The 57,671-nt window shown below is 47.8% G+C and carries 47 protein-coding genes and 1 pseudogene (2 of these 48 cut by a window edge); 21 read left to right on the top strand and 27 right to left on the bottom strand.

Annotation, left to right across the window (positions count from 1 at the left end; translation table 11 throughout):
- Positions 1-1,779 carry the 5' portion of a TonB-dependent receptor gene (locus tag IE064_RS02685; protein ID WP_189616191.1) on the bottom strand. Its footprint begins 771 nt before the window's first position, so the window shows 1,779 of its 2,550 coding nt (coding positions 1-1,779); it begins with the start codon at positions 1,777-1,779; its stop codon lies beyond the left edge, outside the window.
- 648 nt (positions 1,780-2,427) lie between these two features.
- The gene (locus IE064_RS02680; RefSeq protein WP_133040053.1) at positions 2,428-2,763 is read right to left on the bottom strand and encodes a Grx4 family monothiol glutaredoxin; all 336 of its coding nucleotides are present in this window, start codon (positions 2,761-2,763) and stop codon (positions 2,428-2,430) included.
- A gap of 218 nt (positions 2,764-2,981) precedes the next feature.
- On the opposite strand from IE064_RS02680, the gene sodB reads away from it, so the two are divergent.
- The 4 genes from sodB (at position 2,982) to IE064_RS02660 (ending at position 8,638) form a co-directional block, all read left to right on the top strand.
- Positions 2,982-3,563, top strand: coding sequence for a superoxide dismutase [Fe] (gene sodB, locus IE064_RS02675; protein ID WP_133040054.1), 582 nt, complete (start codon positions 2,982-2,984; stop codon positions 3,561-3,563).
- A gap of 287 nt (positions 3,564-3,850) precedes the next feature.
- On the top strand, positions 3,851-5,785 hold the full coding sequence (locus tag IE064_RS02670; RefSeq protein ID WP_189616189.1) for a PrkA family serine protein kinase: 1,935 nt from the start codon (positions 3,851-3,853) through the stop codon (positions 5,783-5,785).
- 54 nt (positions 5,786-5,839) lie between these two features.
- Positions 5,840-7,108 (top strand): YeaH/YhbH family protein, encoded by a 1,269-nt coding sequence (locus tag IE064_RS02665; RefSeq protein WP_189616187.1) that lies wholly within the window; start codon positions 5,840-5,842, stop codon positions 7,106-7,108.
- A 9-nt stretch (positions 7,109-7,117) separates the two neighbouring features.
- Entirely contained in the window at positions 7,118-8,638 is a 1,521-nt protein-coding gene (locus tag IE064_RS02660; RefSeq protein ID WP_189616185.1) for a SpoVR family protein, read from the top strand.
- Between the two features lie 65 nt (positions 8,639-8,703).
- On the opposite strand, the gene fadR is transcribed toward IE064_RS02660, so the two are convergent.
- Positions 8,704-9,423 (bottom strand): fatty acid metabolism transcriptional regulator FadR, encoded by a 720-nt coding sequence (fadR, locus tag IE064_RS02655; protein ID WP_189616575.1) that lies wholly within the window; start codon positions 9,421-9,423, stop codon positions 8,704-8,706.
- Between the two features lie 293 nt (positions 9,424-9,716).
- Between fadR and nhaB the strand changes: the two genes are divergently transcribed.
- Together nhaB and dsbB are read left to right on the top strand one after the other, a co-directional pair.
- Entirely contained in the window at positions 9,717-11,309 is a 1,593-nt protein-coding gene (gene nhaB / locus IE064_RS02650; protein ID WP_189616183.1) for a sodium/proton antiporter NhaB, read from the top strand.
- 91 nt (positions 11,310-11,400) lie between these two features.
- The gene (gene dsbB, locus IE064_RS02645) at positions 11,401-11,910 is read left to right on the top strand and encodes a disulfide bond formation protein DsbB (RefSeq protein WP_189616178.1); all 510 of its coding nucleotides are present in this window, start codon (positions 11,401-11,403) and stop codon (positions 11,908-11,910) included.
- Between the two features lie 28 nt (positions 11,911-11,938).
- Here the strand turns inward: dsbB and IE064_RS02640 are convergent, their stop codons facing one another.
- From IE064_RS02640 to IE064_RS02630, 3 genes are read right to left on the bottom strand one after another with little or no spacing between them, the layout of a single operon-like run.
- A complete protein-coding gene (locus IE064_RS02640) occupies positions 11,939-12,379 on the bottom strand; it encodes a YcgN family cysteine cluster protein (RefSeq protein ID WP_189616176.1) in 441 nt (146 codons plus the stop codon).
- Between the two features lie 27 nt (positions 12,380-12,406).
- Positions 12,407-13,378, bottom strand: coding sequence for a lytic murein transglycosylase (locus tag IE064_RS02635; RefSeq protein WP_189616174.1), 972 nt, complete (start codon positions 13,376-13,378; stop codon positions 12,407-12,409).
- 10 nt (positions 13,379-13,388) lie between these two features.
- Positions 13,389-13,676, bottom strand: coding sequence for a YcgL domain-containing protein (locus IE064_RS02630; protein WP_133040063.1), 288 nt, complete (start codon positions 13,674-13,676; stop codon positions 13,389-13,391).
- A gap of 120 nt (positions 13,677-13,796) precedes the next feature.
- Between IE064_RS02630 and minC the strand changes: the two genes are divergently transcribed.
- Genes minC through minE form a run of 3 tightly spaced genes read left to right on the top strand, consistent with a single transcriptional unit; the run spans position 13,797 to position 15,560 of the window.
- Complete coding sequence (gene minC, locus IE064_RS02625) at positions 13,797-14,462, top strand: septum site-determining protein MinC (RefSeq protein ID WP_189616172.1); 666 nt, start codon at positions 13,797-13,799, stop codon at positions 14,460-14,462.
- 26 nt (positions 14,463-14,488) lie between these two features.
- The gene (gene minD / locus IE064_RS02620) at positions 14,489-15,295 is read left to right on the top strand and encodes a septum site-determining protein MinD (protein WP_133040065.1); all 807 of its coding nucleotides are present in this window, start codon (positions 14,489-14,491) and stop codon (positions 15,293-15,295) included.
- Positions 15,296-15,302: 7 nt separating this feature from the next.
- Positions 15,303-15,560 carry a cell division topological specificity factor MinE gene (gene minE, locus IE064_RS02615; protein WP_133040066.1) on the top strand — a complete coding sequence of 86 codons (258 nt, stop codon included), beginning with the start codon at positions 15,303-15,305 and terminating at the stop codon, positions 15,558-15,560.
- A gap of 56 nt (positions 15,561-15,616) precedes the next feature.
- On the opposite strand, the gene rnd is transcribed toward minE, so the two are convergent.
- From rnd to tsaB, 6 genes are all read right to left on the bottom strand, one after another.
- Entirely contained in the window at positions 15,617-16,726 is a 1,110-nt protein-coding gene (gene rnd, locus IE064_RS02610) for a ribonuclease D (protein ID WP_189616170.1), read from the bottom strand.
- Positions 16,727-16,794: 68 nt separating this feature from the next.
- A complete protein-coding gene (gene fadD, locus IE064_RS02605; protein WP_189616168.1) occupies positions 16,795-18,468 on the bottom strand; it encodes a long-chain-fatty-acid--CoA ligase FadD in 1,674 nt (557 codons plus the stop codon).
- A gap of 193 nt (positions 18,469-18,661) precedes the next feature.
- Positions 18,662-19,549 carry an alpha/beta fold hydrolase gene (locus IE064_RS02600; protein WP_189616166.1) on the bottom strand — a complete coding sequence of 296 codons (888 nt, stop codon included), beginning with the start codon at positions 19,547-19,549 and terminating at the stop codon, positions 18,662-18,664.
- A 30-nt stretch (positions 19,550-19,579) separates the two neighbouring features.
- A complete protein-coding gene (locus IE064_RS02595) occupies positions 19,580-20,305 on the bottom strand; it encodes a M50 family metallopeptidase (RefSeq protein ID WP_133039138.1) in 726 nt (241 codons plus the stop codon).
- Positions 20,298-20,600 (bottom strand): hypothetical protein, encoded by a 303-nt coding sequence (locus IE064_RS02590; protein ID WP_133039137.1) that lies wholly within the window; start codon positions 20,598-20,600, stop codon positions 20,298-20,300. The genes IE064_RS02595 and IE064_RS02590 overlap by 8 nt, the downstream gene beginning before the upstream one ends.
- A 35-nt stretch (positions 20,601-20,635) precedes the next feature.
- Complete coding sequence (tsaB, locus tag IE064_RS02585) at positions 20,636-21,349, bottom strand: tRNA (adenosine(37)-N6)-threonylcarbamoyltransferase complex dimerization subunit type 1 TsaB (RefSeq protein ID WP_189616163.1); 714 nt, start codon at positions 21,347-21,349, stop codon at positions 20,636-20,638.
- A gap of 311 nt (positions 21,350-21,660) precedes the next feature.
- On the opposite strand from tsaB, the gene hemB reads away from it, so the two are divergent.
- Positions 21,661-22,686, top strand: coding sequence for a porphobilinogen synthase (hemB, locus tag IE064_RS02580; RefSeq protein ID WP_189616161.1), 1,026 nt, complete (start codon positions 21,661-21,663; stop codon positions 22,684-22,686).
- Positions 22,687-22,802: 116 nt separating this feature from the next.
- Here the strand turns inward: hemB and yoaA are convergent, their stop codons facing one another.
- Entirely contained in the window at positions 22,803-24,719 is a 1,917-nt protein-coding gene (yoaA, locus tag IE064_RS02575) for a DNA repair helicase YoaA (RefSeq protein WP_189616159.1), read from the bottom strand.
- 442 nt (positions 24,720-25,161) lie between these two features.
- On the opposite strand from yoaA, the gene hisG reads away from it, so the two are divergent.
- Genes hisG through hisIE form a run of 8 tightly spaced genes read left to right on the top strand, consistent with a single transcriptional unit; the run spans position 25,162 to position 32,356 of the window.
- Positions 25,162-26,061: an ATP phosphoribosyltransferase gene (hisG, locus tag IE064_RS02570; protein WP_189616157.1), complete on the top strand. Its 900-nt coding sequence runs from the start codon at positions 25,162-25,164 to the stop codon at positions 26,059-26,061.
- A gap of 5 nt (positions 26,062-26,066) precedes the next feature.
- Positions 26,067-27,374 carry a histidinol dehydrogenase gene (gene hisD / locus IE064_RS02565; RefSeq protein ID WP_189616155.1) on the top strand — a complete coding sequence of 436 codons (1,308 nt, stop codon included), beginning with the start codon at positions 26,067-26,069 and terminating at the stop codon, positions 27,372-27,374.
- Positions 27,371-28,423 carry a histidinol-phosphate transaminase gene (gene hisC, locus IE064_RS02560; protein WP_189616153.1) on the top strand — a complete coding sequence of 351 codons (1,053 nt, stop codon included), beginning with the start codon at positions 27,371-27,373 and terminating at the stop codon, positions 28,421-28,423. The genes hisD and hisC overlap by 4 nt, the downstream gene beginning before the upstream one ends.
- Before the next feature lie 42 nt (positions 28,424-28,465).
- A complete protein-coding gene (gene hisB, locus IE064_RS02555; protein ID WP_189616151.1) occupies positions 28,466-29,533 on the top strand; it encodes a bifunctional histidinol-phosphatase/imidazoleglycerol-phosphate dehydratase HisB in 1,068 nt (355 codons plus the stop codon).
- Positions 29,533-30,180 (top strand): imidazole glycerol phosphate synthase subunit HisH, encoded by a 648-nt coding sequence (gene hisH / locus IE064_RS02550; RefSeq protein ID WP_189616149.1) that lies wholly within the window; start codon positions 29,533-29,535, stop codon positions 30,178-30,180. Before hisB ends, hisH begins: the two co-directional genes overlap by 1 nt.
- Positions 30,177-30,914: a 1-(5-phosphoribosyl)-5-[(5-phosphoribosylamino)methylideneamino]imidazole-4-carboxamide isomerase gene (hisA, locus tag IE064_RS02545; protein WP_189616147.1), complete on the top strand. Its 738-nt coding sequence runs from the start codon at positions 30,177-30,179 to the stop codon at positions 30,912-30,914. The genes hisH and hisA overlap by 4 nt, the downstream gene beginning before the upstream one ends.
- Complete coding sequence (gene hisF, locus IE064_RS02540; RefSeq protein WP_189616145.1) at positions 30,896-31,687, top strand: imidazole glycerol phosphate synthase subunit HisF; 792 nt, start codon at positions 30,896-30,898, stop codon at positions 31,685-31,687. The genes hisA and hisF overlap by 19 nt, the downstream gene beginning before the upstream one ends.
- 12 nt (positions 31,688-31,699) lie before the next feature.
- Positions 31,700-32,356, top strand: a complete 657-nt coding sequence (gene hisIE, locus IE064_RS02535) for a bifunctional phosphoribosyl-AMP cyclohydrolase/phosphoribosyl-ATP diphosphatase HisIE (RefSeq protein ID WP_189616143.1) — start codon at positions 31,700-31,702, stop codon at positions 32,354-32,356.
- A 60-nt stretch (positions 32,357-32,416) separates the two neighbouring features.
- Here hisIE and IE064_RS02530 read toward each other — a convergent pair whose 3' ends face one another.
- The 13 genes from IE064_RS02530 to IE064_RS02470 all read right to left on the bottom strand — a co-directional run bounded on the left by IE064_RS02530 (position 32,417) and on the right by IE064_RS02470 (position 53,320).
- Positions 32,417-32,950 (bottom strand): cell division protein ZapC, encoded by a 534-nt coding sequence (locus IE064_RS02530; RefSeq protein ID WP_133039127.1) that lies wholly within the window; start codon positions 32,948-32,950, stop codon positions 32,417-32,419.
- Positions 32,951-33,144: 194 nt separating this feature from the next.
- Positions 33,145-34,173, bottom strand: coding sequence for a quinone-dependent dihydroorotate dehydrogenase (pyrD, locus tag IE064_RS02525; protein WP_189616141.1), 1,029 nt, complete (start codon positions 34,171-34,173; stop codon positions 33,145-33,147).
- 62 nt (positions 34,174-34,235) lie between these two features.
- A complete protein-coding gene (locus IE064_RS02520; protein WP_189616139.1) occupies positions 34,236-39,083 on the bottom strand; it encodes an NAD-glutamate dehydrogenase in 4,848 nt (1,615 codons plus the stop codon).
- A gap of 251 nt (positions 39,084-39,334) precedes the next feature.
- Positions 39,335-41,653, bottom strand: a complete 2,319-nt coding sequence (locus IE064_RS02515; protein ID WP_189616137.1) for an efflux RND transporter permease subunit — start codon at positions 41,651-41,653, stop codon at positions 39,335-39,337.
- 12 nt (positions 41,654-41,665) lie between these two features.
- Entirely contained in the window at positions 41,666-42,685 is a 1,020-nt protein-coding gene (locus IE064_RS02510) for a WD40/YVTN/BNR-like repeat-containing protein (protein ID WP_189616135.1), read from the bottom strand.
- 47 nt (positions 42,686-42,732) lie between these two features.
- Complete coding sequence (locus IE064_RS02505; RefSeq protein ID WP_133039122.1) at positions 42,733-44,094, bottom strand: DUF1329 domain-containing protein; 1,362 nt, start codon at positions 44,092-44,094, stop codon at positions 42,733-42,735.
- Between the two features lie 14 nt (positions 44,095-44,108).
- Complete coding sequence (locus IE064_RS02500) at positions 44,109-46,148, bottom strand: DUF1302 domain-containing protein (RefSeq protein WP_189616133.1); 2,040 nt, start codon at positions 46,146-46,148, stop codon at positions 44,109-44,111.
- A 481-nt stretch (positions 46,149-46,629) separates the two neighbouring features.
- On the bottom strand, positions 46,630-46,845 hold the full coding sequence (locus tag IE064_RS02495; RefSeq protein ID WP_189616131.1) for a DUF2835 domain-containing protein: 216 nt from the start codon (positions 46,843-46,845) through the stop codon (positions 46,630-46,632).
- Between the two features lie 24 nt (positions 46,846-46,869).
- Positions 46,870-49,443, bottom strand: coding sequence for an aminopeptidase N (gene pepN / locus IE064_RS02490; RefSeq protein ID WP_189616129.1), 2,574 nt, complete (start codon positions 49,441-49,443; stop codon positions 46,870-46,872).
- Positions 49,444-49,558: 115 nt separating this feature from the next.
- Positions 49,559-51,628, bottom strand: a complete 2,070-nt coding sequence (gene prc, locus IE064_RS02485) for a carboxy terminal-processing peptidase (RefSeq protein ID WP_133039118.1) — start codon at positions 51,626-51,628, stop codon at positions 49,559-49,561.
- 38 nt (positions 51,629-51,666) lie between these two features.
- Complete coding sequence (proQ, locus tag IE064_RS02480) at positions 51,667-52,338, bottom strand: RNA chaperone ProQ (RefSeq protein WP_189616127.1); 672 nt, start codon at positions 52,336-52,338, stop codon at positions 51,667-51,669.
- Between the two features lie 224 nt (positions 52,339-52,562).
- A complete protein-coding gene (gene msrC / locus IE064_RS02475) occupies positions 52,563-53,021 on the bottom strand; it encodes a free L-methionine (R)-S-oxide reductase MsrC (protein ID WP_189616125.1) in 459 nt (152 codons plus the stop codon).
- 14 nt (positions 53,022-53,035) lie between these two features.
- A complete protein-coding gene (locus IE064_RS02470; protein ID WP_133039115.1) occupies positions 53,036-53,320 on the bottom strand; it encodes a YebG family protein in 285 nt (94 codons plus the stop codon).
- Between the two features lie 155 nt (positions 53,321-53,475).
- Here IE064_RS02470 and IE064_RS02465 point away from each other — a divergent pair, with 155 nt between their 5' ends.
- Genes IE064_RS02465 through IE064_RS02455 form a run of 3 tightly spaced genes read left to right on the top strand, consistent with a single transcriptional unit; the run spans position 53,476 to position 57,356 of the window.
- The gene (locus tag IE064_RS02465) at positions 53,476-54,135 is read left to right on the top strand and encodes a paraquat-inducible protein A (protein WP_189616123.1); all 660 of its coding nucleotides are present in this window, start codon (positions 53,476-53,478) and stop codon (positions 54,133-54,135) included.
- Entirely contained in the window at positions 54,122-54,751 is a 630-nt protein-coding gene (locus IE064_RS02460) for a paraquat-inducible protein A (protein WP_189616121.1), read from the top strand. The genes IE064_RS02465 and IE064_RS02460 overlap by 14 nt, the downstream gene beginning before the upstream one ends.
- Positions 54,738-57,356 (top strand): MlaD family protein, encoded by a 2,619-nt coding sequence (locus IE064_RS02455; RefSeq protein WP_189616120.1) that lies wholly within the window; start codon positions 54,738-54,740, stop codon positions 57,354-57,356. The genes IE064_RS02460 and IE064_RS02455 overlap by 14 nt, the downstream gene beginning before the upstream one ends.
- Before the next feature lie 39 nt (positions 57,357-57,395).
- On the opposite strand, the pseudogene IE064_RS02450 reads toward IE064_RS02455, so the two are convergent.
- Positions 57,396-57,671, bottom strand: a pseudogene (locus IE064_RS02450) (spore maturation protein) (it continues 950 nt past the right edge of the window).

The following is a 57,671-nucleotide window of genomic DNA, read 5'->3' as shown; positions in this document are numbered from 1 at the left end:
GTAGTCATATGAGCCTGAATTACCACCAAACAGTTCGCTGATGTTAGGTGCACGGAAACCAGTAGCCACCACACCGCGCAGCATGAGATCCTCAGTTACACGATATGTTAAACCTACTTTCCAGGTTGACGCTTTACCAAAAGTATCATATTCGTCGTAACGCCATGCAAAATCACCTGTCAGTTTCTCGGTGAATGGCACACTCACTTCCTGGAAGAAAGAAATTACATCGTAATGACCTTTGGTAGGATCCTGCTGTGCTGCTGTACTATCGCCAGCAACGATGATCGGGTCTGGTGTATAGTAGCCCTCTTCATAGCGATACTCGGCACCAAAAGCAAAACTAACTGCGCCAGCACTTAACTGGAACAGATCACCACTCAGGTTAGCCTGGACATCATGCTGTTCGTTACCACCGTGGTTAGTTTCCATATAGCTGATTGCGTCGATATCTTCAGCAGGAATACTACCGCCATAGAACCAAGCATCTTGATTTGCATAGATGGAGTTTGCCATCCAAGTTGCATTAATGGAGTTCTCAGTACCTGTAGTAGCTTTGTTTTTACCATAAGTATATGAAACATCCCAATTCAAACCGTTTCCGGCTTCCAAATACCCCTGTAACCCCAAAGAGGCACGGTAGGTATCTGTGTCCTGAGTATAAATACGAGGACCTACATCGTTGGTTCTACGACGATATTCAACGGTTCCATCATCAAATGCTGTAATACCTGCCGCAGTCATCGCAGAATCAAGAGTAATACAGTTTTCTGTTTTTGTAGCGTTACAAACATCAAGCATAATGTCAGCTGGCTGAGCCGCCATCTGCTGATGAGATTTACGTTTGGTGTATAACAGGTCACCTGTTAGCACCAAATCATTCCCCAGTTCCTGAGTCATATTAGCAAAAACGCTATAACGCTTGGATGGAGTCTGATAATAACTGTCTTTTGTATAATCATAACCGTAGGTACGATCTATCCAGTTACCATTCGCATCAACAACTTTACCAGCTTTGATGCCATCACCCCACAAAGCACCTTCTGGGACGAAAGAACTGGAGCCATTCTCAGTCCAATCGCGATCAGCTTGAATAACGCCATTACGTTTTGAATACGCTGCACCAACAGTGTAATTACCACCATTATTGGTATTAAACCCATACAGAGCATTCAACTCATAAGTCTGACCATCACCTTTATCGGTAGAGGATGACTTAGCATCGAATTGGAAACCTTCAAAATCTTTCTTGGTAATGATGTTAACAACGCCTGCGATAGCGTCAGAGCCATACACAGCAGAGGCGCCATCTTTCAGAATTTCAACACGTTGAATCATTGCTACAGGAATGGCATTCAAGTCTACTGCGCTGTCTGCACCAGAACCTGAGTTCACCATACGCCGACCATTTAACAATACCAATGTGCGGTTTGCTCCCATACCACGTAAGTCTACCTGAGCAATCCCATCGGCGCCGTTATTGGTTGTAGAGCCAATTGGCGCACCCGCCATAGAGGTCTGGTCTTGCAGCAATTGGTCAACAGAAGCATAACCCTGTGCCACAATGGTATCTGCACTAATAGATGTAACAGGAGATGCAGATTCCATATCCTGACGTTTAATACGCGAACCTGTAACCTCAATACGTTCAACATCACTAGTTTTAGCAGCGGACTTATCCGCAGCAGGTGCGGCATGTACAACGCCAAAGGAACCTGCGGACACAGCAGCAATCAGAGACAATCTGACAGCTGAAGCTATTTTATTAGTTTTAAGCATTCAAAACTCCCTTACTTCCTGGTTTTTTACGGCCGATTTTTATATTTATTCACGCCTGAGACTCAGGCCGAGTGAAGATACTGTCGCCAACTAAACGTGGCGTCAATCTTCTATTTTAAAATTGTAGTAACACGTATTGTTTTTAAATTGTAATTAAAAATTATATTTTTTGTAAAAAAATGATATGCACAGCCTATTAAAGATAAGAAAAAATCAATTATTGGCTTTTTATTGAACAATTTTATTATTATGATATGTAAATAAAGGTAATTTTTTTAACATTCAAAACTGATATTTTTGTGATCTTAATCACAAAAATATCAGATACTCCACAGTCCTTCTATAACATATGGCTGCCAGTACTGATAAGACTTTGACTCCTAGCTACTAAAAAATGATATCAATTTGTTAAATAGTTTTCACGAAATGTGTTGATGTTTAATTATTGATGCATCAATAGGGTAATTAATTTATTTCCCAGAACGATAATTGTATTAACAAACATAAACAAAATTTAATTTTAACAATTCATTTCTTAGTATGAATTTTAACCATAAACAGACTTATGGATAATGCTGAGAATTGACGGTGACTAGAAATATTGAATAAAAAAACCGCTATTTGCGGTTTTTTTATTCTTTTATCAGTTTATTCTTCGTCTTTACGATATTTATCTGCGGTTTCTTTAATCAAAGTTTGCAACTCGCCCTTCTGGTACATCTCTGTGACAATGTCACATCCGCCGATCAGCTCACCTTCGACCCACAACTGTGGGAAAGTCGGCCAATTTGCATATTTAGGCAACTCAGCACGGATGTCAGGATGCTGTAGGATATCCACAAAAGCAAACTGCTCACCGAGATTGATCATAATTTGAGCCACTTGAGAAGAAAATCCGCAGCTTGGCAGTTTAGGCGAGCCCTTCATGTAAAGAATAATCGGGTTTTCAGCAAGTTGACGCTTAATTTTTTCAACAGTATCCATTTTAGTTCCTGAGTAATGGTGCTAGTAATTGCCTATTGTACGTCAGTCCCTATGGCAACAAAAACACAGTAAAAGTATGGTTTTTAGATGCATAACATCTAATGAAATGCAACCATAATATTATGGTTAAACAATGATGCACTTCACAAATTTTATCAGTACAATAGAGCCAGTGAGCATGTTCAAGAATGATAAACCAAGTCAATGGAGAGATAACAATGGCTTTCGAATTACCTGCATTACCTTATGCAAAAGACGCATTGGAACCCCATATATCACAGGAAACCATAGAGTATCACTACGGCAAACATCACAATACTTATGTGGTGAACCTCAATAAGCTGATAGCTGGAACTGAAAATGAAGGCAAATCGCTAGAAGCGATTATCAAGTCTTCTTCAGGAGGGGTGTTCAATAATGCCGCTCAGGTGTGGAATCATACTTTTTACTGGAATTGCCTAGCGCCTAATGCTGGCGGGGAAGCAACTGGTGCTATTGCTGATGCAATTGCAGCAACATTCGGTTCTTTTGAGGCGTTTAAAGAAGAATTTACTAAGAGTGCTACAGGCAACTTTGGTTCAGGATGGACTTGGCTGGTGAAAAAGGCTGATGGTTCTTTAGCCATTCAGAATACTTCCAATGCTGGCTGCCCACTGACCGATGGAGTAACCCCCTTATTAACAGTTGATGTATGGGAACATGCCTATTACATCGACTATCGTAATGCTCGACCCAATTATTTGTCCCATTATTGGGAATTGATTAACTGGGACTTTGTAAATAAGAATTTCGCCGCTTAAGTTTCAGCGCTTGTAAAAAGGAGCCTTTCAAGGCTCCTTTTTTATTGCCCAAAATCCTTTATCAGCTCTTTTCGTCGTGCGACTGTTTTTTCGGCTAAAAACTGTTATTTCATAGTGTTAGCAACATTGTCGCAACAACTGCAAATATTGCTTTTGCAACTATTTCTCTTTGTTTTAGTTATGTTTTTTTGACAACACCCACAAAATAGTGTCTAAGATTAAGTGTAGGTCACTACATAACCAGAGTTTCCATCCAGAGATAAGCTTGGTGCTTCAGGGGGTTTAAGATGGGTATATTCGAGCATTATCAGCAGCGCTACGAGAAGAAACTCGAGGAAGAATTCACACTTCAGGAGTTTCTCGACCTCTGTAAAAAAGATCGCACGGCTTACGCCTCAGCGGCTGAACGATTACTTATCGCTATTGGTGAGCCGGAAGTCATTGATACATCAAAAAATCCGGTATTGAGTCGGATTTTCTCAAACCGAGTCATCTCGCGCTATCCGGCTTTTAAGGATTTCTTCGGCATGGAGGAGTCTATTGAACAAATCGTTTCCTATTTACGCCACTCTGCACAAGGGTTGGAAGAATCAAAACAGATCCTATACCTGTTGGGACCTGTCGGCGGTGGTAAGTCGTCGTTAGCTGAGAAGCTCAAAGCCCTGATGCAACAGGTTCCCGTTTATGTGCTGACAGCCAACGGTGAACGCAGCCCGGTGAACGATCATCCGTTCAGTCTGTTTGACCCAGAAGAAGATGGCAAGTTGCTGCAACAAGAATACCAAATTCCGCTCCGCTATCTGAAAACTATCATGTCTCCTTGGGCGGTTAAGCGCTTACATGAATTTGGCGGCGATATTTCCAAATTCCGAGTGGTAAAAGTATTTCCCTCAGTATTAGATCAAGTGGCAATCGCAAAAACTGAGCCGGGCGACGAGAATAACCAGGATATTTCATCACTGGTGGGTAAGGTCGATATTCGTAAACTTGAGCATTATGCACAAAACGATGCCGATGCTTACGCCTATTCTGGCGCGCTATGCCGTGCTAACCAAGGGCTGATGGAGTTTGTGGAGATGTTTAAAGCGCCAATCAAGGTGCTGCATCCCCTGTTGACGGCTACCCAAGAAGGGAATTACAACGGCACAGAGGGGCTCTCCGCCCTGCCCTTCAGCGGCATCATTCTGGCGCATTCCAATGAGTCAGAATGGAGTGCATTCCGTAACAACAAAAACAATGAAGCATTTCTTGACCGTGTATACATTGTCAAAGTGCCTTATTGTTTGCGCGTGTCAGAAGAGATCCACATCTATGAAAAACTCATTGCCAATTCCGAATTGGCACATGCCCCCTGCTCACCCAGTACCTTAGAAACACTGGCACAGTTTAGCGTGTTATCAAGAATTAAGGCCCCAGAGAACTCTTCTATTTATTCGAAGATGCGGGTTTATAACGGTGAGAGCCTTAAAGATACGGATCCCAAAGCCAAGTCATATCAGGAATACCGCGATTACGCTGGGGTTGATGAAGGGATGGAAGGATTGTCGACTCGCTTTGCCTTCAAGATCCTCTCTAAAGTATTCAACTTTGACCGCACAGAGATAGCCGCCAATCCGGTGCATTTATTCTATGTGTTGGAAAAACAGATTGAACAGGAGCAGTTCCCCAACGATACCGCCGATCGTTATTTGGAATTTTTAAAAGGCTATTTAATCCCTAAATATGTGGAATTTATCGGGAAAGAGATCCAGACGGCCTACCTCGAGTCCTACTCTGAATATGGCCAGAACATCTTTGACCGCTACGTTACCTACGCTGATTTTTGGATCCAAGATCAGGAATATCGTGATCCGGAAACCGGCCAATTATTCGATCGTGCGGCACTGAATGCCGAGCTGGAAAAAATTGAAAAGCCGGCGGGGATCAGCAATCCCAAAGATTTTCGTAATGAGATCGTGAACTTCGTACTGCGTGCCCGCGCCAACAACGATGGCAATAATCCCACTTGGACGAGTTACGAGAAACTACGCACAGTGATAGAAAAGAAAATGTTTTCTAACACCGAAGACCTGTTGCCGGTCATTTCCTTTAATACCAAGACCTCGACAGAAGATCAGCGGAAGCATGATGACTTTGTCAGTCGCATGATGGAGAAAGGCTACACCAAAAAACAGGTACGGCTGCTATCTGAATGGTACCTGAGGGTAAGAAAATCCTCGTAGTCCGATGGCGGGGTCGCCATGTGGAGGCCCCGGTTCTTACTTTGGGAGGTGCTTATGGCAAATTTCATCGACAGGCGGTTAAATGCCAAAGGTAAAAGTACTGTTAACCGCCAGCGTTTTATCAACCGCTATAAACAGCAGATAAAGAAAGCGGTAAGTGATGCAGTCACCCGGCGCAGTGTTACCGACATTGATAAAGGCGAGAAAATTAGTATTCCAACGCGGGATATTAGCGAACCTATATTTCATCAAGGCCAAGGCGGTGTTCGTGAGCGGGTACACCCCGGCAATGACCAATTTACCCGTGGTGATAAGATTGAACGACCACCCGCAGGTGGCGGCGGTGGCAGCGGCTCGGGTGAGGCATCAGACAGCGGCGAAGGTCAGGATGACTTTGTGTTTCAGATCTCCAAGGACGAGTATCTGGAGCTATTGTTTGAAGATTTGGAACTGCCAAATCTCCAGAAAAATCGCCTCAATAAATTAGTGGAATATCAAACCTATCGTGCAGGTTACACCACTGATGGCGTGCCCACCAATATCAACATAGTACGCTCTCTACGCTCATCTCTGGCTCGGCGTACCGCCATGACTGCAGGCAAAAAGCGTGAGCTACATGCACTTGAACAAGAATTAACGGAGTTACAAAACACAGTAGGAGCCAGCGCCGACCGCATACTAGCGCTTAAGGATCAGATAGAAGAACTGAAACAGAAAATTAAAAAAGTTCCGTTTATTGATACCTTTGATTTGCGGTTCAACAATTTTGCTAAACGGGAAATCCCCACCAGCCAAGCGGTGATGTTTTGCTTAATGGATGTGTCTGGGTCTATGGATCAGGCTACCAAAGATATGGCGAAACGCTTCTACATTTTGTTATACCTGTTTCTAACACGTACCTACAAAAACCTCGAAGTCGTCTATATCCGCCATCACACCCAGGCAAAGGAAGTAGACGAACACGAATTTTTCTACTCTCAGGAAACCGGTGGCACAATCGTTTCCAGTGCCTTAAAGCTGATGCATGAAATTCAGCAAAAACGTTATCCTGCTGAGGAATGGAATATATATGTTGCACAGGCTTCTGATGGCGACAACTGGGCGGATGACTCCCCGTTGTGCTATCAGCTTCTAGAAAAGCAGATCCTGCCGTTTGTACGCTACTTTTCCTATATTGAAATCACTAATCGCGCACACCAGACGCTATGGCGGGAGTATGAACAACTCACTGAAAATTTTGACAATATGGCGGTCCGAAATATTCGTCAGGTAGAAGATATCTATCCGGTATTTCGCGAATTGTTCAAGAAGCAAGCAGTTTAAGGGGGCCATATGGCAAAAAGCAAGCAACGTCAGCCACTCAGTGATGGGCCGGAATGGACCTTTGAGCTGCTGCAATCTTATGAGCAGGAGATAGCCAGAGTCGCCGCCCATTATCGGCTCAATACCTATCCCAACCAGATTGAAATTATTACCGCAGAACAGATGATGGATGCCTATGCCAGTGTCGGTATGCCCATTGGCTACACCCATTGGTCATTTGGTAAACGATTTATCGAGACGGAACAGGGATATAAACGCGGTCAGATGGGCTTAGCCTATGAAATTGTCATTAATTCAGATCCCTGTATTGCCTATTTAATGGAGGAAAACACCATCACCATGCAGGCGTTGGTGATTGCACATGCCTGCTATGGCCATAACAGCTTTTTTAAGAATAATTATCTGTTCAAAACTTGGACAGATGCCAGCTCCATTATTGACTATCTGGTATTCGCGAAGCAGTACATTAGTCAGTGTGAACGCAGATATGGCGTCGAAGAAGTTGAGAGCATCCTCGACTCCTGTCATGCGCTGATGAACTACGGCGTGGATCGCTATAAGCGGCCAGCACATATCTCATTTAAAGAGGAACAACTGCGGCAACAGGAACGTGAAGCTTACCTGCAAAGCCAAGTTAACGATCTGTGGCGCACTATCCCAATGAAACCGGCAGAGCTGAAACTAATGGCTGATAAGTGCTTTCCGCCAGAGCCACAGGAAAATATTTTATATTTCATTGAAAAAAAAGCGCCATTACTAGAGCTATGGCAACGAGAAGTGGTACGTATCGTACGTAAGCTGGGCCAGTATTTCTATCCACAGCGCCAAACCCAAGTCATGAATGAAGGCTGGGCAACTTTTTGGCACTATACCCTACTCAACCATCTATACGATGAAGGGCTCCTTACTGATCGCTTTATGCTGGAGTTTCTACAAAGCCACACCAATGTTGTGGCCCAGCCGGCCTATAACAGCCCTTACTACAGCGGTATTAATCCGTATGCCTTGGGCTTTAATATGTTCTGCGATATTCGTCGAATTTGCGAACACCCCACCGATGAAGATCGTCGCTGGTTCCCGGATATTGCAGGCAGTAATTGGCTCGACACCTTGCATTTTGCTATGCAGAATTTCAAGGATGAGAGTTTTATCAGCCAATATCTGTCACCTAATCTTATCCGCAAATTCAAATTATTCAGTGTATTGGACGATGAACGTCAAGAGTATCTCAGTGTCTCTGCAATCCATAATGAACAGGGCTATCATGAGATCCGCCAGATGTTATCGTCTCAATACAACCTGTCAAATAATGAACCCAATATTCAGGTATATAACGTTAATGTGAATGGCGACCGTGCATTGACGTTACGTTATATTCCCAACCACGGTATCCCCTTGGCAAATAGCCGTAATGAGGTGTTGAAGCATCTGCATCGCCTTTGGAAGTTTGACGTATTCCTGGAGCAAATGGACGATGACGGTGAGCTCAAAATTATCGCGGCGTGTCCTGAAAAACATGCTGCCGCCTGAAAACTTACCGGTGATATAAACAAAAGGACTGCCAATCGACAGTCCTTTTGTTTTTAAGATGGCAACTACAGGTTATCCTGCGCCATTTCCAGTGGCATGGCATCACGCATTTTCTGCCACATGATACCGCTGTCTTTACCATAGCCGCGCATCAACTCAGGCACTTCCGCGAATTGACCAGCCCGTGCCAGCCGTTCCAGATTGAGATAAAAATCTCGCGCCAACTTACGGGCTTCTGCACTACCAAAATAATAGCGCCCCACTTTGCGGTACAGCCCTTTAAAACCATTAAGGATCAGTACATATAAAGGATTGCCGGAAGAAAATGCCAGCGAATGGTGCAACTTGTAATCGAAATCAGTATAAGCTGCAGCGTCGTCAGTCAAATCATGGACTTCAGCTAAGGTGTCGATAGCAACTTTTGGGTTATTCCGCAGCGCGCCACGAAAATAGATAGTGCTGATATTAGTCCTAGCCGACAATAGCTGATCAACCAGTACCGGAAAGCCAGACGGATTCAAATCCGCTATAGTTTCCAGAATATTCAGTCCTGAAGTTTCCCAGAAGTTATTGACTTTAGTAGGTTTTCCGTGCTGGATAGTCAACCAGCCATCGCGCGCTAGGCGCTGTAATACCTCACGCAATGTCGTCCGCGTGACACCGATAAGCTCCGATAATTCACGTTCGGCCGGAAGAATAGAGCCTGGGGGGAATTTATTTTCCCAAATCGAGCGAACTATATATTTTTCTGCAAAACTTGCAGGCCCCTTGGCATTAATGATCATCAGCCCAATTTTCCAGTGGTGACAGTAATTTTGGTCACTGATCATACCAGAGCCAAAAAAAATGGAAACCTTCAAACAATCGTCTACGCATATGACGCATTGTAGACAACACGCTCCCCTGAAGATTAAAAGCTAATTCAACTGCTCAGGTCTCATTTTTACCATTGACTAAGTGATTTTAAGACTGTTTTCAGACTGTTCATGACAATACTCAAGGGTTTGGGCTAGACTGAGCCATTCACAAAGCCAACAACTTTTTATAACGTCTTATAACAACTTGAGAGAGGGAAACCATGCCAATGCCATTAAGTCAGGCTTTCATGGGCAACTTCTTGGGGAACTCACCCAAGTGGTACAAGCTTGCAATTCTATGTTTTTTGATTATCAATCCGATTCTGTTCAGTATTCATCCCTTCCTTGCTGGTTGGCTATTGGTGGCCGAATTTATCTTCACCCTCGCAATGGCATTAAAATGCTACCCGCTGCAACCCGGTGGTTTGCTGGCGATTGAAGCTGTTTTCATCGGCATGACCAGTCCAAGTCAGGTATTGCACGAACTGGAAGCCAACATGGAAGTGTTGCTGCTATTAATCTTCATGGTGGCGGGCATTTACTTCATGAAACAGCTGCTGCTGTATGTCTTCACCAAAATGATCACCAAGGTACGTTCCAAAATCGCAGTATCTTTGATGTTTTGTTTAGCCTCAGCATTTCTTTCCGCATTTTTGGATGCGCTGACGGTTATTGCGGTAATTATTGCTGTTGCAGTAGGTTTTTACGCTATTTACCACAAAGTGGCATCCGGAAAGGATTTCACTGATGACCATGACCATACCGATGACAGCGATGGTCAGCTTAATGCTGAAGAACTGGAGAATTTTCGTGGTTTCCTGCGTAATCTGTTAATGCACGCCGGTGTTGGTACTGCCTTAGGTGGTGTATGCACCATGGTGGGTGAGCCACAAAACCTGATTATTGCGGCACAAGCGAACTGGCAATTTGCCGAATTTGCACTGCGTATGTCACCGGTAACGGTACCCGTGCTGCTGATGGGGATCCTGACCTGTGTTATCGTTGAGCGATTTCATCTCTTTGGTTATGGTGCACAATTGCCGGAAGCCGTTCATCGTATTCTGGTAGATTTTGCCACGCACGAAGACGAACGGCGTACCGCCAAAGACAATGTCAAACTCGTGGTTCAGGCGCTAGTGGGTATCTGGTTGATTATTGGCCTAGCATTCCACCTGGCGTCTGTCGGGCTTATTGGTCTGTCGGTGATCATTTTTACAACCGCATTTAATGGCGTGACCGACGAGCATGCACTTGGCAACGCGTTCAAAGAAGCCCTGCCATTCACCGCATTGTTAGCAGTATTTTTCTCTGTTGTTGGCGTTATCATCGATCAGCACCTCTTCGCCCCGGTTATCCATTGGGCACTCAGCTATGAAGGTAACGTGCAGTTAGTCATCTTCTATATCGCCAACGGCCTGCTATCCATGGTCAGCGACAATGTGTTTGTGGGAACCGTTTATATCAACGAAGTTAAGGCAGCTTTGATTGATGGTCAAATCACTCGCGATCAGTTTGACCTGCTAGCGGTTGCCATTAACACCGGCACTAACCTGCCATCGGTGGCAACGCCTAATGGGCAAGCTGCATTTCTGTTCCTGCTAACATCAGCACTAGCGCCGTTAATCCGCTTGTCCTATGGTCGAATGGTATGGATGGCGTTGCCTTACACTGTGGTATTGTCGGTCGTCGGGATCTTGTCAATTGAAACCGGTTTTCTGCAGCAGGCAACCCAATACTTCTATGATTCGCATATGATTTTGCATCACAGTCTACAGGAAGTACTGAAGGGTGCTGCCGAGGCTACTGGTCATTAATGTTAGATATTTTTGACTGAACCAAGCCGCTTCTGTAAAGTCTAACAAGCGCCCATGAATGTCTGGGCGCTTTTTATTTGGAGCATCTACCTTGATTTCATTACAAAAATTTGCTCATTCCCGCATAAGCTGGCTGGTATTATTGTTGAGCGCGGTAACGCTGGAATTATCGGCATTGTTTTTTCAATATGGGATGAAGTTGGATCCCTGTGTGATGTGTATTTACCAGCGAGTCGCGGTACTTGGATTGGGAACGGCGGGAATTGTTGGTCTGATTGCGCCATCATTTAGGCCGTTACGGGTTGTAGCAGCCGCAATCTGGGGCATCAGCGCGGCATGGGGATTGAAACTCGCAATTGGACTAAATCAATTACAACAGGATCCGTCTCCGTTTGCCACATGCTCATTTACCCCGGACTTTCCCAAATGGTTTCAATTACATGATTGGTTGCCATCGATGTTTATGCCGACCGGGATGTGCTCCGATATTCCTTGGACATTTCTCAGCATCACCATGGCACAGTGGATGATAGTGATATTTGCCACTTATTTGTTTGCCCTCGCACTATACATCTGGCCGATCCTGCGTCGCGCTCAATAGCCCTTGGCCGGGAGATACAACTCCCGGTTTAATCCATATCCTGTAAGGGCCAGGTCACTATGTAGTCTTCAAGGTCACGAATACGGGTCTCATTAACGGTTCGCCCCTTCACTGACATTCCTTTTTTATGCATCTGTTTCTTGCTCCCCGTCAGTAATGGATGCCAACTAGGTAATGGGCGTCCCAGATACAAGCGCCGATAGGCACAACTGTCTGGCAACCAATCCAAGCTGGCGATATTCTGTGGCGTCACAGCGGTACATTGGGGTACAAAATCAAATCGCTGTGAGTAATGAATACAGCTGCAATCCTTATCGGAGAGTAGCTTACAGGCGACATTGGTGTAATACAGCTTATCGGTTTCATCATCGATAAGTTTATTGAGACAACACTTACCACAGCCGTCACACAGCTGCTCCCATTCATCTTGCGTCATCTCATTGAGTGTTTTTGACAACCAGAACGACATTCTCGGGTTACCTGTTTTGTGAATTTCTTAATCTATCTGTAGCGCTTTTATCTTTTCAGATAAATGCACCAGTGCCAGCACCTTATAGTCATCATGCAAAAACTGTTTTAATGCGCGGTAGTTATCATAAATCAGATACTGCCGGCCGTTGACACCATCCGGCATGATCAAAGAGACCTGCATATCTTTACGCTGAGGCAAAGCCGCACCATCATAACGCCTGACCCCCGCCGCTTGCCATTGCACAAAACTTGCCCGGTGCTGTTCACCAATCAATGCTGACTTGAGTTTGCTGGTCGCGCGGACTTGTCGCCCCCAAGTTTGGCTGTCATCCCATCCTTGTGAGTTTAAGCAGTGAGCAATTGTGGCAAAGACATCCAAGGCATTGCCCCAAATATCCGCTTTACCATCGCCATCACCGTCAGTGCCACAGCGATCATAAGCGGACACGGTTAATCGTGGTTGCCCCAATAATCCGTTACTGTCACTGAGCAATTCTGCCGCCGTATTTTTATGCTGCTCAATTCGCTTGAGTGCCGCGAAAAACGCCGATAAATCAGGGGGTGTTTGCGCAGACTCAAATGCCAACGATGCCATTACTGACAGCGCCGAATACGCAGTTTCGCGCTCACCATAATCGGAACTTATGCCCCAGAAAGCCAACACAAAACGCGGTTGTACCTGGTACTTAAGGGCAAGGGCATCAAACTCGCGTTTATGTGCCAGATAAAGCGTCTTCGCCGCTTTTGCTCGTTGTTCTGTCGCCTCGCTAGGTAAATAACGCTCCAACGAACGCTCTTTATCTGATGACGGCGCAGCAGCGCGGCGAAACAGTTTGATTTGAGGAAACTGAGCACTCATCGTGGCTTCATCAATCCCGGCATCCCGAGCCTGCTGTTGCAGTTTTTTCAGAAACGCCGGGAAATCTGCAGTATTGGCATGTGCAACTGCACAAAGACTTATCATCAACCAACTGCAAAGATGCCCAATGCGTCCCATAGTTCTTCCTTTAATCGGTTTCAGCGTCCACGCCACGCTGTGCCAGCAATTCTTGCAGCAGATTGACCGGTGGCGGCGGCAATTGCAGATAATAGCCGTTTTGTTCCAGTTCAGCCTTAACCTTGGCAATATCCGCCAAGCCCAGATGCTGTCGCTTATCAAGAGGAAGCAACATCACCAACTGTGGCGGTCCAAACACCGCCAACAACGCACTTGGAACATCATCAAATTTGTCTTTCTGCCTGATAAATAAATAGGTATCGGCTTTGCGTCTGCTTTTATATACAGCACAGATCATAAGAACACCAAATTCCCCGGGTATAACTTGCCAGTAAAATGGCGACACTATAACATGGTTGCCCATTATACGTTGTATGTTAGTGAGCTTAATGCTCGGACGCCGGAGAATTCCGCCAGGATGCAAAAACCAGTTTTGGAGCTGAAAGGTTCCTCCTTCACGCTATCTGTTCTGCATGTTAATTCCACTGATCTTCCGCTGCTGCTTCAAGAATTGGATAAAAAACTGGCGCAAGCACCGCAATTTTTTATCCATGCCCCGTTGGTATTGAATTTTAGTGCAATTAGTGGTGAAGCTATTGATCTTGCAAAACTGCAACAGACCATGGCTGATCGGCAACTTATTCTGGTCGGTGTGTCTGGCGCAGATGCGCAGCAACAGCAACAAGCTGAATCGCTCGGGATTGCGCACCTGAAGATGGGCAAACAAAATCCGTTGCCACCACCGGCTCCACGGGTCTGTAAAATCGTCAAGCAGAATATCCGTTCTGGGCAGCAGATTTATGCCAAGGGTGGTGACTTAGTGATCTTTGGCGCCGTTAGCAATGGCGCCGAGGTTATTGCCGATGGTAGCATTCATATTTATGGCACCTTGCGCGGCAAAGCGATGGCTGGTGCCAGCGGAGATAACAATGCCGTCATCATTGCCAAGACGTTAGATGCAGAGTTAGTGTCTATCGCTGGGCAATATTGGTTGGCAGAAAATCTGCAACAACATGGCGCCAAAAGCAGTGGCTGTATCAGGTTGAATGGTGAATCATTAATTGTCGAAACGCTGCCCGACTGAGGCAGATACAAAGGATATAACAACACATGGCACAAATTATTGTGGTCACTTCGGGGAAAGGAGGCGTGGGTAAAACCACCTCCAGTGCTGCGATTGCAACCGGCCTGGCACTCAAAGGCCATAAAACGGTGGTGATCGATTTCGATATCGGTCTGCGGAATCTGGACTTGGTCATGGGCTGTGAACGCCGTGTTGTCTATGACTTTGTCAACGTCATCAACGGTGAAGCTAATCTCAATCAGGCGCTGATTAAAGATAAGCGTTGTGACAAGTTATTTATTTTACCTGCCTCGCAGACACGCGATAAAGACGCACTGACCAAGGAAGGCGTAGGAAAAGTACTGGCCGATTTATCAAAAGACTTTGAATTTATTGTGTGCGATTCGCCTGCCGGCATTGAAACTGGCGCAATGATGGCCTTGTACTTTGCCGATACCGCCATTGTCACCACCAACCCAGAGGTGAGTTCAGTTCGCGATTCTGATCGTATTTTGGGAATGTTGCAAAGCCGCAGTCGCCGCGCCGAAGATAACCTTGAGCCGATCAAAGAGTATCTGTTATTGACTCGTTACTCGCCTGCCCGAGTGAAAACTGGTGAAATGCTCAGCGTTGAGGATGTGCAGGAGATCCTAGCCATCGATCTGCTGGGGGTGATCCCAGAATCGCAGGCAGTGCTAAAAGCATCCAATTCCGGCGTCCCGGTCATCATTGATCAAGAGAGCGACGCTGGTCAGGCCTATACTGATACTGTGAGTCGCCTGCTCGGCGAAGATATTCCTTTACGCTTCACCAGTGAAGAGAAAAAAGGATTCCTCAAACGTATATTTGGGTAGCTAAATTATGTCTTTACTTGACTATTTCAGAAGCAGCAAGAAAAGCAGTACTGCAGCCACCGCCAAAGAACGACTGCAGATTATTGTCGCCCATCAGCGCTCACAACGGGATACCCCCGATTATCTGCCGTTGATGAAACAGGAAATTATTCAGGTTATCCGCAAATATGTGCCGATCTCAGAAGAACAGGTATCGGTGCAGTTGGATCAGAATGACGATAACCTGTCGGTACTGGAGCTTAATGTTACCCTGCCAGATCATTGATATGATCTTCGGCATGATAAAGGCGCCCTGAGACGGCGCCTTTGTTTTATCTGTTGCTACAGGCTGAGTGTCTGTAACGTTTCCGCTACCAGTTCGCCACGCCAACCTTGCAACAACAAGGGAAGTTGCCCTTGACAATTATCCCAATACCATCCGAGATATTCATTGATGTGACGTTTGGAACCCAACATTTCCACCGGCACTTGCGCTGACGTGGCAATTTGTTCCAGACAGCTCTTTAATAGTTTAAACGCTGCTTTATATGCTGGTTTAAGCGCCAGTACATCTATCGGTTCTGGTAATCGGGAATAATCGGTATCAGCAATAATATTCACCACATCCCGCGCATAAAAACGTTTTTCCTGATCGGTCAGATCTTTCAAGCGCAGCACATCATTAACCGTGCGAGGCTGCTTCTTGGCTAAAGCAATCAGTGCATGATCTTTCATCACAAAGCCTAACGCTAAATCTTTCTTCACAGCTTTATCTAGCCGCCAAGCCGCTAAGCCGCGTAGCACGGCCAACTCCATCGTCGACAGCTGGAACGCATTTTTAACTTTCAGATAAGCCAGTTCTCTATCAGGTGGCAACAACCGCCCTTCGGTCATTCTGGCACTTTCTTCCAACGCCCATTGATAGCGTCCTTGCTGCTGCAGCGTTTGTTTCAATTCTGGATATAGTCGGTACAGATAAAGCACGTCGTTCGCAGCATAGGCTAACTGTGATTCGGTCAGCGGCCGCCGGATCCAATCGGTCCTGGATTCACCTTTATCCAGCTCAATCCCTAAATACTGCTGCACTAACTTGGCATATCCGAGGCCATGCCCTTGGCCAGCAAGCCCCGCCGCTATCTGACTATCTAACAATGGTGCCGGCTGGATGCCACCATCATGAGCAAACACTTCTAAGTCTTCACTGCAAGAATGAAGCAACTTGGTGATATGCGGTGCCCTCAAAAGTGACCAGAATCCTGACAAGTCATCAATAGCGACCGGATCAATTAACGCCAAGGTTTTACCGTCATAAGCTTGGATCAACCCGAGACGGGCATAATAAGTGCGGGTACGTACAAACTCGGTATCCAGTACCAACAGCTCACTCTGCTGGTACTGCTGCAGCACCGGTGCCAACGCAGCACTGCTGTCAATATACAGATAATCTTGCAAAACTTACTCCTGTGAAGTGCCTGCGAAGGGCAATAAAAAACCGGCTCGGAGCCGGCTTTTTGGAGTTCTTAGGCGCTTTTCGCTTCATCCCTAAGTTCCCTGCGCAGGATTTTTCCCACATTGGTCTTCGGCAATTCATCGCGAAATTCTATCAGTTTTGGCACCTTATAGCCCGTTAAATGCTTACGGCAGTGCTGAATAAGTGCTTCCTTGGTTAAAGATTTGTCTTTTGCCACTACAAATATCTTAACCTGTTCGCCACTGATTGGATGTGGTACACCCACAGCTGCTACCTCGAGCACATCTGGATGTAAGGCAACAACTTCCTCTACTTCGTTCGGGAAAACGTTAAACCCAGAGACAAGGATCATATCCTTCTTGCGATCCACCAGATAGAAAAAGCCCTTATCATCCATATAACCGATATCACCGGTTGCCAGCCAACCATCCTTGTCGATAACTTTGGCGGTTTCTTCTGGCCGATTCCAATACCCCAGCATCACCTGTGGCCCTTTAGCAAACAACTCCCCAGCCTGTCCTTGAGATACCGGATGACCATCACTGTCGCGTACTTCTATCAAAGTGGACGGCATGGGTAAACCGATAGAACCGTTATAGCCTTCAATATTATACGGAGTCCCCGCCACCACCGGTGAGGCTTCAGTCAACCCATAACCTTCAAGCAATTTGGTCTTAGTTAACTTTTGCCATTTTTCGGCAACGGCGCGCTGCACCGCCATGCCCCCGCCAACGCTCAATTTCAACCGGGAAAAATCTAACTCAACAAATTCTGGATTATTCAACAATGCATTAAACAGCGTATTTACCCCGGTTAGCGCTGTGAACGGAAATTTCCGTAATTCTGCAATAAATCCAGGGATATCTCGGGGATTTGTGATCAGCAGGTTATTGGCACCCTTATGCATGAACAAAAATAGGTTCACCGTCAACGCAAAGATATGATAAAGCGGCAAGGCCGTAACCACACTCTCCACACCATCTGTAAGCAAAGGTGAATAAGCGCCATTCGCCTGCAAGACATTGGCGACCACGTTCCCGTGGCTAAGCATCGCTCCCTTGGAAACCCCCGTAGTACCGCCGGTATATTGCAAAAATGCAATGTCTTTGCTGTCCATTTGCGGTTTGACATATTGGTGTGCTTTACCCGCACGCAGCGCCTTGCGCATGGAGATTGCACCAGGCAAAGAATACTTAGGCACCATATGTTTGATGTACTTCACTACGAAGTTAACCAAGGTACGCTTAGGGACCCCCAACAGATCACCAATGCCACTGATAATCACATGTTTTACCGGCGTCTGTTCGACTATCTGCTCTAAAGTATTGGCAAAATTGGACACCACCACGATCGCTTTGGCTTCGCTGTCGACTAACTGATGTTTTAACTCGCGTGGAGTGTATAGAGGATTTACATTGACGACTACTAATCCGGCGCGCAACACCCCAAAAATAGCGATGGGATACTGCAACAGATTAGGCATCATGATGGCAATTTTATCGCCTTTCTTTAAACCGAGATCATGTTGCAGGTAAGAAGCAAAGGCTCGACTACGCTCCTCCAGCTTGCTGAAGGTCAGACTCGCCCCCATGTTAATAAAAGCCGATTGCTCAGCAAACCTGTTCACTGCTGTTTCAAACATCTCCAAAATGGAGGTGAACTGTGCTGCATCTATCTCAGCAGGGACATCAGCTGGCAAGCTATTAATCCAGGGTTGATCCACAAATCTCTCCTAAAATCCGGCTTCAGTGTTACAGCACAGCCAATCTCACTGCGCGCTATCGATAACCACCGAGTTAAGTTCTTATAATTAGCAACCGGTGCCAAACCTGGCTCTGATGCTATAAATCACGATTATAAAAAAATCATACGACCGTTTGAATTTTGATCATAATCACATAAATTTTTAGCTTTGCCTAGTCCCTGCCAATGCAATTTGGTAGTTCTAGGAAGTCTTTGATGGCTAAGGCAACTTTTGCCGCATTCTCCATATGCAAATGATGATTTCCAGTCAATTGCACTTTGGTCAAATGCCTAAACCACGGCGTAACCTTAGGCAACAATTCAGCCAGCGAAGCATATCCCTCGGTTCCCGTCAGTAATAGCGACGGTATAGCAATTCCCTGCATCAGTTGCTCCACTTGCGCCAAACTCAGGCGCTGCGGAGAATCGGTTCTAAGCCGCGGATCTGTGCGCCAATAGCTGCCTGCCGCATCGTGTGCAATATTGCGTTGCAGGATCAAGCGACACCATTGCGGTTCAAGACCCGTAAGGCGGCAGCGTGAATCAACTGCCCGTTCGAGCTCGCAGTAATGCCGCGGTAAGCGCGATTTTTCCATAGTTTGTCGGAAACTCTTACGCAAGCGAGATCGCTGGTAACTGATGTCTTCAAACAAAGGGGTTAGCGCTTCAATCAACACCAACGCAGCGACTCGCTCGGGATAAGCAGCCGCATATGCGCTAGCAACAATTCCCCCCAACGAATGGCCGACAATGTAAACCGGCGTGTCGGCACTGACAACTTTCAGTAACCGATGCAAATCATAAAGATAGTCAACCCAGTGCAACGGATAATTTCCTGGACGCCTGGGTGACCAACCATGCCCTGGCCAATCAATTGCTAGAACGCGATAATCCGCTTGTAAGTGAGAAGCGAGCGGCTCAAAGCTGTTAGCGTTATCCAGCCAACCGTGCAATCCGACTAAGAGCGGTTTATGGGCGTCGCCCCAAGCTCTTATTGCAACCGTTTGCTCACCGAGATCGATCTCCCCGTTCACGGGGCCGGAAGATTGCCATAGTTCCATCTGTTTGTCAGGCCGTCCTTCAAATTTTTATCATTTTCTACCACTGTCCAACGTTCTAGCGACACCTTTGGCCTTTGCTGATTGGTTAGCAACAACCCGCCAACACAGATATAACGCCCCCAGCCCCACGGCAAACCACAGAGCTACCCAGATCACCGCAGGGATCAGCGTCATCTGCGCTAATAACGCCGCATCGCCACGTTGTCCCAGCCCCAACAATACCGCCGGACTCGCTAGTGCGTTGAGCATAACTATCATGGCGACTAGCCGCAGACTACCACGCAGTAACGTACTGTAAGTCAGCTTTAGGGGCAGTAAAAATAACACCGAGAGACTCAACATGATGGCAATACTCAACAGATCTCGCCCCCACAATGCCAACGTCAGTAATACCACCAGCCCAAGAGCCAGATAGCTTTGGCGAATACCTTGTCGCAGACAAGACATGAAAAAAAGCAATGTTCCCCAAAGTGCCGCGCCGGTATAACCACTAAACCCGACTAATACAGGCCAGCCGCCTTGGCTAAAACACAGACCGGATCCATCGGGGAATAAGCGGATTTGGCTAACGACACCACCTGAAATAACCGCGGCAATGGCATGGGAAAGTTCATGGAAGTAACTCTCAAGCCAATGAAATGGCAGCGATACATAAGGCAGACGGGACAGCACCAGCGCTAAAATCAACTCAACAAAAAACTGGGCTTTTCCAGGAATTAACGACGGGGAAGATGGCACGGTTCGAACATCAAGCATAAACATCAACGCCAACCATCTGCGAAATACTATCGCGCTGTTCGGCATGCTGAGTTAGCAGATAAGTGGCAATGGCACTAGAGCTGGTCGAGGTATCCCGTTCATACTCCACTTTTGCCTGATATTTGGCATCCACCATATCGTGGTCAATGTCAACAGCAGGACTTTCTATGGCTGTTGGTGTTGTTGCAACAGCATTAACGACTTTTTCGCGTGCTGGAGATACCGGACGGTTGCTGGCAACTGCCTGTGACAGATCGGGGGTATTGTTCAGTGAAACAGTCTGAATATTCATGACCACACCGCCAGTTTAGCTCTGCATTGCACCGGTTATGCCCTGCCGGGCAATTTCTTCCATGCGACAGTATCACGCAGATACACGGGGGCGAGTTGATCAACCGTCGTCGCATGTCCCTGCTGCCATTCGCTGACAGCAAGAGTAAGCATGGCATCTGCGTCAGGATATTTCACGCTTTCCGCTAAGGTCAAGTTATCGATGTTAAGAATAAGATCCGGATAGGTTTCAAAGCCGCTACCGCAAGCAAAAATAGTTTCTGCATCAGCAAAAGGTGACTGCAGTGCCTGTGGAGTGCTTACCTGTTCTTCGCCAACCAGCACGGCTAAGCCGTCAACCGCTTCAAAACACCCCCAATAAATCTCGTCCATACGGGCATCAATAGCACTGATAATATAACGAGCCGATGTGCTATCAATCACCTTCTGCGCCAACGCCGCCAAGGTGGAGATACCCACTACGGGGATATCGCGTGCCAGCGCTAAGCCCTGTGTCATTGAAGTACAGATACGAATCCCGGTAAAACTGCCGGGGCCCCGGCCATAAGCAATAAGCCCCACATCTGCCATGGTCAATCCGGCTTGCGACAATAAACCATCAATCATCGGCAGTAACCGCTGGCTGTGTTCTCTTGGCGCTTCTTCGGCAACCGATAGACGACCGTTGGGCCATTGCAAAGCAGCAGAACAGAGTTCGGTGCAGGTATCCAGCGCCAACACCACGGGCGGTAGCTTTTGATTTGGTTTCATCTAGACCTCGGTTGCCGGGAAACTATCACCGGCCGACTTTTGACGGCGGCGATCATACCACCAAATCTCCACAAGCCAAGTTTATCGGGCACGATAATCGCAGCATGGTGTCGTGTCCTAGCTGCGTAGTTCACATTTCACGCATATACATCGACCTGCCACAGCCATCACGAGATGTTTCGTGATATGTTTCAAAGTATCATCATCTGCCTAGCAGTTATGCTCTTGCTAATTTTCCGGGGCGATTGGCGAACTTTAGCTAAAATTGTTTGCCTTAGTGACAAGCCTCATCAGCTAACAAAGGAATTTTCATGTCTGATCAATGTAATCACACTCATACTTTCAAGGCACCATTACGCCGTCTGCGCCGTCTACGTACCTCTGAAGCTATGCGTGCTATGGTCCGGGAAAACTTTATCTCGCTGGACGATCTGATCCACCCGATTTTTATTGAAGAAGGCATCACTGCCCCGGTTGAAATCCGCACCCTGCCAGGCATCAGCCGTTTTCCAGAATCCATGTTGGCGCAGGAAATCAAAGAGCTGCAAAAACTCGGTGTTAAATATGTGATGCCTTTTGGGATCTCCCATCATAAAGATGCAATCGGTAGTGACACTTGGAATGATGAAGGTTTGCTAGCCCGTATGGTACGCACCATTAAGCAAACTGCGCCGGAAATGATCGTCATCCCTGATATTTGTTTCTGTGAATACACAGATCATGGTCATTGTGGTGTGATTGAACACATCCATGATGATGTGCATGTATGTAACGATGCCACCGTGGAAAATCTGGTAAAACAGGCCATCTGCGCTGCTAAAGCTGGGGCCGACATGCTGGCGCCTTCCGCCATGATGGACGGTCAGATCCGCGCAATGCGTGATGGCTTAGATGCCGCAGGTTATGAAAACGTATCTATCCTCGCCCACTCTGCCAAATTTGCTTCCGCATTTTATGGCCCATTCCGGGAAGCGGTAGCCAGCGAACTGAAGGGTAACCGTAAAGGTTATCAACTGGATTGCGCCGATGGGCGCCAAGCCATGGTAGAAGCGCTGTTGGACGAAGAAGAAGGTGCCGATATCCTGATGGTAAAACCGGGCACACCTTATCTGGACGTATTGGCGCGTCTGCGTGACCGCACTGATCTGCCGTTGGCGGCTTATCATGTGGGTGGCGAATATGCCAGTATCAAATTTGCCGCACTGGCTGGGGCACTGGATGAACGCGCCGTGGTGACTGAAAGCTTTATCGGCTTCAAACGTGCCGGTGCCAGTTTAATTGTCAGTTACTATACAAAACAGTTTGCTGAATGGCTGGCGGCTGACAAAAACGTCTAAAGTAAGCCACAACGTGTTACCAAACGGGAGGCCAGTGGCCTCCCATTTTTTTTGATTCATTTTCATAGCAATACTAAAAATAAAGCATTAGATATACATATCCAATTGATTAATATTCATTTTATTTCTTGTAAAAATGCCAATGCTTTATTGATGTCTCGCGTTCTGGCCATTGGTGGCAACGAATTCAAAAAGGCACTGCCATAGGCGCGGTTCACAATGCGGTTATCACACAGGATAAGCACGCCCCGATCATGCTCGTCGCGGATCAGCCGTCCAAAACCCTGTTTTAAGGCAATCACCGCCTGCGGCAAAGAGATGTCATTAAAGGGATCGCCACCCCGCCTATGCAATTCTGCTGCGCGGGCACGATAAAGATTGTCATCCGGTGATACAAACGGCAGCTTGTCAATTATCACGCAAGACAGCAGATGCCCTCGCACATCTACCCCTTCCCAAAAACTGCCAGTCCCCAGTAACACGGCATTACCAAGTTGGCGAAATTTCTTCAGCAGGCTCTGTTTGCCCGCACTGCCCTGCACTAACAGTGGATAATGACAACGCCCCCGCAGCGCTAACGCCACCCGCTCCAACATCCGGTGGCTGGTAAACAGAATAAATGTCCGCCCTTTGGCAGCCTCTATTGCCTGCAAACAGATACTCAGCAAGCGCTGCAGCTGATAGTCGGAATCACTGCGGACATCCGCTAATTGCCGAGGCACGCAAAAGAGTGCCTGGCGCTGATAGTCAAATGGACTATCGAGGATCATTTCACAACAATCTGTCAGCCCTAAGGCTTTAGCGAAATGTCGTAGCTCACGATTAACCTGCAGTGTTGCAGAGGTAAATACCCAACGGCAATCACCATTAAATAACTGCATACACTCTTGGGTCACATCTATAGGAGCCATTCGCAACATCGGCAAACGCCCACTCAATTCTAACGAATAGGCGGCACTGGGGTTATCGCACTCAAGGAAAAGCTGCAATTTAGCCAAGTATTCCAGCCATTTTTCAAAGCAATCATCCAACGCTTCGCTGCGACCAACATGCGCCAATAACAAACGCTGTAACGCCTGAAACTCCTCTAGCAACTGCCAACTGCGTCCAGCCAATACCTTGTCTGCTAACAATAGTCGCCAGTCATTTTGTCCGCTTTGCAGACACGCCTGCGCCCAATCGGCTAAACGGCTCATACAGCGCCTGGCCAAATCGCCAAGTTGTACCGTATCGCGCAATTCATTGAGATAAACTTCTTCAATGCGCGCCAACAAGCGCTCCATTGCCGCCAACGACAATTGCTGACCGAAATAGCTCACGGCGATATCTGGTAATTGATGCGCTTCGTCAAACACCAGCATATCCGCTTTTGGCAGCAATTCGGCAAAACCGGTATCTTTCAAAACCCAGTCCGCAAAAAACAGATGATGATTAATGACGATGATCTTAGCGTCTAAGGTTTTCAGTCGAGCCTTGCGGGTAAAACACTGCTCATAAAATTGACAGCGTTTACCGATGCAGCTTTCACGGGTTGATGCCACCAAGGCGAGCGCTGGCGACTGTTCGGACACAGTGGCGACCATGCCCAAATCGCCATCACTACTGGCAGCCGCCCATTGCTGCAGCCGCAGCAAATCGTCTAACGTTTGACTCTCCAAACTTTGCGCACTGTCCAGCTGCTGTTGCAGTCGTAGCTGACACAGATAATTGTTACGCCCTTTAAGTAAGGCAATTTTGGGGGCGATGTCCAGCATCGCTAATAGTGCAGGAATATCCTTGTAAAACAACTGTTCCTGCAGATTTTTACTACCAGTGGACACTATCACCTGCTTACCAGACAACAGCGCAGGTATCAGGTAACCAAAGGTCTTGCCAACACCGGTTCCCGCTTCCAGCACCAATTTCCCAGCAGGGCGATCTAACGTTTCAGCAACTGCCTGCGCCATTTGCAGTTGTTGTGGTCGCGGTTTATAACCTGAGATCCCACGCGCCAACACACCTGCTTGAGAAAACGCCAAATTGACTTCTTTCATTAAACGGCTAATGGTGAATCTCCGCGCACTTAGGGAACTGATTGTCAAAGGGCATTATCCTCAATTCTAGGGTCACAGCAAGCCGCACCGCCGATTGTTTTTACTCTCTCCGATTAATCGGCTGTAAAGTGCATGATGATGCAAAATCAAAATTTGAAAATTAATTGTTGCAAATGCGGAATAAAGAGATTAGCTTAACTCCCATATTGACGTTGCCTTTCAATAAACGTCATCTGAACCAAATTTAGGAAATGAATTAATGAACCAGCTTCAGTTTGCTATCCACCATCATCACCACGAGCGGTAGCCTTCGGAGCTGACTGCCGGAGGTATATTCCTTCTGGCGGTTGATTCAAACGACTTAACACCCCCGGAAGGAATTCCGGGGGTGTTTTGTTTTTAGCGTTAAAATTTTTGAATCAACAATCAGGAAATCACCAGCATGACTGCATCAAACCGATTAAGAATTGCCATCCAGAAATCCGGACGTTTGTCCGAAGAATCACAGAAACTGCTGAAAAAATGTGGTGTTAAATTCACCGTCAACGAACAAAGGCTAATAGCCCACGCCGATAACATGCCAATTGATCTGTTGCGGGTACGTGACGATGACATTCCAGGGCTAGTAATGGATGGCGTAGTTGATCTCGGTATCATCGGTGAAAACGTGCTGGAAGAGGAAGAAATTGAACGCCAGAGTCTGGGGATGCCCTCTGAATATCAGAAGCTAAAACAACTGGATTTTGGGGGGTGCCGTTTATCACTGGCGGTTCCGAAAGAGTTTGCTTACCAAGATGCGTACTCCTTAGAAGGTTTGCGGATTGCAACCTCCTACCCCAATTTACTGCGCCGTTTTATGCAAAATAAAGGCATAAGTTTTCGAAGCTGTCTGTTAAAAGGTTCGGTGGAAGTGGCGCCTCGCGCCGGACTTGCTGATGGCATTTGCGATCTGGTATCTACTGGGGCGACGCTGGAAGCCAACGGTCTGTACGAAACCGAAGTTATCTACCGCTCAATGGCCTGTATTATTCAATCGCAACAACCTCAATCTGATGAAAAGCAGCAACTCATTGATACACTGATGAGCCGCATTAACGGCGTGATCCGCGCGCGTGGCAGCAAGTACATCCTATTACATGCCCCAGTAGATGCGCTGGAACAGGTAGTAGCCCTATTGCCAGGCGCGGAAAACCCCACTGTACTACCACTCAAAAATGACAGCAGTCGGGTGGCGGTGCATGCCGTCAGCAGTGAAGATCTGTTCTGGGATACCATGGAGCAGTTGACGGCATTGGGCGCCAGTTCCATTCTGGTAATGCCAATTGAAAAAATGATGGGGTGATCCTGATGCAAACCCTCAACTGGAATCAACTTGATAATGAAGCACAAACCGCTTCACTGCGCCGTTCGCCACTGGTGGGTGACAACACGTTGGAGCAGCAGGTTAGCGAAATTATTAGTACCGTACGGCAACGTGGTGATGCGGCGCTACGCGAATACAGCCGCCGCTTTGACAAAACAGAGATTCAAGATATTCGGCTATCTGACGCAGATATCAACGCTGCATCAGCGCGGGTCAGTGATGAACTGAAAGCGGCGATTCAAGCAGCAATGGCTAATATCCGTCGTTTTCACGAAGCGCAAAAACCCGGCACAATCTCGTTGGAGACACAGGCGGGGATCCGCTGTGAACTTCACAGTGAAGCGATTGCAGCGGTCGGGCTGTACATCCCCGGCGGTAGCGCACCCTTGATCTCTACCGTGATGATGCTGGCTTTGCCCGCCAATATCGCCGGTTGTGAGCGTCGCGTACTGGTGAGTCCGCCGCCAATCGATGATGCTATTGTGTATGCCGCAACCGCGTGTGGCGTAAATGAAATTTATCAAGTCGGTGGCGCGCAGGCGATTGCAGCGCTAGCGTTTGGCACCAAATCAATTACCCCAGTAGACAAGATTTTTGGCCCAGGCAACCGTTATGTGACTGAAGCAAAAAGCCAGGTTTCCCGTGATAATCAAGCCTGTGTCAGCATTGATATGCCGGCGGGGCCATCTGAAGTGCTCGTGATTGCCGATGCCAAGGCCAATCCAGTATTTGTTGCAGCTGACCTGTTGTCTCAGGCTGAGCATGGCCCTGATTCGCAGGTGATGCTGGTTACCGACAGTGACACCCTTGCCAGAGCGGTAGCTCAAGAAGTTGAACGTCAGTTAGCCGCGTTGCCCCGGGCAGAGATCGCCCGCAAAGCGCTGTTTTGCAGCAGAACATTGATTGTAAAAGATATGCAGCAAGCGGTTCAGGTATCCAACCGTTATGGCCCTGAACACTTGATCCTGCAAACTCAGCAACCACGTGAATTACTCATGAGTATTCGCGCCGCAGGTTCTGTATTTGTCGGTCCCTATACGCCTGAATCCGTGGGTGATTATGCCAGCGGCACTAATCATGTATTACCTACCTACGGTTATAGCCGTACAGTCTCCAGCTTATCTTTAGCCGACTTCTGTCGGCGCTTTACGGTGCAGGAATTATCGGCTGAAGGTCTGTCGAGACTCGGTAATACCGTTATGACACTCGCGGCAGCCGAACAACTGGATGCCCACAAAAATGCAGTGGCTCTGCGTTTGGCGACCCTTGACGTAAAAGGAGAAGCACAATGAGTGCCGCGACGTTAAATCTAGCGCAACGATTGGCGCGCCCAGAGCTTTTAGCGCTTGAACCCTATCAAAGTGCCCGTCGCATTGGTGGTCGCGGTGATATCTGGATCAACGCCAATGAAAGTCCTTTCAATCATACAGATTTGCCACGGTTGAACCGCTATCCTGAATGTCAACCACCAGCGCTCATTGCAGCTTACAGCCGCTACGTTGGCGTTGAGAGTCAACATATTGTCTGCAGCCGTGGGGCCGATGAAGCCATTGAGCTATTAATCCGCACGTTTTGTATTCCAGGTAAGGACAGCATCGCACTGTTCGGCCCCACTTATGGCATGTATGGCATCAGCGCTCGTACTTTTAATGTTGGCGTAGTTTCGATGTCGCTGACAGCAGACTATGGATTGCCAGACGATCTCAGTGCAGTCAAAGGTTGTAAGCTGGTGTATATCTGTAATCCCAATAACCCTACCGGCACCTTACTTAGCCCCGGCGTTATTGAAAAAGTCCTAGAAACATTGCCTGAACAGTTGGTGGTGGTCGATGAGGCCTATATCGAATTCAGTCCAGAATACTCAGTTGTTAACCTGCTCGACAAATACCCTAATCTAGTGATCCTGCGAACACTTTCCAAGGCGTTTGCATTAGCTGGCGCACGTTGCGGTTTTACCTTAGCCTCCGCCGATATCATCGCCATGATCATGCTCGTCATTGCCCCCTACCCGGTTCCGCTACCGGTGTCGCTATTGGCAGAGCAAGCCCTCAGTGCTGAAGGCATCACCCAGATGCGTGCTGATGTCAAACTGCTGAAACAGCAAGGGCAGCGGCTGGCAGAATGTCTGGAACAACTGGGGGCCAAAGTGCTGCCAAGTGGCGCGAACTTTGTACAAGCATATTTTGATGACATCCAAACGGTAGCCCAAGGGCTTAAAGATGCCGGTATTGTCGCCAGAGCTTACAAAGACCCCCGATTACTCAACGCTATACGCTTTAGCTACAGCGATGGGCATGAAACAGATCTGATAATCGCGACACTGGAAAACATTCTGAATTAACCGCCCTACACAGATACCGGCCAACCGGTACAAGGTAAACCCATGAGCCAAAAGATACTTTTTATTGACCGTGACGGTACGCTGGTGGAAGAGCCAGCCATTGATAAACAACTCGATAGACTCGACAAATTGGTATTTGAGCCACAGGTGATCCCGGCGTTACTTAAATTACAAAACGCTGGTTTTAAGCTAGTGATGGTATCCAATCAGGATGGTCTGGGGACAGAGGCTTTCCCGCAAGCCGATTTTGATGCCCCTCATAATCTGATGATGCAGATTTTCACCAGCCAAGGCGTGACCTTCGACGATGTGCTTATCTGTCCACACTTTCCCGGTGATAACTGCAGTTGTCGCAAACCCAAACTGGGATTGGTAAAAGACTACCTCATCAGCGGTAAAATTGATTTTACTCGTTCGGCAGTGATTGGTGATCGGGCCACCGATGTAGCACTCGCGGATGCCATGGGGCTGAAAAGCTTTCAATATCAGCGTGATGTATTAGGCTGGCAACAAATCGCCAATGAATTGCTATCGCGCCACCGCAGCGCCGAAGTGGTGCGGACTACGCGGGAGACGGATATTCGTGTCACCGTAGATTTAGATAATCCCGGCCACAACAGCATCAATACTGGAATTGGTTTTTTTGATCACATGCTGGATCAGATTGCCACCCACGGCAATTTCCGTTTAAGCGTGCAGGTCAAAGGCGATCTGCACATTGATGATCACCATAGCGTGGAAGATACCGGATTGGCGTTAGGCGATGCCCTAAGGCAGGCATTGGGAGACAAACGCGGCATCGGCCGTTTCGGTTTCAGCTTACCGATGGATGAAGCGCGAGGTGAATGTCTGCTCGATCTCTCGGGGCGGCCGTTTATTAAGTTCAACGCCCACTTTAACCGTGACAAAGTGGGCGAACTGGCCACCGAGATGGTACCGCATTTTTTCCGCTCCTTTGCCGATGGTTTACGTTGTACGCTGCACATTGGCTGCGATGGCGACAACGAGCACCACAAGGTAGAAGCGCTGTTTAAAGCTCTGGGCCGGGCACTAAGACAAGCCATTCGGGTAGAAGGTGATGCCCTGCCGTCAAGTAAAGGAGTCTTGTGATGAGCGAAACTGTCATTATTGATACTGGCTGTGCCAATCTCAGCTCGGTGCGTTTTGCCTTTGAACGGCTAGGTGCCGATGTCAGTGTCAGCGATGATCCTGTGGTGATCACGGCTGCCACCAGAGTGATCCTGCCGGGTGTCGGTAGTGCGCCAGCGGCCATGCAGTCCATCCGCCAAAAACACTTAGTGGAAGTGATCCAAAACCTAACGCAGCCGGTGCTTGGCGTGTGTCTGGGCATGCAGCTGATGACCGAATACTCCACTGAACGTGGCGAAAAAGATCAAGACACTCAATGTCTGGGGCTAATTCCAACGTCGGTGCGTGAACTCGATACCCAGCAACTGCCAACACCGCACATGGGCTGGAATCAGTTATCACCAGTGATGAAACATCAGCAGCCACATCCCTTGTTTGCCGGTATCAGCAACGGTGATTTTGTGTATTTTGTGCATTCATTTTGCGCCCCGGTTAGCGATTACACTATCGCCCTCAGTGACTATGGTGAACCGTTTGGCGCCGCTATTGCCAACGGCAATTTTATGGGGGTGCAGTTCCATCCGGAAAAAAGTGCCGCCGTTGGCAGTCGCATTCTGCAAAATTTTCTGAAAATGTCCAAAGCAACGCTCAGCGGAGGTGCCGCATGATTATTCCCGCCATTGATCTGATTGATGGTCAGGTGGTGCGCCTCTATCAGGGCGACTATGAGCAACAGACCACTTTCGCTTACAGTCCTTTGGAACAGTTGCAATCCTACGAACGCCAAGGCGCTAAATTGCTGCATCTGGTGGATCTTACCGGTGCGAAAGATCCGCAAAAACGCCAGACCGCATTGATTGCCAAACTCGCCGCCGGACTACAGACACCGTTACAGGTTGGCGGTGGTATCCGTAGTCATGCGCAAGTAAAGGAGTTGCTGCAATCAGGGGTTTACCGAGTAGTGATTGGTTCATTAGCGGTGAAACAGCCCGAATTAGTCAAACAGTGGTTTACCGAGTTTGGTGCTGAACACATCTGTCTGGCACTGGATGTCAATATTGACGCAAACGGCAATAAAGTCGTAGCGGTCTCCGGTTGGCAAAGTGGTGGCGGTAAAACACTGGAATCGCTAGTGGCTGAATTTACACCATTGGGTCTCAAACATGCGCTGGTGACCGATATCAGCCGCGATGGCACCATGACAGGTGCGAACAATGCGCTCTATCATGAGTTAGCCAGCAGCTATCCTAAAATTCGCTGGCAGGCATCGGGCGGTATCGCCTCATTAACCGATGTTGCCGCCGTACGCGACAGTGGTGTCAGTGACATTATTATTGGCAAAGCGCTGCTCACTCAACAATTTACCGTCACGGAGGCAATCCAATGTTGGCCAAACGCATAGTTCCCTGTCTGGATGTCAAAGCCGGAAAAGTGGTCAAGGGCGTGCAATTCCGTAACCATGAAATTGTCGGTGATATTGTGCCACTCGCGCAGCGTTACGCCGCAGAAGGTGCCGATGAGCTGGTGTTTTATGATATTACTGCCAGTGCTCACGACCGCACAGTGGATAAGTCCTGGGTCAGCCGGGTAGCACAGCAGATAGATATCCCCTTCTGTGTCGCTGGCGGTATCCGCTCCATCGAGCAAGCCCGAGAAATTCTGGCGTTTGGTGCCGATAAAATCTCCATCAACTCTCCGGCATTATCTGATCCCAGTCTCATCCGCCGTTTACACGATGAGTTTGGCCGTCAGTGTGTTGTGGTCGGTATCGACTCCTTCTATGATGCCGCTAGCGACAGTTATAAAGTGAAACAGTTTACTGGAGATGAAGCCGCCACCCGCGATACCCAGTGGTACACGCTGGATTGGGTAGAAGAAGCACAAACGCAAGGCTGCGGCGAGATAGTACTCAACGTTATGAATCAGGATGGTGTACGCCAAGGTTATGACATCAATCAATTATCCAAGGTACGTAGCGTTTGCGACGTGCCGTTAATCGCCTCCGGTGGTGCAGGCACTATGGAACATTTTCGCGAGGTGTTTCTAGATGCTAACGTCGATGCGGCATTGGCAGCCAGCGTATTCCACAAAGGGATTATCCCAATCCCAGAGTTAAAACAGTATTTGCGTGACGCGGGTATCTGTATCCGCAACGACCAACCGCTGCAAGCATAAACAGGAAGTAACATGACTCAATCAGAAACCCCCTCTTGTACCATGACGCCAGCACAGCAACAGACATTGCTCAATGAACTGGATTGGGATAAACAACAGGGACTGGTACCTGCCGTGGTGCAGGACTTTCACTCCGCCAAAGTGCTGATGTTGGGCTATATGAACCCAGACGCACTGCAAACCAGCTTTGCTAAAGGTTTGGTGACCTTCTATAGCCGCAGTAAACAACGGTTGTGGACCAAAGGCGAAACCTCAGGTAACCATTTGCAACTGGTGTCTATCGCCATGGATTGTGACCGCGATTCATTGCTGGTGCAGGCAGTGCCGACTGGGCCCACCTGCCATCAAGGCACAGAGAGTTGCTGGGACGGTGACGTTCACCCCTTTATGCATCAATTACAGGCGGTAGTCCACGGCCGAAAAAATGCCGATCCTACCACCAGTTACACCGCGTCACTGTTTGCCCGAGGCACCAAACGGATCGCGCAAAAAGTTGGGGAAGAGGGACTGGAAACAGCACTGGCGGCAGCAACCCATGACAAGTTTGAACTGGTCAATGAAGCCTCAGACCTGCTCTATCATCTGTTTGTACTCTTGGAAGATCAGGATCTGTCTCTGGCGGACATTAATGCCAATCTGGCGTTACGCCATCAGAAAGCCGGTAAATGAGTGCATAAAACGACAAAGGCGATCTTATCAAGATCGCCTTGTGGTTTTTCATCATCAGTTTTACGCGGCAACTATCTGTTGCTGAGCTCGCAGTGCAAACAAGCGATCGTGCATCACTTTAATGGTTTCAAACTTTTGCAGTGATTTCACATCACTCAACATGTATTCATGATCCAACATCATCACGGTAGAAGCCTGCAGATTAGTCTCAACCACCAACACCAACAAGCGCTCACCGTGGCACTTCAAGTTGAACAGCTTACCCGGCTCACTGTAAACACAAACATCGCTACTTTCAAAGAACCAAGATTTAGGCATCTGTGGCTTCTGTAAAAAGCAAGCGGCGGTAGCATTTAATGCTAACTGCACCAAAAACGCATCCGGCAGTGACAGACGTTTACTGAGGCTGTCGAGCAGGTCAATATAATATCTGGCATGTTCCACACTGAATTCGAGCTGACCCAGCGCATCCGGAATTAAGGTTTTGGGTTTATAAGGGGTCAGAAATTCTAACTCTGAGCCCAGGGTAATACCCAGAACCCCGTGAGATTCGTTATATTGCCATTGCCAGCAACTTTCAGGCATTAATAACATAGCGTAATCCAACCGACCTTTATTATTATGGGCAGATAGTAGATGATATTTTATTCAATAGCAAAATATAGTTTAAATATTCTGCGCAACATTTCAATAATTAATATTGCAGATCTAAAATAAGTTAACCGATCTACTAAACTAAAAAAGGATCGAATAACGATCCTTTTTGATCATAATTCATCTGCTGGATCTTATTTGGCTATTCTGGATCGATATGCTTCAATAATATCTTCTATCAGCTTTGGTCCCTGATAAATAAACCCAGAATAGATTTGCACCAACTGCGCCCCCGCATCTAGTTTTGTCATTGCATCCTGAGCGCTTAAAATACCGCCACACCCGAGAATAGGCACTTGACCATTAAGACATTGTGCTAATTGTCTAATGACTTTGGTGGACAACTCATTTAAGGGTTTGCCACTAAGACCGCCTGTTTCATTAGAATTAGCCAGGCCACTGACACCATCACGACTTAATGTCGTATTAGTCGCTATCACGCCATCAAACTTATTGCGAATAAGTGCATCAGCAATTTTCTCTATTTCATCTTTAGATAAATCTGGTGCAATTTTCAGCGCTATAGGTACATACTTTTTATACTGTTCAGCTAACGCTTTCTGTTTAATTTTAAGACTCGCAAGCAGATCCTCCAACAATTCACCATATTGCATAGTGCGCAAACCTGGAGTGTTGGGAGAGGAAATATTTACCGCAATATAGTCAGCATATGGATAAACTTTATCCATACAGATCAAATAATCATCTTTCCCCTGCTCAACTGGCGTGTCTTTATTTTTGCCAATATTGACGCCAACGACAGCTTTGGATTTTCGCGCCAGCAGGTTTTTAACTAGGTTATCGACCCCCTTATTATTAAACCCCATACGGTTGATGATCGCTTTTGCGGGTTTAATACGAAACAGTCGCGGCTTATCATTACCCGGTTGTGGCCGAGGCGTTACTGTGCCAACTTCAATATGGCCAAATCCCATCGCTGCAAAGGCGTCAATCGCTTCACCATCTTTATCCATACCTGCCGCCAACCCTACCGGGTTGGGAAAAGTCACCCCCATAAATTCAACTGGCGCAGCTGCAATTTTCTGAGCATAAAAGCAGTTGAGAGGATTGTTGGCGGTGGCTTTCAGCCCGGTCATGGCAAAATTATGTGCCATTTCCGGGTCCATCTGAAACATCACCTTTTGCGCGAGTTTATAAAACATGTATTCTCCTAAGACCTAAAAAAAGCCCCGGCAGATGCCAGGGCTCTTGTTATTATTATGTGTTAACCATGCCCTTCACAATGCAATATCAGCAGGTTGAGTTCGCGTAACGCTACTGAGAACTTAGCAAATTCGTGAACACCTGAAGTCTTGAAGTCAGCTAGCATCAGGAACCAGCGTTCCAACAACAACTGATGAGCTTCAATCCACTGTGCAATCACCGCTTCTGCATCACATTCAGCCGCGCAACTGCGCAACACCACAGAACTCAACGAACGCTGCTGCCAATCCAGATCTTCCCGGAATGCTGCTCGCGCCAACACCTGCCAATGGTTAGATGCGGGCTGTGCGTTAATCTGCTCCAAGAACCAGTGTAATTCGATACGGGCACCGAGTTTATAGTAAGTCTCGGCCACCAGCGCTATCGCCTTATTCTGCTGCTGGGCTATCTGTGCAATATCTAGGGCACAGAACAGCGTGCTCATCTTACCAACCAGGCCTGCGACAGCAGCTGGAACTGCTTCCCTTTCCAGTGCCGCAATATCATCGGCAATGCCCTGCCATTCACTCTCTTGCAGGTAATGCTGAATATTATCGCGCAGATCATTAAACACCGGTTTAAAGAAAGCGACGGTCTGCTCAATATTCAGATTGCGATTGCGATTACGCAACAACCAACGGGTTGAACGACGCATATTGCGACGCAACTGATGCAGCATTTCACTCTGCACCACGGCGGGAACAACGCCATTCAAATCATCGATAGCCTGAATTAATTCACCGATACCGAATATTTCTCTCGCCATAGAGTAACAAATGGTCGCTTCAGCAACTGAGGCACCTGTCTCATCCTGCATACGCTGGATAAAATTCATTCCCATTTCATTGACCAGTTCGTTGGCCAAAGAGGTCGCAATGATTTCACCCCGTAACGGATGCATGCTCATCTTGTCGGCATACAGTTTCTGCAACTTGTGCGGGAAATAGTCTACCAGCAGTTGGCTCAACCATGGATCATCCGTAACTTCTGGTGTGACAAGCTGTTCTTTCAGTAGCATCTTGCTGTAAGCCACCAGCACCGACAGTTCTGGGCGTGTTAAACCCCGGTTATTAGCCAGACGCTCTGTCAGTTCCTCTTCGGATGGCAGGAACTCCAATGCACGGTCCAGTTTGCCTTCTTTTTCAAGATAATGGATAAAGCGAATATGCTCTTTCAACTGTTCAGCAGCATGCACTTGGATCACTGACAAGGTACGAGTCTGCTGTTCGCAATCCTGAATCACAATATCAGCGACTTCGTCAGTCATCTGCTCAAGCAAACTGTTACGTTGCTTCACCGTCAGATCCCCTTCCGCCACTAGGCTGTTAAGCAGGATCTTGATGTTAACTTCGTTGTCTGAACAATCGACGCCACCAACGTTATCGACAAAATCAGTGTTCATGCGACCACCGTTAGCCGCATATTCAATACGGCCAAGTTGGGTACAACCTAGGTTGCCACCTTCACCGATAATCTTGGCGCGAATATCACTGCCGTTGACGCGCAAGGCATCGTTAGCACGATCGCCCACTTCCGCGTTAGTTTCACGGCTGGACTTAACATAAGTACCGATACCACCGTTCCACAACAAATCTACCGGCATCTTCAACAGCTCTTTAATCAGCTCGTTGGGTGTCATGGACGACTTGTCTGTTGCCAGCATGGTTTTCATTTCCGGCGTCAGGGTAATTGCTTTAGCACTGCGCAGGAAAATACCACCACCTTTGGAGATTAACTTGCGATTGTAGTCATCCCAAGTTGAACGCGGCAGGTCGAACAACCGTTGCCGTTCAACAAAGCTCTTGGCGGCATCAGGATTGGGATCGATAAAGATATGCATATGGTTGAACGCAGCCTGCAAGCGAATATGTTCTGATAACAACATACCGTTACCAAACACATCGCCAGCCATATCGCCAATACCTACGCAGGTGAAATCAGTGGTCTGACAATCGATCCCAACTTCGCGGAAATGACGTTTGACTGATTCCCAAGCGCCCTTGGCGGTAATGCCCATCTTTTTATGGTCATAACCGTTAGAACCACCGGATGCAAACGCGTCACCAAGCCAGAAGTTGTATTCAACCGAAATGGCGTTGGCAATATCGGAGAAAGTGGCAGTGCCTTTATCGGCGGCCACAACCAAGTATGGGTCATCATCATCATGACGCACCACATCAACTGGCGGCACGATCTCTTTATTGACGATATTATCGGTAATATCCAGCAAACCACGGATAAAGATCCGGTAGCATTCTTGCCCTTCTTGGAATACCGCTTCACGACCACCATCTGCCGGCATCTGTTTGCAGACAAAGCCACCTTTAGCCCCAACCGGCACGATAACGGTGTTCTTCACCTGTTGCGCTTTTACCAACCCCAATACTTCAGTACGGAAGTCTTCGCGACGGTCTGACCAGCGCAAGCCACCGCGTGCCACACGGCCACCACGCAGATGCACCCCTTCCACCCGTGGGCTATAGACGAAAATTTCGTACTTAGGCAACGGCTTTGGCATTTCCGGGATCTGATCCGGTGCGAACTTAAAGGAGATATAATCCTTGGCTTCACCGGCTGCATCTAACTGGTAGAAGTTAGTTCGCACAGTGGCATTTATCAGCGCCAAATAACGACGAATAATGCGGTCATCATCTAGGCTGGCAACATCTTCCAAACGCAGACTGATTTGCTCTTCAAACTTACCAGTGGTTCGGGTCTTCAGTTTAGGATTAAATTTGCGGATGAACATTTTCACCAGTGAATCAGCAATCTGCGGATAACGGCTAAATGTCTCTTCAATGTATGCCTGGCTGAAAGTCGCGTCTATCTGACGCATATATTTGGCATAAGCACGTAGTATCGAAACTTCGCGGCCCGATAAACCAGTGGCTAACACCAAGCGGTTAAAGCCATCATCTTCGAGTTTCTTCTGCCATACCGACGACAGCGCATTCTGGAAACGATCCTGACTATCGGTCAGATCTTCCGATGCGGAACGCTGTACCGTCATCAGGAAATCAAGGATCCAGAAGGTCTTGCTATCGGTAGTAGCGACTTCATAAGGACGTTCGTTGATCACCCGTAAACCGAAGTTTTCTAGCATTGGCAGTACATCTGACAACGGGATCGGTTCGTCCTTATGGAACAGCTTCAGCCGCACTGTGTTACTTTTCAGTTCAGCTTCCTGCGGCTGATAAAACAACATGCCAAGCTTGTGTTCATCATCCAATGCTTCCAACTGCCGAATATCGACTACCGCAGAGGTAGGCAATACATCACTTTTGTAACTCTGCGGGAAGGCTGAATCATAACGCTTAAAGTAACGGTTACCCTGCTCTTCGCCAATCGCGTTGTTCAGTGCAGTTGAAAGTTTGTCGTCCCAGGAACGGGCGGCTTCAATCAGGTTGTTTTCAATAGCAGCCACGTCTACATCCACATCATTGTTGTTGTCGACTTTCACAATGTAATGGGTCCTGCACAAAGAGGATTCGGAGAAATAAGTGGTGAATTCCACTTCCTCATTACTGTTAAAAGTTTCGGCGAGAATACGCTGAGTATCTTGTCTGAGTTTGGTGTTATATCGGTCTTTGGCAACATATACCAAGCAAGACAGAAAACGCCCAAAAGCATCTTTGCGCACAAACAGTTTAAGTTTGTCGCGATCCTGCATCTCCAGAACACCGTGAGCCACATGAGACAACTCTTCAACGGTTGCCTGAATGATCTCATCACGCGGAAGGTTTTCCAGGATGTTCAGTAAAGTTTTATAGTCATGGGAACGAGGCCCCAGCCCGGAAAGATCCATAATGCGCTGGACCTTTTCGGCCAACAGCGGAATGGAGCGAGGGCTGCGGTTGTAAACGTTAGAGGCATATAAGCCGACAAAACGATCTTCGCCTACCACATTGCCTTGCTTATCAAAGCGCTTGATGCCGATATAATCCACATACGCCGGACGATGAACTCGGCTCTTGGATGAACCTTTGGTCAACACCAGCAACGAACTGCTTAAGGCTTCACGACGAGCGGTTTCAGAGAATGATGACAACATCAATCCATGTTCAGGCTGCTCTTTGCCCGGTTTTCTCATCAACCCCAAGCTGCTACCAACATCCGGTACCAATTCTACGTCTCCGGCGACACGACGCAGATCGTAATAACGGTAACCGAGTAAGGTAAAATGATGATCGTTGAGATAGCTGAGGTAACTCACCGCTTCTTCGAGTTCTTTGGCATCACCGGGGAATGGCCGTTGCGGAAGTTCCTTGATAATACTATCGAGCTTTGCCGTCATCGACTGCCAGTCGTCAACAGCTGCAGCAACATCGTTCAGCACTGCATCTATCTCTTTTTCTAGCTGGTGGATATCTTTATCACTGCTCTGACGGTCAATCTCGATTAGAAATACTGCTACCTTGTCGCTGTCGTCACGGCTACCCTTAACCCGGGTCACCGCAGAAATCTGGCCGTTTTCACGCTCTATTGCCAGCGGGGTATGCAACATCATATGGGAAGTGATGCCTAGGCGCTTTAGCGCCATGCCCAGCGAATCGACTAAGAACGGCATATCGGGCTGGACAATTTCAATGATGGTATGAGAAGACTGCCAGCCGTGCTTGGCTTGCGTCGGGTTGAAAACTTTTAGGTGAGTCTGACCTACTGAAGTGTTAGAGAGAGAATTCCAAAGGCTCAGAATGGCTCCGTAAAGATCACTGTCGTTGCGGACGAGCAAGTCATCCTTCGACATATGGGCATAAAGGCAAGTAGCAAACTGCTCTACCTGACGAGCCTGGGCTTTGGGAACCTTGGAATGAATGAGGTGAACTACATTCTCCAGTAATACTGAAGGCATTGAGTCTTTCAAAGCCATGGTAATGTTTCCTTAAGCGTCTATGGCAGCGCTTTTTTTGTAATTGGATACTTCGACGAATACCCTGAACCACCCAAAAAATGTGACCCAGGTCGTGGCCCGCAGTTTATTACTAAACACATCGCATTTCGAGGAAAATTTTAGTGTGATATAAAGCAGTTAGCCAACCGTCGACCATGCTGTCGACGGCGTTTTGACCAAATATCTGCAAAAGCTGAAAAACTATGCAATATGGGTGTTATCGACAGTCACTATTGTCCGCTGCCGAGCTTGCGTTTAGGCCAGAAAACCGCCGCTAGTGCGGGTAGAATAATAATGGCACCAAGCATATTTACCAGAAACATGAATGTCAGCAATATGCCCATATCCATCTGGAATTTAAGCGCAGAAAAGAACCAGGTACTAACCCCCACAGCCAAGGTCAGACCCGTGAAGATCACGGCGTTGCCACGTTCACACAACGCATCCAGATACGCCTGTTGTACCGGCATACCTTCGCGCAACTTTTGCGCCATGATCGATAGAATGTAAATACCATAATCCACGCCAATACCAACCCCTAAAGCAATCACCGGTAAGGTGCTTACCGTTAGGCCAATATTGAGCCGTGTCATCAATGCCTGCGCTAAGGTAGATACCACATATAGCGGAATGATCACCGCTAAGGTGGCCCTGAGCGAACGGAAACTCAGCAAACACAATATAAACACGGCACCATAGACGTATAGCATCATCGGGAGTTGCGCCGCAGCCACGGCTTCATTGGTGGCTGCCATCACCCCCACTGGACCCGACGCCAATTTGAACTTAACCTTGTCGGTATCCATATCGGCCGCTAACTGCTTTACCTTGGCGACAACACCATCAATGGTTTGTGCTTTGTGATCCTGCAGGAACAGATACACTGGCATCACCGAACAGTTGCCATCAAGCAAACCGCTGGTAGTGGGGATCTGTGACACCAGTTGCGCCAAGCTGGCAGGATTGCGTGGCAACATTAACCAGCGGGGATTACCCTCGTTAAACCCCGCATTAACCTGCCGCGCCACGGAGCTGATGCTGGCTGTAAACTCCACGCCAGGGGTATTACGGGCATACCACTCAAAATCATCGATGCGTTGTAATACATCGTGGTAGGTACAGGCTTCTGGGAAAGCTTCAACAATCACACTCATCACATCAGTAGTGATGGCAAAATGGTCGGTGATGAAAAAAGTATCCTGATTGTAACGGGAAGATTCGTGTAACGCTGGCGCACCACGTTGCAAATCCCCTATCTGCATACGGCTGGCTTGAGTCAGACCAAAACCGTAGAGTGCCACCGTCAACAAAATAATCAGCCATGCGTATCGCGGTGACGCAAATCCCGCTAAACGCTGCCAGACTTTGGCCGGAGACACAGCGCTGGTCGTCGGTGCCGTTCGTAGTGTCACAAAAGAGATCACCAACGGTAGCAACACTAGATTGGTCAGAATAATAACGCCAACACCGAGCGATGCAGAGATAGCCAATTCTCGAATAATGCCGATGTCGATGGTCAGCAATGTCATAAAACCAACAGTGTCAGACAATAACGCAACGCCCCCAGGCACCAACAATGCCCGAAACGCCGCCGCAGCCGCCTGTTTGCTGGTCATGCCAGCGCTTACCCGTTGGCGGATAGCGTTGATCATCTGCACACCGTGACTGACACCAATGGCAAATACCAGAAAAGGCACCAGAATCGACATGGGATCGAGCCCAAAGCCAATAAGATTTAATAGTCCAAGCTGCCACACCACCGCCACCAAACTGCAGGTTAACGGTAGCACCGTTAGCAATACTGAACGGCTGAATAGATACACCATGGCGGCAGTCACCAACAGTGCAATCACAAAAAACAACAACACACCTCGTGCGCCTTCCGCTACATCACCAGCCATTTTGGCAAAACCGATAATATGGATGCGAATTTGCGGTGTTTGATATTTGTCTCGCAGTTGCTGTTCCAGCTTATCTGCGAATGCCAGCGTATCGAGAGGGGCCCCGGTCTGCGGATCAAAATCTAGCAATTGCGCACTGATCATTGCCGCGGAATAATCGTTGGCTACCAATCTGCCGACAATCCCAGCCTTTTCAATATTTTCCTTAACCTTTTGCAGCCCTGCTGGTGACGTGCTGAAATCTGCCGGGATCACCGGTCCACCGGTAAAGCCGTCTTCAACCACTTCGGTAAAACGGGTTGAGGGGGAATACAGTGACTTCACTTGTGAGCGATCAACACCTGGAATAAAAAACAGCTGATCATGTACTTCTTTGAGTGCTTTAAAGAACTCGGGATTGAAAATGTCACCGCTGCGGTCTTCCACCGCTACCATGATCGAATTAGCACCACCAAACTGCTGTTGATGTTTGAGATAAGTTTGCATGTAAGGATGCGCCAGCGGAATATTTTTGACAAAAGCGGCATCCATACGCAGTTGGCTCGCTTGCCAGCCTAATGCGGCAGTACAACATGCAAAAAACAGCAACACCCAGAGACGATGACGAAACAGGAAGCTTTCAAGGCCGTTAACCAGTTTTTCCAGCATATACCACACCCGTTATTCTAATGTTATAGGTTGTAGGCCTTTAGTCCCGGCAAGCCACAGCCCACCCTTAGGAGCGACCGCCAAAGCCAGCAGATTTTCCCCTTTCAATTGCCGCACCAGTTGCGCCTGATTATCTGCATCCAGACGGATAATCACACCACTATTGCCGACCAGCCATAGTTGACCAGCAACTTGGGTTATGCCATTGATGGTCGTCTTCTGTGGCAATGTAATGGACTGCCACGACTGTAATGACAAATCACTGGCAAACAGGTTGCCCCGCAGGCCACCAACATAGACTTTCCCGTTGTATTCTTTTGCTGCAAATAGCGATCCTTCATAAGGAAACATTAACCGTTGCCAATGAACTCCCATATCGTTGCTCACGGCCACTAGCCCCATTTCCCCCACCAATAGCAATCGACCATCACTCAGCGGTAATAAGCGATTAAAATGCGGCAGTATAGAGTCTGATTCCTGTTGATAAGCTTGAGGATCATCCGTTTTCAGTTGTTGCAGATACTGTGCATCATCTGCGTTCAGCAGCTCGTCATGAAATTCCCGCTGCCAATGTTTACCACCATCTTGGGTGCGCAAAAACAGGCCGTAGGCACCAACAGCCAATCCCTGCTGCGCATCATGAAAATAAACATCCATTAACGGGCGGGCTAATTCTTCCGAACGATACTGCAATTGCCAAGTAGCTCCAGCATCGTCACTGTGCATAACGGTGGCATCATGTCCTACTGCCCAGCCGTTAACAGCATCCACAAAGGTGACGCGGGTAAGCAGATTACGACTGGGAGTTAATACCTGTTGCCAATTTCCGGTTGCCGCTAATCGGAGTATGTGACCCCGTTCTCCTACCGCCACTAGCGTATTACCGGCATTTTTGATATCCAGCACCAACGCTTTTGACGCCAGCGGCTGTAACTGACTGGTGATTGCCTGCTGTCCCTGTTCGTTTGGGGTCGCGCTAGCAATCAGCGGCAAGCCGCAGATAACACTGCAAAACAACACGCAGAACTTCATCTTGTCGCCTTAAATGAAGGGGCAGCCTGCTGCCCCATAGTTAACAATTAACGTATCCCGTCCCGGCGCAATGACGCTGGGGTGAAGTTAGCTTCTGTAAGTTTGGCATCGAAATCATACATCGGAGACTGGTTATCCAGTCCCAACGCCAGATAACGGCGTGACTGCAGATCGTGATAGACCTCCAAGGTACTCCATTGCACCGGCACTTCGTAATAGTTGAGCCCGTGCGCTTGTACTACCCGGTATAACTCATCGCGATTGTCATACAGATCTGCGACAGAGATCTGCCAAGAGTCTTCGTCAAGATAAAATACCCGGGTCTTGTAGATATGGCGCATCCCCTCTTTCAGAGTCGCTTTGACTACCCACACCCGATGTTTCTCATAACGCACCACATCCGGATTGATATGACCTTTCTTGAGAATGTCACTGTACTGCAATTTATCAGAATGCAACCGGTAGTCGTTATAAGGGATCAATAGCTCTTGCTTACCTAGCAACTCCCAGTTGTAACGTGAAGGCGAGCCGTTAAACATGTCAAAGTCATCGGTGGTACGTAACCCATCAGACACGGTTCCGGGTGTATCAAATGCCACATTTGGGGCCTTACGTACCCGTCGCTGTCCGGTGTTATAGGTCCACGCCTGTCTGGGTTCTTTTTCCTGATCCATGGTTTCTTTAACCAACAACGCAGTCCCAGCCAGACGCGCAGGTTGTGTAACAACCTGTTTGAAACTGAAGATCAAGTTATCTTTACGTAACTGCTCCAGGGTTTCTTCCGGGCGGGAATATTCAAAACGAATTTCTTCCTCCATTTCTACCAGTGTGTAGTCACCAGAAGCTGTAGGTGCGGCCTGCCCGCGATGGGTGGCAATATCGACCCCGCGAAACCTAAGAATATGGTTCCATATGGCTTCCAAGCCATTGGCTGGAATAGGAAATGGGATCCCTTTCGCGGCACCGTCAACACCGTTTCCCCCTGCCACTAACACCGCTGATGTAGCATTAGCGCGAGTCGCATCATAGATATATTGGGGCACCGATGCGGTTCTACGGGTCTGATATACGTGCATCTTGAAACTATCGGGATACAGTTCAAACAGTTTCTGCTGTCCAGGACTCAACAACGACTTGTATTGAGCTAAATTGGCGCTGGTGACTGTGTATAATGGCTTGTCATCTGGGAACGGATCCGGATGATGCATACCTTTTTGATAACCTGCTGGCGGTTTGGTAATACCTCCGGTCCAAGCAGGAATCGAGCCGTCTTGATTGCCCGCCATCTGAGCGCCTAACGGCGTTAAATCCTTGCCTAATCTGGCAGCCTCGGTTTCGGACACTTGTGCCTGCACGCTGCTCCCCAGCATCATGATGACAACCGCTGTCAGTTGTGTCATAGCTTTCATCGTTATTGTCCTCTTTACAGCGAGTACTTAATGCTGAACGAAATATAATCGCGATCAGCCATGGCATTGGTGGTTCCCACGCCACCAAAGAAGTTGTTGTAAGACAGATCTGCCCCCCAACGGCTCTGGTAATCAAAACTGATCCCTAATGCCACCGATTTACGCCCTTCGGTAAACAAAAACAGCGGATCTGGTGTTATCCCGTTAACATCGTGCGAAAACACGATTCTAGGCGAAGCGTTGATCCCGGCATACAGGTTGTTCAGATCAGCTTTTGCCACCAAGCGGTAACCCCAAGCAAAGGCTGTAGGGAACGGATTGGTCTCTGGCCCATCTTGCAGCGCCTGAATTATTCCGGGCATATCAGGATTACCACCACTACGACTGGTGCCTGGGCCATTGAGACGTAGCTCATTAAAGCCTGGCATATTACCAATCCAGACACCGCCCACCTCGGCCAACATGGTGAGATTGTCAAAGCCCAGTGTTGGGCCAAATAGATGGGTTAATGTCACCTGCGCCTGAGTGGTATCGCGGCGGATAAAACCATCAACAGTTTCCCCGGGTGCCACAGTGTCCATCTGTGAAATGCCATTGAGATCAGGCCGAAGTCCAGCATTGGCCAACTGCTGTGGCATTCCCGCAAACAACAACTCCACATCGTCAATCTGCAACGGTTCATCTTTGCGATAAGCGATTTCACCTGCTACCGAGGTGTCACCTACCAAGGTATTAAAGCTGAATCCGTAAAGCTTGATATCTTCAGGGTAAACCACCTGTGCTTTAGAGAAACTCTGTAAACTCAGCAGCAACTGACGGTTTATCTGACCAGCATTCTGCCCCAATACAGCTAAATCACTCATCAGTGCCGAAGTGGTAAAATTGGCCGCCGTACCACTGATAAGTGGCCTACGGCTGTGGTAATTCATGAAGTAAAAACCGAATTCGGTTTCACCCAGCTCTGGTGCGTAATAATTGACCTTAATACCATACTGGCCGCTATCACTAGGTTTAGCTTCATCTTGTACCAAGGTGACTTTCGTTGGATAAGCCAGTGCCATCTGTGCCAGTGTTGCTGCCGACACGGGAGCACCACTAGCAATAAGGTTGGCAAGATAGCTATATTCCTGCTCGACGAAATCGAGATTGATATCAGGATTAGCATTAAACCCTAATTGCGCGTTCTGCGAATAACCGCCATAGCCAACAAAATCATTGGTCGCAAAAATCGAACCGGGAGCAGGTACCCAGATCGGCTCCCAATCGTATTGATAAAACGCTTCCAATGATAGATTTTCAGTGACACCTAATGACGCCCAAATCATCCCCTGAGGCCTGAAAGCCTCTTTCAGCTCTGCACCTGGTACATACAAAATATTCAGGTCCACAGGATTTATTTCGGCAATACCGTGCGATATCAGCGTGCTCTCCCCCCAGGAAACCACCTGTTGGCCGATGCGAACTGCCAGTGGATTTTTGCCATCGTTCAGTTCAAAGTTTGCGTACACAAAGGCATCCAGCAGTCGGATATCCTTACACTGCACTTCACTGGCACGATTATCGGCGCAAGGATCATATTCCTTGCCTGTCAGCGGATTGGTGTAACCAAAATCGCCGTTATTGAGTTTACGATCATAAAAATACATACCTCGGGCAAACACCCCATAGTTACGGTATTTCAACTGTAACTCGTGCAAGCCTTTGAAGATCTCTGAGGTAGTGTCTTCCTTGGCATACAGCAGGTTGCTCATGTCATTGTTGCTGGAATATGACCCAGGCTGAGCCCAGATTTCGGCGGCAGTGTAGCGAGTATCGCCAAATGCTGAATATCCGCGCCAATCAAACTGCGGTTGATTCACTTTACCGATCTGGCCATCCCAGTCGCGACCTGCAACCCGCCAACTGGCACCCAAGGTCCAGGTTGAATCAAATGAACCCTCGACTTCGCCCCAATTAAAGGACACGGCTGCTGCTGAAGAGAGTAGCCCTAGGTTCAGTGCCGATATCACCCCCAATGTGACCACCGACTTTTTGAACGTTGTTTTCATCGTCATGTTAGCTTCTCCATCCCTACCGGTTGCGTTGTTTAAGATTGAGAACCAACATCTAGTTAGCCGGCAGGTAACATTAGAGTTACAACAATTAACGGCACCTAGCAAGTCACAAAATATTAGACTTTTTGGGCACTTAAGTGATTTTTATGTGTAAAACAACGAGGGAATTTTTGAAATGACTGAATGTAAATTGGTCTGACAACTTAAAAATACATATAACCGGATGATATTCAAAGGATTAAAAAATGCGCAAACCCACAACAATAATACTGGTACTCATTCAAACGTTTTAAGCTTTTACTCTATATTTTTTAACTTATAAATAAAATTTACCTTTACGTAAGGTAACGCTTAATTATGACTAAAAAATATACGATATTTTATAAAAAATATTGACGTATATAACAGCCGAGTCTCTGTGCAAGTTACACAAAAAAGCCCCGAGATCATCGCTCAGGGCTTAATACACTATAAAACAGTATTATATCCGTGTAATGGATTGAAAATTTCCTTGTCTATCAACAACCAGCTTAAACTGACCGTGGATCCCATTAGCGCTAAGAAATTGCCTAAAATGACGGCCGTTTATCTGCAGGATCTTGCCATGGATATCCCGCACTTGAACAGCTTCTGCCATCCCTTGGTAATATGGCTTAAACTCTTCAAAGCTCAAATTAAGTCGGAAATAGAACTCCATTGTTTATCCCTTCTTACAGGCATTTCAAGCCTGTAGTGCCTTACTGACTTTTTCATAGAGATCACGTGACAACGCAGGCAATTCCAGTAATTGGTGCAAGCATTGCTTAAGCAGTTGCTGCCTACCCGCGTCCAGTTTACCAAACTGGATCAACGGTGTGATTATCCGAGCAGCCACTTGTGGATTGCTGCCGTTGAGTTGCTTGATAATATCCGTCATGAAGCGGTAACCCGCCCCATCTGCACGATGGAATTGGGCGATATTGGCCGCCGCAAATGTGCCCAATAAAGAGCGGACACGGTTGGGATTCCCCATGCTGAATGCCGAATGCTGCTGTAACTTTTGCAACCGTTGCAACACCTCTGGGGCATTGATATTTGCCTGCAAGGAGAACCATTTGTCCATGACTAATGGTGTCTGCTGCCAACGCTGTTCAAAAGCATCAAGTAAAGCGTCGCGGCAATCACTGTTACCTTCAACCGCAGCACTCAGTGCGCCCAGTGCTGCTGTCATGTTATTAGCTTGGGCAAACTGTTGCTGCAGCAGCGCTTCATGGCCATCGGCGCCACGGGCTAACAACACTAATAAAGCGTTGGCAAATGCACGACTGCCTGCGTCATCAACCCCATGCAACACCTGATAACGCGCCAGCGCTTCGTCTTCACAAGCTGTGGCGATAGCATCTATGACATAGTCACGGGCACACAGCAACGCATCCAAATCCACTTGCGTGACTTGTTCCATCAGCGTAGCCACAGAAGGCATCTTCAAGATTTCCGCAGCCAACGCATGATCGAGCTCAGCACTCAAAATAACGCCACGGAACGCATCAATCACTCGATTATCAAGCAGCATGCTCTGCTGCCGCTGTAACCGACTAACGTTGTCCCACACTGCGCGACTAAACAGTGTGACTGACGCGTCCCAGCGTGCCACTTCACTGCTGGCACTGGCCATGAGCACCAGCAGTTGTTCAATGGTGAAGTCATATGACAAACGCACTGGTGCCGAGAAATCCTGCAATAAAGAAGGGATCACTGCGGCGGGAAGTCCCTGAAACTCAAAAGTCTGTTCACTTTCAGTAAAGTCCAGCACTTGATTAGCCAGTGATTGACCCTGAGCATCCAGCAATTCGACACTAAACGGAATATGCAGTGGCAATTTTGCGGCTTCACCTGCCCGCTGTGGCGTATGCTGTCGCAGCGTTAATCGATAACTCCCCGTCTGTGCGTCATAGCTATCGTCCACGTCAACTTGTGGCGTGCCTGCCTGGCTGTACCAACGGCGGAATTGTGTCAGATCTTTACCGCTGGCATCCTGCATCGCCTGCACAAAATCATCACACGTCACCGCTTGTCCATCATGCCGAGCAAAATAGAGTTTCATACCGGCCTGGAATCCAGCTTCACCAAGCAAGGTGTGCATCATACGGATAACTTCTGCGCCTTTGTTGTAAACCGTCACGGTATAGAAGTTATTCATTTCAATCACTTCTTCCGGCCGAATGGGATGCGACATCGGCCCCGCGTCTTCGGCAAATTGCTGGTTTTTAATAACCTTAATCGCATGAATGCGATTTACCGGACGAGAACCTACGTCGGAGCTGAACTCCTGATCACGGAATACAGTCAGCCCTTCTTTCAAGCTCAATTGGAACCAATCGCGGCAAGTGACTCTATCGCCAGTCCAGTTATGGAAATATTCATGACCAATCACTGACTCAATACCGTGGAAGTCATCGTCGGTGGCACTCTCGCGATCCGCCAGAACATATTTGGTATTGAAAATATTCAGGCCTTTGTTTTCCATCGCCCCCATGTTGAAAAAGTCTACGGCAACAATCATGTAGATATCGAGGTCATATTCCAGTCCAAAGCGACGCTCATCCCAAGCCATCGCTTTCTTCAATGACGCCATGGCGTGGTGAGCTTTATGCAGATTGCCTTTATCGACAAATACCTGCAGCTTCACTTCGCGGCCACTTGCTGTGCGAAAACTGTCTTGCAGCAGGTCCATATCTCCGGCAACCAGCGCAAACAGATAACAAGGCTTGGGGAACGGATCTTGCCAGCACGCGAAATGCCAGCCATCGGCCAGTTCCCCGCTGTCAACTTTGTTACCGTTGCTCAATAGATACTTAAAGGACTGCGGCGCTTCAATGCGCACACTGTATTTGGCCAGCACATCTGGGCGGTCGAGAAAGTAAGTAATGCGACGGAAGCCTTCGGCTTCACACTGGGTGCAGTAAGCGCCATCAGACATATAAAGCCCTTCAAGGCTAGAGTTACCCTGGGGGTTGATGCGCGTTACCAGTGTCAGTTCAAACTCATTTAGGTGCGTCTCCAATTGCAGTTTTCCAGGCAATTGTGTCACCGCCACAGGTTCACCGTTTACCTTGACACTCAGTAAATCTAATTCTTCGCCATCCAGCACCAAAGGCTGCTGATGATCACCGTTACGCCGCACTTGGCTGGTAGCCGTCACTATTGTCGCGTCAGGGATTAACCTGAATGATAACGATAATTCTGGGATTAAGAACAAAGGCGGTTGATAATCGGCCAGGCGTTTGCTGGCGGGCTGATTGACATTTTGAGACATAAGAGCAGACCTTGACGACAAAATGAATGAAACAAATGATGTTAGTACTGAGTATTCAGCTTAACGCTGAATGAAGAAAAAACGCGCTATCAGCGCGTTTTTTCTCTAACAGAAATCAATGAAGCCGATTATTGGCGGTTTTATCGTAATCCACCATATCCAGCGTGATATCCACGGCTTCGTTGAGGAAGGCGTCTGGCTCGGCAATCTTTTTCTCTGCCTCACTGACATTATCTTCATCTTCCAGAGATTTCAGCGCTGGTAGGCCATGCACCTGACGCCGTTCATTCAGACGCGCCAGAGCTCTGGCATCTTCGTCTTCACGGTCTTTCAGGCGTACACTTTCTACCAGTGAGACACTCTTTTCTTTGTGATGCTTCTTGAACTCCTTGATGTCATCCATGATATAGCTGAATTCAACACTATTTTTTACACGTTGCTCATGGCGCTGTTCCAAGCTGGCAATCAGCGGCTTAGTAATTTCGTTGAGCGGCTGATAGTTTGCTGGCGGAACCTGATCCCATGGCAAGGCATTATCTTCCTCAGACTCGCCATATTCACCTGCTTCCAAGGCACTCGGGAATAGAATATCCGGTGTTACACCTTTACGTTGCGTACTGCCACCGTTTATACGGTAAAACTTGGCAATAGTGTACTGTACATGGCCGATTGGCTTATCGTACATATCGTAAATCCGGCCTAAGCCCTTGTGTTGCTGCACAGTACCTTTACCAAAAGTGGATTCACCCACAATCAGCGCCCGGCCATAGTCTTGCAATGCGGCAGCAAAAATCTCTGAAGCGGAAGCAGAATATCGGTCAACTAACAGCGTCAGCGGACCAGCATAATATGTCTTACCATCATTATCACTGTTTTCACTGATGCGACCACTGGCATCACGGATCTGTACCACCGGCCCTTGATCAATAAATAATCCGGTCATCAGTGTGGCTTCTGTCAATGCGCCACCACCGTTACCACGTAAGTCGATAACGATACCTTCGACCTTGTCAGCCTGCAGTTTTTGTAACTCATTAGCCACGTCGTTTGACAGGTTCATGTAAAAACCGGGGACCGTTATCACCCCTACTTTACGGTGAGCATAGGGCCCTTGTTCAGGCACAATCACTTTGGAGGTGGCGGCCCGATCTTCTAGACGGATCTTGTCACGGGTCATGGTCACAATGAACGGCTTAGCGTTAGAGCCACCTTTCTTGGGCAATACCTGCAAGGTTACTTTACTGCCCTTGGGGCCTTTAATCAGCTCAACCACATCATCAAGACGCCATCCGATGACATCGACCATTTCACCATTTTCCTGGCCGACGCCCACAATCTTGTCATCAACCGCAAGTTTGCCGCTAAGGGCCGCTGGACCACCTGCGACTAAGCTTTTAATGATAGTGTAATCATCTTCCATCTGTAACACGGCGCCGATACCTTCGAGGCTGAGATTCATCTCCATCTCAAAACGTTCAGCATTACGTGGAGACAAATAGCTGGTGTGCGGCTCAATACTGCGGGCAAACGCATTCATGACGCCCTGAAACACATCTTCGCTATTGGTCTGCTTCATCCGCTTAATCGCGTTGTTGTAGCGCTTTTGCAGAATATCCACTGTCTCTGGCCAGGTTTTACCGGTTAGCTTCAAACTGAGGGCGTCATATTTCACTCGCTGGCGCCATAACTCATTTAATTCGGCTTCCGTTTTCGGCCAAGCAGCATCTTTACGGTCAAATACGTACTTATCACCAGGCACATCGAAATTCATCGGCTTGTCTTTGTCCAACAAACTCAGCGCATAGGCAAAACGCTCGTAGCTGCGTTGCTGCACCAGATGAAACATCTTATATGCAGGTTCCAGTTCACCGGTTTTAATCATATCGTCGAACTGAGTCGCATAGGGCTGAAGGCTATCGACATCACTTTGTAACAGCACATTACGCCGATAATCAAGTTGCTCCAGAAATCGATCAAAGATCTTCTTGGAGAACGCGTCATCCAATTCAATACGGTGATAGTGAGAACGGGTGAACAACCCCGCCACCCGCTTACTGGTAACCTGATGTTGCGGCTCCTGATGGAGATCAGGTAACTCGCTGACCGGAATTGTCGGTGATATAGCAAGCGCCGTGTTTCCCAACAGCATACTGGCCAGTGACGCTGCTATAATAATCTTTCGCATCAGCAAGTTACTCCTTTATCTTTACTTGGATTTCGGCACTAAAGCAGAATATGTTCTGCATGAACCTTAACAGTCAACCCAGAATCCAACTGCACATGAATATCATCTTTATTGATATTCTGGATAATGCCAGCAACCGGATTAACCCCGAGTTTGACATTAACCCGTTGCCCTAGGTTCAACTTGGACAAGGTGGCAGGTGTAAGCTTAACTGTAGGCTGTGGCGCTGGGGTACGAGTGGCCGCCTTAGGAATAGCAACTTTTTTGCTATCGGTATCAACGCGTGGTTTACGGTACGCTTTGGTTTTAGCAGGCTTGGATGGCTTCTCATCAGCAGTGTTCTGGCCTTCCGCTTTAGCCACTTCAGCACGACGAGCTTTCGCTTTTTCCTGACTATCCTTCAGAATGGCACGCGCATGTTCGATATGTTCTTGTTCCAGTTCGCCACAGGGCTTACCGTCCAGATCCACCCGTTGTGCACCTTCCTTGAGTGACTTCAGATAACGCCAGCTATTGGTATAACGCCGCAGAGCGACCCGCAGCTGGGTTTTACTGACTCTGGAATCGTTGGCCAACCGTTCTGCCAAATCCTGGAATAATCCTATTTTTAAGGGTTTGGCTTCACCTTCAGCGATAAAACATAAAGGAAAGGTTTCATATAAATACGCCAGAATGGCATTGGTGTCGGTCAACTTTTCTGTTGATTCCATATTACTTCCACGAATTACAGGGGACACAGACAGCGCTGGCCCGGTCGTTAGTTCTTTTTATCCCGGAGGATAACCTAAAAATTAGCATGCCTTCAGTAATTACCAAAGGATTCGTTAACCTTAACAATTGTGAGACACGATTGCCAAGGCTGCGCGCTCAAGGGGCCTATTATAAGCCGAGCCGCACCGAATGCGACTATCAAATGCACAAAATCGAACGGCTTTTAAGCAAACAGGCAGCTTTCTAAGGTAGCCACCAGCGTTTCCAGCCCGGCTTGATCCTCTGCATCAAAACGTGCCAGTAGTGGACTATCAATATCCAATACCGCTATCACTTTACCATTTTGCCGCACTGGCACCACAATTTCTGAATTACTCGCTGAATCGCAAGCAATATGCCCGTCGAACTGGTGCACGTCTGCCACGCGCTGGGTACTGTTTTGAGCAACTGCGGTGCCACACACACCTTTGCCAACTGGAATGCGGTTACAGGCAACTTTGCCCTGGAATGGCCCCAGTACCAACTGTTCACCTTTTACTAGATAAAAACCGACCCAGTTCAGATGCTGCAGATGTTCATTGAGCAATGCAGAGAAATTCGCCATACCCGCGATCAAGTCTGTTTCGCCATCGAGCAATGCGGCGGCTTGACGATTAAGGGTGTTGTACAACTGAGGTTTCATTTTCGATTCCTGGATTAAGCATCAGCAGATGCTTTCTTTTTAGGCGTTTTTACGATGGGGGCTGCGGTTGCCGGGCTACCTTTCAGCAGCGCGGCCAGCGTATCTTTATTTGACGCCATGTAAAAAGCAAGCTTTTCTGCTGCTCCATCATCTATGCTTGCTTCACTTGCCTGAATAAAGGGTATTAGGTTGTCGGCAATGTCCAGCATTCTGTCATATGCATCGGCTTCCTTCTTGGAGGTAAACGTCATCTTTTCCACCCCTTCTCTGACCACAACAAACTGGGTAATAACCGCCATGATCTTCCTCACACTGTGTAAACATACAGTATTTAGAGTGACATATTTACGCTCGAAGATGCAAGAACTTCGCAGTATCTGCTAACATCGCGTCAGTAAACTTGGTGCTGACAACCGATAACCTTAACTTTATGCGCACAGATACCCGGAGAAGTATGTCTTCTCTGTCTGACTCAAATGATGAACGGCTGAGCCCTGATTGTTCGGTGATTTTATGCCGTGCCTGCGATCTGGCCGTTAGTCGCCGCGCGCTGCCTTCGGGTGTGAGAGCCATTTGCCCCCGTTGTCAGACACCGCTATATGACACTCCTTACTGTGCAGTTGATGGCGTGCTAGCAATGTGTATTGCGGCGCTGATCCTGTATATACCGGCGATGCTACTGCCGGTATTAGAAATGCATTTTATCGGTAGCGTTCGGACTACCACAGTGTGGCAGGGCGCGCTGGCGGTGGCCGAACAAGGCTATTGGGTTGTAGCACTGGCGGTACTTATAGGGGCTGTTGTCGGCCCGGGGTTACTCATCAGCTCAGTGCTGGCTCAAATGGTGATCATCAAGAATCGGCTCTACCGTTTTAATAGTGGCCGAAAATTCTTTGTGCTGTTACTGCGTTATCATCAACTGTTGTCACAGATGTCCATGCTGGAAATTTATGTCATCAGTTTTCTGGTAACCTCGTTCCAACTGTCTGATTTCGCCGATGTCTATTTCGGAATGGGCACCTTCTGCTTTACTATGTTGTTCTTGGTAGTGCTGTTTATGCTAAGAGAATACAAGCTGGAGCATATGTGGAGTTACCTCAATGAAGGCGAATAACAGTGTACAGGGCAAGGATCTGGGGCTGTGTCGCTGCGACGATTGTGGTCAGATTAATAACACTACTGAAAGCTGTTGTCTTCGGTGTGGCGCTAAACTGCAGTTGCGTGATTACAACAGCTTGCAACGTAGTTGGGCACTGTTGATTACAGCCGCTATTTTGTTGGTCCCCGCCAATCTATACCCCATTACAACGTTGACGAAGAGTGGTCGTGTGACTCACGACACCATTTTCTCTGGGATCCTGCGCCTAGTGCATTCCGATATGTTACCCATAGCTGTTATTGTGTTTACGGCAAGTATTCTCGTGCCTTGGCTGAAGATTATCGGTCTGGGTATCTATTTGTCAGCAATCAGTTTCAATCTAAAATTTTCCAAGAAGAAACTGATGCTGGGATTTCACTTGATCGAATGGATCGGCCGCTGGTCGATGCTTGATCTGTTTGTTATTTCGCTTACGGTGGCACTGGTGAATATGGGCCAGTTGCTGGATGCCAAGCCGGCACCAGCAGCAACGGCATTTGCACTGGTGATTTTGTTTACCCAGGTGTCAGCCAAAGTGCTGGACACTCGTCTGCTATGGGATCAGTTGGAACAGCAAGATGACGCAAATTGAACAACCCAAAGTGGTGCGTAAGAAATTATTCTCCCCGGTGTGGCTATTACCAATAGTCGCCCTAGCGCTGGGAGCATGGCTCGGAGTCAAAAGTATTCGAGAATCAGGCATAGATGTCCGAATTCATTTCCCGAGTGCCACTGGGATAGATGTGGGTAAAACATTAGTTCGTTATCAAGGGCTTAATGTCGGCAAGGTTGTGGATGTATCCATTGACGATGAACTCAAGGGCGTGAATGTTGACTTATTGATGGACTACCGCGCCGAGCCGTTACTACGGGCAAACAGCAAGTTTTGGTTAGTAACTCCCAAAGCCAGCATTACCGGGGTGGAAGGCCTAGATGCGCTGTTTTCCGGTAACTACATCGGGCTGTTACCCGGTGACGGTGATTTTCGTGACCATTTTGAGGCAGAGCAAGAAGCCCCGCCTGTGTTACCTGGAAGCGATGGTTTGGTCATCGAACTCAGTGCTGAAAAATTAGGCTCACTAGATGTAGGCTCACCAGTGTTTTATCGGCAAATTCCCGTTGGCGAAGTCGTCAGCTACCGCCTTGACCCACAACACAAGGTGTTATTGAAAGCTTACATTGAGAAACAATATGCGACTTTAGTGCGCAAAGACTCACACTTCTGGAATGTATCCGGGGTACAGATTGATGCTTCGCTCTCCGGCATCAAAGTGAATACCGCCAGTCTCGCCTCATTGATTGCTGGAGGGATTAACTTCAGTTCTCCAGTTTCTTCACCTGCAGCAGAAGCTAACCAAGGCTACAAATTGTATGCCAGCCAGCAGGAAGCCAATGGCGGCGTGCGTTTTGTACTTACTGCAAAAGATGCGGATGGCATTAAACGTGGAACGGATGTGATATATCGCGGTGTCACGATCGGTGAAGTAGAAAATGTCGTAGCAGAGTCTCAATCGGTATCCATTCACACCCGACTGGATGCACCCTATGCCGAACTCCTCGGTAGCGATGCTAAATTCTGGCGTGAAGGCGCGGATATTTCGTTAAATGGATTTAAACATGCTGGTAGGCTGGTGAGCGGCGATGTAATTCAGTTTTTGCCCGGCAACGGTAGTCCGTTAGCGCAATATCCTCTAGCAAATACAGCCCCTAGGCTGGAGCATGAAACACCCATAATGCTTACCTTAACGGCAGCCGAAAACCCTGGGATCAGCAGCGGCGCTGACATTCGCTACCGTCAGGTCAGTATTGGCAAAATTGCCCAAGTTAGGCTGGCGGACGATTTTTCTGCGGTGTTATATCAGGCAGAAATTTTTCCAGAATTTAAGGCACTACTTACTGCAGGTAGTGATTTCATTGCCGAAGCACCACTGGACATTAAAGCGTCTCTGGACGGGGTTGAAGTTAAAAGCGGCGATCTCACTACGCTGACCAAAGGTGTGGTGAGTTTGCGTCATAGCCTGAATAAAAAAGCGCTAAATACCGCTAAACCGATCGCCCTATTCGCTTCCGCAAGCAAAGCCGATGCCTTTTACCAGCAGGGACATAAGATCAAGTGGACGCTGTACAGTGACGATGCAGCATCTGTGACAACGGGCTCCCCGGTGTACTACAAAAAGATGCAGGTTGGCACAGTGACCGACGTGGACTGGCAGGCAACCGCAGACCGGTTTGCTGTCACATTGGCAATTGACAGCACGTTTGCCCCACTTCTGAAAAATAACATTGTGTTTTGGCAAAATCCGGCTTTGGCGGTAGATGCCAGCCTCACCGGCGTGAAATTGCAAATGGCGCCCCTTAACGGCGTCCTAAAAGGCAGCATTGCCTTGGCCAAGCTAGATGGCCATAAAGTCGATAGCCAACGGCTATACCACTCAGAATCGTTGGCACGCAGTCAAGCACAAGCCATCAGCCTCCTATTACCGGCTGATAGTTCACTAAGAACTGGCGCAGCAATCCGTTATCAGGGCACCCAGATTGGTGAAGTTACCCAGGTGGTGCTGAATGCCGATTTAAAGCATCTGGATGCCAAGGCCTATCTTTATGGCAAATATGCCGCGCCATTTCTCAAACGGGATAGCCAGTACCAGCTGCAACAGGCACAGGTAACATTAAAAGGGGTGGAGCATCCTGAAGCATTACTGACCGGCGCGTTCATTGCGGCAACTCCAGGCAATGCCAGCGATAACAGCACTCAATTCACCGTGCCTAGGTTAACCGATGATTACATGGCAAAAGATGCACTGCATCTTTTGCTAAGTCGTAATACGCTCGGGTCGGTGAAAAATGGCACGGGTATTTTCTTCCGTGGCATTCAGATAGGCCAAATAATTGATTATCGACTTAAAGATAATGGCGACGAAGTATTGCTCAATGCCAGTATTGCAGCGCGTTATCGCCATTTACTGAATCAGAGCAGTCGTTTTTACGACCTTTCTGGCATCAAAGTGGATTTGGGACTGTTTTCAGGCGCTCAGATAGAAACAGGGTCACTGGAAACCATTCTGGCAGGTGGTATTGGCGTGGTAACTGAGTTGAATAACCAACAGGCAGCGCCGCTCAATGCCAGTCAAACCTTACCGGTGTACGGTAAAGCCGATGCTGACTGGCTGCAATGGCGACCACAACTAAGTGAATAGTTTATCAGGCAGAGGCATCATGGATGCCTCTGCTCTATTTTAACCATAAAACCAATAACACACCGCAACGGCGCTGATAATGCCGGAAAAATCCGCAAACAGACCACAAGCCAAGGCATGCCGACCATGACGGATCCCTACGGAACCGAAATAAACCGCTAAAACATAAAAAGTTGTTTCAGTGCTTCCTTGGAATATCGCGGCCAAACGGCCGGCAAAGGAATCGACACCGTAATGTGACATGGTTTCCAGCATCATGGCTCGCGCCCCTGAACCGCTGAACGGCTTCATCAACGCTGTCGGTAAAGCATCAAC

Origin of the sequence: Shewanella fodinae, assembly GCF_014651955.1 — a bacterium.
GTDB lineage: Bacteria > Pseudomonadota > Gammaproteobacteria > Enterobacterales > Shewanellaceae > Shewanella > Shewanella fodinae.
This window is presented reverse-complemented; position numbering and strand designations above follow the sequence as displayed.

Coding starts and splice junctions, on each gene's coding strand:
- IE064_RS02670 (WP_189616189.1), top strand. CDS start 3,851: ATGGGTATATTCGAGCATTATCAGCAGCGCTACGAGAAGAAACTCGAG.
- yoaA (WP_189616159.1), bottom strand. CDS start 24,719: ATGAAAGAAGTCAATTTGGCGTTTTCTCAAGCAGGTGTGTTGGCGCGT.
- hisH (WP_189616149.1), top strand. CDS start 29,533: ATGAGCGAAACTGTCATTATTGATACTGGCTGTGCCAATCTCAGCTCG.
- hisB (WP_189616151.1), top strand. CDS start 28,466: ATGAGCCAAAAGATACTTTTTATTGACCGTGACGGTACGCTGGTGGAA.
- pepN (WP_189616129.1), bottom strand. CDS start 49,443: ATGTCTCAAAATGTCAATCAGCCCGCCAGCAAACGCCTGGCCGATTAT.
- minD (WP_133040065.1), top strand. CDS start 14,489: ATGGCACAAATTATTGTGGTCACTTCGGGGAAAGGAGGCGTGGGTAAA.
- IE064_RS02515 (WP_189616137.1), bottom strand. CDS start 41,653: ATGCTGGAAAAACTGGTTAACGGCCTTGAAAGCTTCCTGTTTCGTCAT.
- fadR (WP_189616575.1), bottom strand. CDS start 9,423: ATGATCATTAATGCCAAGGGGCCTGCAAGTTTTGCAGAAAAATATATA.
- IE064_RS02465 (WP_189616123.1), top strand. CDS start 53,476: ATGTCTTCTCTGTCTGACTCAAATGATGAACGGCTGAGCCCTGATTGT.
- IE064_RS02530 (WP_133039127.1), bottom strand. CDS start 32,950: ATGTTATTAATGCCTGAAAGTTGCTGGCAATGGCAATATAACGAATCT.
- IE064_RS02595 (WP_133039138.1), bottom strand. CDS start 20,305: ATGCTTGATGTTCGAACCGTGCCATCTTCCCCGTCGTTAATTCCTGGA.
- IE064_RS02510 (WP_189616135.1), bottom strand. CDS start 42,685: ATGAAGTTCTGCGTGTTGTTTTGCAGTGTTATCTGCGGCTTGCCGCTG.
- proQ (WP_189616127.1), bottom strand. CDS start 52,338: ATGGAATCAACAGAAAAGTTGACCGACACCAATGCCATTCTGGCGTAT.
- IE064_RS02630 (WP_133040063.1), bottom strand. CDS start 13,676: ATGATCTGTGCTGTATATAAAAGCAGACGCAAAGCCGATACCTATTTA.
- hemB (WP_189616161.1), top strand. CDS start 21,661: ATGTCTGATCAATGTAATCACACTCATACTTTCAAGGCACCATTACGC.
- hisIE (WP_189616143.1), top strand. CDS start 31,700: ATGACTCAATCAGAAACCCCCTCTTGTACCATGACGCCAGCACAGCAA.
- IE064_RS02590 (WP_133039137.1), bottom strand. CDS start 20,600: ATGAATATTCAGACTGTTTCACTGAACAATACCCCCGATCTGTCACAG.
- hisA (WP_189616147.1), top strand. CDS start 30,177: ATGATTATTCCCGCCATTGATCTGATTGATGGTCAGGTGGTGCGCCTC.
- IE064_RS02635 (WP_189616174.1), bottom strand. CDS start 13,378: ATGGGACGCATTGGGCATCTTTGCAGTTGGTTGATGATAAGTCTTTGT.
- IE064_RS02640 (WP_189616176.1), bottom strand. CDS start 12,379: ATGTCGTTCTGGTTGTCAAAAACACTCAATGAGATGACGCAAGATGAA.
- hisG (WP_189616157.1), top strand. CDS start 25,162: ATGACTGCATCAAACCGATTAAGAATTGCCATCCAGAAATCCGGACGT.
- IE064_RS02470 (WP_133039115.1), bottom strand. CDS start 53,320: ATGGCGGTTATTACCCAGTTTGTTGTGGTCAGAGAAGGGGTGGAAAAG.
- IE064_RS02500 (WP_189616133.1), bottom strand. CDS start 46,148: ATGACGATGAAAACAACGTTCAAAAAGTCGGTGGTCACATTGGGGGTG.
- minC (WP_189616172.1), top strand. CDS start 13,797: ATGCAAAAACCAGTTTTGGAGCTGAAAGGTTCCTCCTTCACGCTATCT.
- IE064_RS02455 (WP_189616120.1), top strand. CDS start 54,738: ATGACGCAAATTGAACAACCCAAAGTGGTGCGTAAGAAATTATTCTCC.
- nhaB (WP_189616183.1), top strand. CDS start 9,717: ATGCCAATGCCATTAAGTCAGGCTTTCATGGGCAACTTCTTGGGGAAC.
- hisD (WP_189616155.1), top strand. CDS start 26,067: ATGCAAACCCTCAACTGGAATCAACTTGATAATGAAGCACAAACCGCT.
- pyrD (WP_189616141.1), bottom strand. CDS start 34,173: ATGTTTTATAAACTCGCGCAAAAGGTGATGTTTCAGATGGACCCGGAA.
- hisF (WP_189616145.1), top strand. CDS start 30,896: ATGTTGGCCAAACGCATAGTTCCCTGTCTGGATGTCAAAGCCGGAAAA.
- sodB (WP_133040054.1), top strand. CDS start 2,982: ATGGCTTTCGAATTACCTGCATTACCTTATGCAAAAGACGCATTGGAA.
- IE064_RS02495 (WP_189616131.1), bottom strand. CDS start 46,845: ATGGAGTTCTATTTCCGACTTAATTTGAGCTTTGAAGAGTTTAAGCCA.
- IE064_RS02460 (WP_189616121.1), top strand. CDS start 54,122: ATGAAGGCGAATAACAGTGTACAGGGCAAGGATCTGGGGCTGTGTCGC.
- IE064_RS02660 (WP_189616185.1), top strand. CDS start 7,118: ATGGCAAAAAGCAAGCAACGTCAGCCACTCAGTGATGGGCCGGAATGG.
- minE (WP_133040066.1), top strand. CDS start 15,303: ATGTCTTTACTTGACTATTTCAGAAGCAGCAAGAAAAGCAGTACTGCA.
- IE064_RS02600 (WP_189616166.1), bottom strand. CDS start 19,549: ATGGAACTATGGCAATCTTCCGGCCCCGTGAACGGGGAGATCGATCTC.
- prc (WP_133039118.1), bottom strand. CDS start 51,628: ATGCGAAAGATTATTATAGCAGCGTCACTGGCCAGTATGCTGTTGGGA.
- IE064_RS02680 (WP_133040053.1), bottom strand. CDS start 2,763: ATGGATACTGTTGAAAAAATTAAGCGTCAACTTGCTGAAAACCCGATT.
- hisC (WP_189616153.1), top strand. CDS start 27,371: ATGAGTGCCGCGACGTTAAATCTAGCGCAACGATTGGCGCGCCCAGAG.
- IE064_RS02520 (WP_189616139.1), bottom strand. CDS start 39,083: ATGGCTTTGAAAGACTCAATGCCTTCAGTATTACTGGAGAATGTAGTT.
- tsaB (WP_189616163.1), bottom strand. CDS start 21,349: ATGAAACCAAATCAAAAGCTACCGCCCGTGGTGTTGGCGCTGGATACC.
- IE064_RS02505 (WP_133039122.1), bottom strand. CDS start 44,094: ATGAAAGCTATGACACAACTGACAGCGGTTGTCATCATGATGCTGGGG.
- msrC (WP_189616125.1), bottom strand. CDS start 53,021: ATGAAACCTCAGTTGTACAACACCCTTAATCGTCAAGCCGCCGCATTG.
- IE064_RS02665 (WP_189616187.1), top strand. CDS start 5,840: ATGGCAAATTTCATCGACAGGCGGTTAAATGCCAAAGGTAAAAGTACT.